Annotated in this window: 48 protein-coding genes and 3 tRNA genes (1 of these 51 running past the window's edge); 13 read left to right on the top strand and 38 right to left on the bottom strand. The window is 33.6% G+C overall.

Going from position 1 to position 57,671, the window contains the following annotated elements; all coding sequences use genetic code 11:
- The 6 genes from thiC to metK all read right to left on the bottom strand — a co-directional run.
- Positions 1 to 449: the 5' end (the start) of a phosphomethylpyrimidine synthase ThiC gene (thiC, locus tag OM075_RS03590; RefSeq protein ID WP_301189101.1), read on the bottom strand. It extends 1,333 nt beyond the left edge of the window; 449 of the gene's 1,782 nt are visible here — the first part of the coding sequence; its start codon is at positions 447 to 449; the stop codon falls past the left edge of the window.
- 297 nt (positions 450 to 746) lie between these two features.
- Positions 747 to 953, bottom strand: a complete 207-nt coding sequence (thiS, locus tag OM075_RS03585; protein WP_301189100.1) for a sulfur carrier protein ThiS — start codon at positions 951 to 953, stop codon at positions 747 to 749.
- 291 nt (positions 954 to 1,244) lie between these two features.
- Positions 1,245 to 4,343: a PAS domain-containing hybrid sensor histidine kinase/response regulator gene (locus OM075_RS03580; RefSeq protein ID WP_301189099.1), complete on the bottom strand. Its 3,099-nt coding sequence runs from the start codon at positions 4,341 to 4,343 to the stop codon at positions 1,245 to 1,247.
- A 31-nt stretch (positions 4,344 to 4,374) separates the two neighbouring features.
- The gene (modA, locus tag OM075_RS03575) at positions 4,375 to 5,184 is read right to left on the bottom strand and encodes a molybdate ABC transporter substrate-binding protein (protein ID WP_301189098.1); all 810 of its coding nucleotides are present in this window, start codon (positions 5,182 to 5,184) and stop codon (positions 4,375 to 4,377) included.
- 172 nt (positions 5,185 to 5,356) lie between these two features.
- Entirely contained in the window at positions 5,357 to 6,433 is a 1,077-nt protein-coding gene (locus tag OM075_RS03570) for a lysylphosphatidylglycerol synthase transmembrane domain-containing protein (protein ID WP_301189097.1), read from the bottom strand.
- Between the two features lie 332 nt (positions 6,434 to 6,765).
- Positions 6,766 to 8,016 carry a methionine adenosyltransferase gene (metK, locus tag OM075_RS03565; RefSeq protein WP_301189096.1) on the bottom strand — a complete coding sequence of 417 codons (1,251 nt, stop codon included), beginning with the start codon at positions 8,014 to 8,016 and terminating at the stop codon, positions 6,766 to 6,768.
- 356 nt (positions 8,017 to 8,372) lie between these two features.
- Between metK and OM075_RS03560 the strand changes: the two genes are divergently transcribed.
- The 4 genes from OM075_RS03560 (at position 8,373) to radC (ending at position 9,634) form a co-directional block, all read left to right on the top strand.
- Positions 8,373 to 8,444 (top strand) — tRNA-Glu (locus tag OM075_RS03560).
- 35 nt (positions 8,445 to 8,479) lie between these two features.
- Positions 8,480 to 8,731 carry a 30S ribosomal protein S20 gene (gene rpsT, locus OM075_RS03555; protein WP_301189095.1) on the top strand — a complete coding sequence of 84 codons (252 nt, stop codon included), beginning with the start codon at positions 8,480 to 8,482 and terminating at the stop codon, positions 8,729 to 8,731.
- Positions 8,732 to 8,744: 13 nt separating this feature from the next.
- Positions 8,745 to 8,816, top strand: a tRNA-Glu gene (locus OM075_RS03550).
- A gap of 116 nt (positions 8,817 to 8,932) precedes the next feature.
- Positions 8,933 to 9,634, top strand: a complete 702-nt coding sequence (gene radC, locus OM075_RS03545; protein WP_301189094.1) for a RadC family protein — start codon at positions 8,933 to 8,935, stop codon at positions 9,632 to 9,634.
- Here the strand turns inward: radC and OM075_RS03540 are convergent.
- The 7 genes from OM075_RS03540 to OM075_RS03510 all read right to left on the bottom strand — a co-directional run bounded on the left by OM075_RS03540 (position 9,627) and on the right by OM075_RS03510 (position 16,794).
- Positions 9,627 to 10,703 (bottom strand): glycosyltransferase, encoded by a 1,077-nt coding sequence (locus OM075_RS03540; protein WP_301189093.1) that lies wholly within the window; start codon positions 10,701 to 10,703, stop codon positions 9,627 to 9,629. The genes radC and OM075_RS03540 overlap by 8 nt on opposite strands.
- Positions 10,700 to 11,998, bottom strand: a complete 1,299-nt coding sequence (locus OM075_RS03535) for an oligosaccharide flippase family protein (RefSeq protein WP_301189092.1) — start codon at positions 11,996 to 11,998, stop codon at positions 10,700 to 10,702. The genes OM075_RS03540 and OM075_RS03535 overlap by 4 nt, the downstream gene beginning before the upstream one ends.
- Before the next feature lie 13 nt (positions 11,999 to 12,011).
- The gene (locus tag OM075_RS03530; protein ID WP_301189091.1) at positions 12,012 to 13,106 is read right to left on the bottom strand and encodes a glycosyltransferase; all 1,095 of its coding nucleotides are present in this window, start codon (positions 13,104 to 13,106) and stop codon (positions 12,012 to 12,014) included.
- Between the two features lie 300 nt (positions 13,107 to 13,406).
- Positions 13,407 to 14,927, bottom strand: a complete 1,521-nt coding sequence (locus OM075_RS03525) for a hypothetical protein (protein WP_301189090.1) — start codon at positions 14,925 to 14,927, stop codon at positions 13,407 to 13,409.
- A gap of 90 nt (positions 14,928 to 15,017) precedes the next feature.
- Positions 15,018 to 15,944 (bottom strand): hypothetical protein, encoded by a 927-nt coding sequence (locus tag OM075_RS03520; RefSeq protein ID WP_301189089.1) that lies wholly within the window; start codon positions 15,942 to 15,944, stop codon positions 15,018 to 15,020.
- Positions 15,937 to 16,344 (bottom strand): sugar 3,4-ketoisomerase, encoded by a 408-nt coding sequence (locus tag OM075_RS03515; protein ID WP_301189088.1) that lies wholly within the window; start codon positions 16,342 to 16,344, stop codon positions 15,937 to 15,939. Before OM075_RS03515 ends, OM075_RS03520 begins: the two co-directional genes overlap by 8 nt.
- 33 nt (positions 16,345 to 16,377) lie before the next feature.
- Positions 16,378 to 16,794: a sugar 3,4-ketoisomerase gene (locus OM075_RS03510; RefSeq protein ID WP_301189087.1), complete on the bottom strand. Its 417-nt coding sequence runs from the start codon at positions 16,792 to 16,794 to the stop codon at positions 16,378 to 16,380.
- Positions 16,795 to 16,871: 77 nt separating this feature from the next.
- Here OM075_RS03510 and OM075_RS03505 point away from each other — a divergent pair, with 77 nt between their 5' ends.
- Positions 16,872 to 17,972, top strand: a complete 1,101-nt coding sequence (locus OM075_RS03505; protein WP_301189086.1) for a DegT/DnrJ/EryC1/StrS family aminotransferase — start codon at positions 16,872 to 16,874, stop codon at positions 17,970 to 17,972.
- 16 nt (positions 17,973 to 17,988) lie between these two features.
- Positions 17,989 to 18,642: a uracil phosphoribosyltransferase gene (upp, locus tag OM075_RS03500; RefSeq protein WP_301189085.1), complete on the top strand. Its 654-nt coding sequence runs from the start codon at positions 17,989 to 17,991 to the stop codon at positions 18,640 to 18,642.
- Between the two features lies 1 nt (position 18,643).
- Here upp and folK read toward each other — a convergent pair whose 3' ends face one another.
- Complete coding sequence (gene folK, locus OM075_RS03495; protein ID WP_301189084.1) at positions 18,644 to 19,132, bottom strand: 2-amino-4-hydroxy-6-hydroxymethyldihydropteridine diphosphokinase; 489 nt, start codon at positions 19,130 to 19,132, stop codon at positions 18,644 to 18,646.
- A 123-nt stretch (positions 19,133 to 19,255) separates the two neighbouring features.
- On the opposite strand from folK, the gene sppA reads away from it, so the two are divergent.
- The 4 genes from sppA to OM075_RS03475 all read left to right on the top strand — a co-directional run bounded on the left by sppA (position 19,256) and on the right by OM075_RS03475 (position 25,349).
- A complete protein-coding gene (gene sppA, locus OM075_RS03490) occupies positions 19,256 to 21,025 on the top strand; it encodes a signal peptide peptidase SppA (protein WP_301189083.1) in 1,770 nt (589 codons plus the stop codon).
- A 59-nt stretch (positions 21,026 to 21,084) separates the two neighbouring features.
- Positions 21,085 to 22,155, top strand: coding sequence for a tetraacyldisaccharide 4'-kinase (gene lpxK / locus OM075_RS03485; RefSeq protein WP_301189082.1), 1,071 nt, complete (start codon positions 21,085 to 21,087; stop codon positions 22,153 to 22,155).
- A complete protein-coding gene (locus tag OM075_RS03480) occupies positions 22,136 to 22,948 on the top strand; it encodes a purine-nucleoside phosphorylase (protein WP_301189081.1) in 813 nt (270 codons plus the stop codon). The genes lpxK and OM075_RS03480 overlap by 20 nt, the downstream gene beginning before the upstream one ends.
- Before the next feature lie 268 nt (positions 22,949 to 23,216).
- On the top strand, positions 23,217 to 25,349 hold the full coding sequence (locus OM075_RS03475) for a M3 family metallopeptidase (protein WP_301189080.1): 2,133 nt from the start codon (positions 23,217 to 23,219) through the stop codon (positions 25,347 to 25,349).
- 64 nt (positions 25,350 to 25,413) lie between these two features.
- On the opposite strand, the gene OM075_RS03470 is transcribed toward OM075_RS03475, so the two are convergent.
- Positions 25,414 to 27,990: an Ig-like domain-containing protein gene (locus OM075_RS03470; protein ID WP_301189079.1), complete on the bottom strand. Its 2,577-nt coding sequence runs from the start codon at positions 27,988 to 27,990 to the stop codon at positions 25,414 to 25,416.
- Positions 27,991 to 28,198: 208 nt separating this feature from the next.
- On the opposite strand from OM075_RS03470, the gene OM075_RS03465 reads away from it, so the two are divergent.
- Positions 28,199 to 29,206, top strand: a complete 1,008-nt coding sequence (locus OM075_RS03465) for an aspartate-semialdehyde dehydrogenase (RefSeq protein ID WP_301189078.1) — start codon at positions 28,199 to 28,201, stop codon at positions 29,204 to 29,206.
- A gap of 64 nt (positions 29,207 to 29,270) precedes the next feature.
- Here OM075_RS03465 and hflX read toward each other — a convergent pair whose 3' ends face one another.
- Together hflX and OM075_RS03455 are read right to left on the bottom strand one after the other, a co-directional pair.
- The gene (hflX, locus tag OM075_RS03460; RefSeq protein ID WP_301189077.1) at positions 29,271 to 30,497 is read right to left on the bottom strand and encodes a GTPase HflX; all 1,227 of its coding nucleotides are present in this window, start codon (positions 30,495 to 30,497) and stop codon (positions 29,271 to 29,273) included.
- 78 nt (positions 30,498 to 30,575) lie between these two features.
- On the bottom strand, positions 30,576 to 31,256 hold the full coding sequence (locus OM075_RS03455; RefSeq protein WP_301189076.1) for an energy transducer TonB: 681 nt from the start codon (positions 31,254 to 31,256) through the stop codon (positions 30,576 to 30,578).
- Positions 31,257 to 31,539: 283 nt separating this feature from the next.
- On the opposite strand from OM075_RS03455, the gene OM075_RS03450 reads away from it, so the two are divergent.
- Positions 31,540 to 31,613 (top strand) — tRNA-Ala (locus OM075_RS03450).
- Between the two features lie 156 nt (positions 31,614 to 31,769).
- Here OM075_RS03450 and OM075_RS03445 read toward each other — a convergent pair.
- The 21 genes from OM075_RS03445 to OM075_RS03345 all read right to left on the bottom strand — a co-directional run bounded on the left by OM075_RS03445 (position 31,770) and on the right by OM075_RS03345 (position 56,670).
- The gene (locus OM075_RS03445; RefSeq protein ID WP_301189075.1) at positions 31,770 to 32,411 is read right to left on the bottom strand and encodes a DUF6266 family protein; all 642 of its coding nucleotides are present in this window, start codon (positions 32,409 to 32,411) and stop codon (positions 31,770 to 31,772) included.
- A 1,203-nt stretch (positions 32,412 to 33,614) separates the two neighbouring features.
- Positions 33,615 to 34,076 carry a hypothetical protein gene (locus OM075_RS03440; RefSeq protein WP_301189074.1) on the bottom strand — a complete coding sequence of 154 codons (462 nt, stop codon included), beginning with the start codon at positions 34,074 to 34,076 and terminating at the stop codon, positions 33,615 to 33,617.
- Positions 34,076 to 34,639, bottom strand: coding sequence for a Panacea domain-containing protein (locus OM075_RS03435; RefSeq protein ID WP_301189073.1), 564 nt, complete (start codon positions 34,637 to 34,639; stop codon positions 34,076 to 34,078). The genes OM075_RS03440 and OM075_RS03435 overlap by 1 nt, the downstream gene beginning before the upstream one ends.
- A gap of 140 nt (positions 34,640 to 34,779) precedes the next feature.
- On the bottom strand, positions 34,780 to 36,807 hold the full coding sequence (locus tag OM075_RS03430) for an RNA-directed DNA polymerase (protein WP_301189072.1): 2,028 nt from the start codon (positions 36,805 to 36,807) through the stop codon (positions 34,780 to 34,782).
- 69 nt (positions 36,808 to 36,876) lie between these two features.
- Positions 36,877 to 38,961 carry a Piwi domain-containing protein gene (locus OM075_RS03425; RefSeq protein WP_301189071.1) on the bottom strand — a complete coding sequence of 695 codons (2,085 nt, stop codon included), beginning with the start codon at positions 38,959 to 38,961 and terminating at the stop codon, positions 36,877 to 36,879.
- 23 nt (positions 38,962 to 38,984) lie between these two features.
- On the bottom strand, positions 38,985 to 40,031 hold the full coding sequence (locus OM075_RS03420) for a PD-(D/E)XK nuclease family protein (protein ID WP_301189070.1): 1,047 nt from the start codon (positions 40,029 to 40,031) through the stop codon (positions 38,985 to 38,987).
- A 90-nt stretch (positions 40,032 to 40,121) separates the two neighbouring features.
- Positions 40,122 to 40,829 carry a M48 family metallopeptidase gene (locus OM075_RS03415; RefSeq protein WP_301189069.1) on the bottom strand — a complete coding sequence of 236 codons (708 nt, stop codon included), beginning with the start codon at positions 40,827 to 40,829 and terminating at the stop codon, positions 40,122 to 40,124.
- 1 nt (position 40,830) lies between these two features.
- Positions 40,831 to 44,082: a type I restriction endonuclease subunit R gene (locus tag OM075_RS03410; RefSeq protein ID WP_301189068.1), complete on the bottom strand. Its 3,252-nt coding sequence runs from the start codon at positions 44,080 to 44,082 to the stop codon at positions 40,831 to 40,833.
- A 4-nt stretch (positions 44,083 to 44,086) separates the two neighbouring features.
- The gene (locus OM075_RS03405; RefSeq protein WP_301189067.1) at positions 44,087 to 45,313 is read right to left on the bottom strand and encodes a restriction endonuclease subunit S; all 1,227 of its coding nucleotides are present in this window, start codon (positions 45,311 to 45,313) and stop codon (positions 44,087 to 44,089) included.
- Between the two features lie 3 nt (positions 45,314 to 45,316).
- Positions 45,317 to 46,081: a hypothetical protein gene (locus OM075_RS03400; RefSeq protein ID WP_301189066.1), complete on the bottom strand. Its 765-nt coding sequence runs from the start codon at positions 46,079 to 46,081 to the stop codon at positions 45,317 to 45,319.
- Positions 46,066 to 47,082 carry a hypothetical protein gene (locus OM075_RS03395; RefSeq protein WP_301189065.1) on the bottom strand — a complete coding sequence of 339 codons (1,017 nt, stop codon included), beginning with the start codon at positions 47,080 to 47,082 and terminating at the stop codon, positions 46,066 to 46,068. The genes OM075_RS03400 and OM075_RS03395 overlap by 16 nt, the downstream gene beginning before the upstream one ends.
- An 83-nt stretch (positions 47,083 to 47,165) precedes the next feature.
- Entirely contained in the window at positions 47,166 to 47,933 is a 768-nt protein-coding gene (locus tag OM075_RS03390) for a metallophosphoesterase (protein WP_301189064.1), read from the bottom strand.
- Positions 47,934 to 49,421, bottom strand: a complete 1,488-nt coding sequence (locus tag OM075_RS03385; protein ID WP_301189063.1) for a type I restriction-modification system subunit M — start codon at positions 49,419 to 49,421, stop codon at positions 47,934 to 47,936.
- A gap of 69 nt (positions 49,422 to 49,490) precedes the next feature.
- The gene (locus tag OM075_RS03380) at positions 49,491 to 49,796 is read right to left on the bottom strand and encodes an HNH endonuclease (RefSeq protein WP_301189062.1); all 306 of its coding nucleotides are present in this window, start codon (positions 49,794 to 49,796) and stop codon (positions 49,491 to 49,493) included.
- A 215-nt stretch (positions 49,797 to 50,011) separates the two neighbouring features.
- A complete protein-coding gene (locus OM075_RS03375) occupies positions 50,012 to 50,590 on the bottom strand; it encodes a restriction endonuclease subunit S (RefSeq protein WP_301189061.1) in 579 nt (192 codons plus the stop codon).
- Positions 50,591 to 50,896: 306 nt separating this feature from the next.
- Complete coding sequence (locus OM075_RS03370) at positions 50,897 to 52,687, bottom strand: DUF3987 domain-containing protein (protein ID WP_301189060.1); 1,791 nt, start codon at positions 52,685 to 52,687, stop codon at positions 50,897 to 50,899.
- A 2-nt stretch (positions 52,688 to 52,689) separates the two neighbouring features.
- Positions 52,690 to 53,613, bottom strand: coding sequence for a BT4734/BF3469 family protein (locus tag OM075_RS03365; RefSeq protein WP_301189059.1), 924 nt, complete (start codon positions 53,611 to 53,613; stop codon positions 52,690 to 52,692).
- Positions 53,600 to 53,896, bottom strand: a complete 297-nt coding sequence (locus OM075_RS03360; RefSeq protein WP_301189058.1) for a helix-turn-helix domain-containing protein — start codon at positions 53,894 to 53,896, stop codon at positions 53,600 to 53,602. Before OM075_RS03360 ends, OM075_RS03365 begins: the two co-directional genes overlap by 14 nt.
- The gene (locus OM075_RS03355) at positions 53,893 to 54,195 is read right to left on the bottom strand and encodes a helix-turn-helix domain-containing protein (RefSeq protein ID WP_301189057.1); all 303 of its coding nucleotides are present in this window, start codon (positions 54,193 to 54,195) and stop codon (positions 53,893 to 53,895) included. The genes OM075_RS03360 and OM075_RS03355 overlap by 4 nt, the downstream gene beginning before the upstream one ends.
- A 204-nt stretch (positions 54,196 to 54,399) precedes the next feature.
- Positions 54,400 to 55,416 (bottom strand): hypothetical protein, encoded by a 1,017-nt coding sequence (locus OM075_RS03350; protein ID WP_301189056.1) that lies wholly within the window; start codon positions 55,414 to 55,416, stop codon positions 54,400 to 54,402.
- Between the two features lie 21 nt (positions 55,417 to 55,437).
- A complete protein-coding gene (locus OM075_RS03345) occupies positions 55,438 to 56,670 on the bottom strand; it encodes a site-specific integrase (protein ID WP_301189055.1) in 1,233 nt (410 codons plus the stop codon).
- Between the two features lie 341 nt (positions 56,671 to 57,011).
- On the opposite strand from OM075_RS03345, the gene OM075_RS03340 reads away from it, so the two are divergent.
- Complete coding sequence (locus OM075_RS03340) at positions 57,012 to 57,590, top strand: hypothetical protein (protein ID WP_301189054.1); 579 nt, start codon at positions 57,012 to 57,014, stop codon at positions 57,588 to 57,590.
- Positions 57,591 to 57,671: the final 81 nt, after the last annotated feature.

The raw sequence follows: 57,671 nt of genomic DNA, 5'->3' as shown, positions 1-57,671 counted from the left end.
ACATACTCCATTTCAGGAGTTATAATTCCTTGTTTGGCATAATAGTATTGCGTAACTACTTTTCCTTGCCTGGCTTTAAAAGGTTGAAGTCGTTGATGCTGATGTCTGATATTATCTAAAGATTTATCCTCCAATCTTTTTTTTCCATATTCTGAACTTTTTTCAGGAAGTTCTTCAACATCGTTTCTTTCAACAACCCAGGATTCTTTGATTTTAGGAAGTCCTTTTGTCAGGTCAACTTTATAATCCGGATCAGTATAGGGACCTGAAGTATCATAAACTGTTATGGGCTCATTCTTTTCAATTGTTCCTTTCGACTGATTTAACGTATCCGATAACCTGATTTGTCGCATTGGAACTCTAATATCAAAAAGTTTTCCTCTGACATATATTTTTCTTGATTTAGGAAAAGAGCCCGTTGTTATTTGCGGAGTTTTCTTTTGGTTCATATAAATTTAGTATTGGATTTTTAACTAGAGAATACACTGAAACAATAACGTCCTGCATTTATATGGATCCAGCAAAATGGATCTTAAAAATACCTTTCGATAAAACTTCTTGTTGTAATTAGAATAAAAAACTACTCAAATTGAATACATGTCACTACAGGATGGGATACAACATTCCTATCTTTAAACTGAAAGTTATAAGCAGTTACTTGCCAATCATGCCGATTCAATATGATCAGCATGATTGATTCCTATCTAATATTGAAAATGATCAATTTAATATAGTAGAAGACTAACTCAACCACCTTTTGTTGCAGAAATGATTAGTATTTTATCATTCTCTGAAAGAATAGTAGATTTCCATTTCTTTTGCATTACTATTCGCTCATTAATTGCAACAGCAACACCTTTAATTGTTGAATTAATTCCTATTTCAGGAAAGAGATTAGAAAGAAGGAGATTTTCCTCAACCGTTCTTTTTTCATCATTTACATAAATAACCATACAATTTAATTTTACTCTAACGAGATATAATTTAAAAAATATGGTGCCGATAAACATCGTGTAGAAATCACAAAATCCCTTTACAGCATTATCTGTACAGGTTCAATGGGTATGATCTCAGCCTGAATTTTTAGGCACCCCTTTATAAAAGTTGAATACGAAGATATAAAATATTTCTAAAGTAGTATTAAAAATACTTATTTAATCAGTTTACAATTTGATTTTAATACCTCCCAAAAGTATAAGATAAACAGCATGATCAATTTTTCATGGTGGATTAATTTTCATAGATTAAAGCCATTTATCCATTAATTGAGCCAGGTCATCTAACTTTACCGGCTTTCCGATATAATCATTCATTCCTGCTTCAATACAAACTTCCCTATCTCCTTTCATAGCATTTGCAGTCATTGCCACAATTGGAATATCAATATGATTTGATCTCAACTCCTGAGTGGCATCCAATCCATTCATGATAGGCATTTGTACATCCATCAGTATTAAATTAAAGGTAACATCACCGCTCAATACCATATCAACAGCTTCTTTACCATTATTAGCAATAGCAATCTTCAGCCCAATTTTATCGAGCATCTTTTCTGCTATTTTTTGATTAATAATATTATCCTCTACCAATAAAATAATTTTATTCTTAATCTTTTCTTCAAATGGGATCTTCTCCTTTCCACTACCACTTGATCCAATGTGTGAATCGAGAAACATCTCTTTTATGGTTTCAAATAGCTGATTATGTTTTATCGGTTTATATAATACATTATCAATTGATTTAAATCCATATTTTTGATTCCATTGAAGATCTGAAGTAAACAACACCACCCTTAGTTTCTCATTGACTTCCTTTAGCTTTGATACAAAATCATCATCAATCCTGCTAAAAACATGAGCATCAATAATGACTAACTCTAAATCTGATTTTTCCTTAACAATTTCCATTGCCGACTTTTCATCAGCACAACTTTGTGAGACAATACCCCAATTATTAAGCGTTTTCTTAAGTAATAAAAGGTTTGTTTTATGATTATCGATTACTAGTGTCTTAATTCCCTTAAACCTTCCTTCCTGAAGTTCATTTGATTCCTGGTTCTTATCAATATCAAATGGCAGTATGAAATGAAATATTGAACCTGGATTTTCAGTGCTCCAAACAAAATTAGGATTTGGACTTTCTACCCAAATCTTACCTCCCATAAGTTCAATAAGCATTTTTGAAATGCTTGTTCCTAAACCTGTTCCTCCAAATTTACGAGTAGTTGATCCATCAGCCTGAGTAAATGATTCAAATATCTTTTCAAGTTTATCTTTCGGAATTCCTATTCCTGAATCCTCTACTGCAAAATGCAATGTAATTTGCGATCCGATTTGTTTGCTAACCTCCACCTTCAATACAACTTCGCCTTCTGAAGTAAACTTTACACTATTTCCTAATAAATTAATTAATACCTGTATAAGTCGACTTTCATCACCAATTAAAATATTAGGTATTGTTTGCTCTACACTACTAATAAGCTCAATTCCTTTTTCATTGGTTTTAAACGACATCTGGTCCATCAAATAATCTATAGTTGACCTAAAATTAAATGGATATGGCTCAATCTTCATCTTACCAGCCTCAATTTTAGAGAAATCGAGGATATCATTGATAATATTTAATAGATTTTCGCAAGAACGACCAATTATAGAAACTACATTGCTTTGCTCCTTTGATAATTTAGTATTTCCAAGTAGCTCGGTAGCACCAATAATACCATTCATTGGCGTACGAATTTCATGGCTCATATTGGCAAGAAATTCAGACTTGGCTTTATTTGAATCGGCCTCTCTCTTCTGTATTTCTTTTTGAGCACTAATATCCATGAAAGCTTCCAGGTAAACATCTTCATTATTTAACCTAATAGGAATGATGTTTTTAAGTATTGATCTTGAGATATTATTTTGCTTTACAATCAGCTGTTCTTCCAAAACCGAGATTACAATTCTTGTGGAAGGATCAGAAACATGCTCTTCTTTCTGAGTGATAAAAACCTCTCCATACTCTTGCTTTTTACTTGCTGCAATAACTTCCTTAGTATTTTTGTACCCCATTATTGTAGCCGCAGTATCATTAGCCTGGATAATTTCTTTGCTATTATTTACAATTAATATACCTACAGGAAGATTCTCTATAATCGTTTTCATTGATTCTATTGATTCTTCCAGAGATAATGTAAGATTCCGTTTTTCTGTAATATCTTCTTTTATTGCAATAAATGATGATATAGTTTTAGATTTACTTAGAACCGGAGATATCAAAACTTTTTCCCAATACAATTCTCCGTTCTTATTTTTATTATTGATTTCGCCTGTCCAGATTTTACCTGCCTGAATCGTATTCCAAAAGGCGGGGGAATTATTATTGTTTGTTACATGAAACGCATCAATATTCCTACTCAAAACTTCTTCTTTACTAAATCCAGATATTTCCTCAAAACCTTTATTTACATATTCAATATTCCCTTTAGTATCTGTAATCATAATAGAAATCGGACTTTGCTCAACTGCCTGTAATAACTTTTCATTACTTTCTTCGGCCTTCTTTCTGTTAAGAATTACTTTTTTAATCTGAACGATAATATAGTAAGTAACAATAATTGCTAACAAGTTAAATATAAACAATATGGCATATTTAATATTATTGTATTTATTAATAATATTAATACTCGCATTGTTTAACGACACTACATTTTTATTGATGTCGTAAGAAATTTTGTTTTCAATTTCATTAACTCTTGAAAACAAAGACTCCGATTGCTTGATATAAAAATTAATGGTTTGCAGATAATTTTCTCTATCTAATACCGGATTTTCAAGGTTTGAAGAAATAACAGCCACTATTTTACCCGACAACAATTCCAAATCTCCAATTTTAGGAGCCAGCTCTCTTATCTCCGGTATACTACCTGTAAATTCATCTATTTCATGTACAATAATTTCCGTAATCTGTTCCTTATCCTGTAGGTTTACAGGTTTCACTTCATTCAGAGTTCCGCCTTTATCTAAAATCTCAACTATATCTAAACATTCTGAAATTAAAGACTCAATGTCATTTTGCGTATTTTTAAGCTGCTGCGGATGTTCAATTCCTGTAAAACCTTTAAAAAGCAGATTCAGTTTCAGAATATTTTTTTGAAGAACTTTATCAATTTTTTGTTTTTGCTCCTGATTATGAATGATTTTCTGATATCGTAGTATATAAGCCTGATCAAAATAATTTTCAATAACCATTATTGCTGTTATTGTAAGCAAGAATATTGCTAACAACAAATACAGTTTTACAACAATAGATTCATCGAAAACTTTTACAGACCTATTTCTATTCTTTAATTTCACCACTAGTCGCCAATTTTATAAATTGAGTATAAATTTAAAAAATTAATGACTTCCTCCTATTAATTCCGTACTTTCTAAATACAGAAATTCCATTTTCTCCTGTGGCATAATTAAGAAAATCTCTTGCAAGATCAGCATTATTACTTGTGGAAAGAATTCCGGCGTAGATTTCTGAAGGTAAATCTTTACCCTCAGGTATAGGAAAAATATCAACTTCATTGGCATTTCCATTATGATAAAGATCACTCTGCCAATTAATTATCAACTGAGCCTCGTTGTTTTCCAAACTTTTCACCAACCCTCTTGAATCCGTTGTTAAAGCAACTACATTCATCAAAAGTTCCTCATAGATCTTTTCCCTATTCAAAAGCTTTCTGGTTTCGGCACCTAAAGAAGAGGTTTCAGGGTTAGCAATAATTAATGCATATTTTCGCTCAGTAAGTGATTTTATATTACCGGAATATTGTGATGGATTTCCTTTAAGTGACATAACCACTAAAGGATTGAAGCCTATAAATGCAGAATCTACAATAAATGATTTGGACGAACCTTGTAACTTTTTAAATCCTTCTTTTGAGGCAGGAAGGTAAATATCTCCCTTTAACGAATATTGTATCAGACTTGCCAGATTTTGAGAACAATCATTATGTAATTTAATTACACATTCTTCTTTTAATTCAAATTCTTCCTTCAGTTCCATGAGAGCCGGTACCATAACATTCTCACAGTATATTAAAATTTCCTTTTTATTATTTTGATCTTTAGCTAAGACATTATTGTTTTTATTGCGCTCAGTACAAGAACCTACAATTACAACTAAAACAAGTAATAGTAAATATTTCACGATATAAATTTATAGTATAACACACTGCTTTACCAATAGCAACAAAACCAGCTAAATATAATTATGAAAACTTAGTTTTGTAACATAAAACTATTTGATAAGCAAGTTAAGGATAAACACGCAATCGCAAATATAAGTTAGTCACATAAATCACAAGATTAATCAAATATAACTAACGCTTTATAAAGTGTTTACGTATCCAGCGCGGCACAATTAAAATTCCAATGAACAAATAAGGATAATAACTCAGTAGACGCCATATAAAAGCTAAAGTTACTCCGGTTCCAGCAGGAACCACTCCATTTAAAAACTCTTTGAATACATATTCAGCAAATCCACTTCCTCCCGGAGTAGGACTAACCAGCATCATAATCCACATTACCAGCTGTTTTCCAAATACAAGCAAATTGTCATCATAACTTAGAAATTGAAACCCAAAAAATGAAATAATAATTGTGTTTACAACCCAATATCTGCTAGTCCAACTTAATGCCGTAGCAAAAAAAGCTTGTACCCAATTAACAAATGACCAGTCTCTAAACTCTCTTGATGCAGTAATCAGGTCCGTTCCTGATTCATTAGCTTCCGGACGCCATTTTCTAATTATTGGCAATTTAAAAATCCATAAAAGAAGAAATTTTAATCCTCTGGGATTTATAAACAATCCATAAGTTAGTATGAGTGTATATAAAAATTTTAACCCATAACCTGCCAGAGCAAAAACTAAAAACTGGTTTTTATACCAGGGAATCTTATCCAGCCCCTCTACACCAAACCCAAAAATATCACTTCTGCCAATGATCAGCAAAACAATAGGAAACGCTATAATAAAGTATAATTCGTCCAAAAAGGAAGTCACCATAACAATAGCAGTACTCCGACCAATTTTTATTCCTTCCTTGTTTAAAAAGAAAATAGCAACACTCGTTCCTCCAATTGCTGATGGTGTAATTGCAGAGGTAAATTCCCACAACATTACAATTGAGAATGCTTTACGTAAAGTCAACTGATTGTGAGACAACAAGCGAATTCTGATAATATATCCAAAATCACGAATTGCCATTAACAGAAGAGATACAGCCAACCAAATAAATGTAGAATAAGTTAACTTAACAGCATCAAAACTACCAGGAGTATATTCATTATAAAGCATATACCCTGAAATACCTATCCCTATTAATATGGGAAATATGATTCTGGACGGCCTTATACTTTTTACTATTTTTCCCGAGTTATCAGATGATGTCATACACCGTTTGTTTTGTATAGAAACAATAAAGTTAATGATACCATATGCAATAGAAAATGATATAAAGAAAAATTTGGAAAGAATTTGAGATTTGTGATAAGAAAGTGCCGGAAACGAAAAAAGGATAGATGGAACATCTATCCTTTACCCTTAAAATCAGCTTTGTTAACCAAATCTAAATCTATGAAAAAAAATCTACAGTACAAATGTATGGGTTTCTTTAGTGAACACGTATAAAAAAAAGTTAAAGCGTGTTAATCTTGCCATTTTATTATAAAAAACAAAAGCTATTTCAGTTGAGAAATAGCTTTTGTGATAAGTATTTATTTAAATTATAAACCAAAGGCAGTTTTAATCTGATCAATAAAATCTAATTTTTCCCAGGTAAAGAATTCAACTTCTTTTTCAACATCCACACCATTTTCTTTTACAATTACTTTATCTGTATAAGGTGCACGTCCAACATGTCCATATGCCGCCGTTGGTTCAAAAATTGGATTCTTTAATCCAAATCGTTTAACAATTGCAGCAGGACGCATATCAAAAATAGTATTGATTTTAGCTGCTATTTCACCATCTGTTAAATCTACTTTAGATGTACCATAAGTATTAACAAATAATCCTACAGGCTCAGCAACACCAATTGCATAGGCTACTTGTACTAAAACTTCTTCTGCTACACCTGCAGCAACCATATTTTTAGCAATATGTCTCGATGCGTAAGCTGCAGATCTATCTACCTTAGAACTATCCTTACCTGAAAAAGCACCTCCACCATGAGCACCTTTACCTCCGTAAGTATCAACAATAATCTTTCTTCCGGTTAATCCAGTATCTCCATGAGGTCCTCCAATTACAAATTTTCCTGTTGGATTAACATGTAAAATATATTCTTCATCAATTAACGAAGCTTCCTCTGCGCTTAATTTAGCTTTTACTCTTGGTATTAGAATATTTTTTACATCAGCCTTAATTTGATCCAACATTGTTTTTTCTTCATCAAACTCATCATGTTGAGTAGAAATAACTATTGTATGAACTCTTACTGGCTTATTATCATCCCCATATTCCAATGTAACCTGTGATTTTGAATCAGGACGCAAATAAGTCATTTCTTTTTGCTCCCTTCTAATCGCAGCTAACTCAACTAATAATAAATGTGATAAATGTAAAGGGAAAGGCATATATTCAACTGTTTCGGTACATGCGTAACCAAACATCATTCCCTGGTCTCCAGCTCCCTGACTGTCCTCATCTTCTCTCTCCACACCTCTGTTGATATCTTCACTCTGTTCATGTATAGCAGAAATAACACCACAAGAACCTGAGTCAAACATATACTCTGACTTGGTATAACCTATTCTATCAATTACTCTACGAGCAATATTTTGTACCGGAACATAACCATTTGTCTTTACTTCTCCACTTAATACTACCAATCCAGTAGTAACTAAAGTTTCAGCAGCAACCTTTGATTCTTTATCCTGACGAAGAAATTCATCTAATAAAGCATCTGAAATTTGGTCAGCAACTTTATCTGGGTGACCTTCTGATACGGATTCTGATGTAAATAAATATCCCATTACTATTTAAATATATTATATGAATAAAATAATACGGATAGTTAAACAGGAAAGAAATATGCATTTTAGCACTTTTTTTGAGTGGTTGCAATCAGTCAAATCCATCCACTATCCTTTTAAGATTTCGGTTACAAAATTATAAAAAGAAAAATATTTATATCATCTCCTTTGATTTTTTTTCACTTAATTAATGTAGGATATCAATGACATCAAAAAAAATATAAATTTTATTTGTCTGATTATCTGCACTTAGTGTTTTTTTTGAATATTTTTTTTCAAAAAAATTTGGAGTCTATGTAATTTGCTATATCTTTGCATCCGCATTTGAAACGGTAACGACGTTATCAAAACAAAATGCTCCGTTCGTCTAGGGGTTAGGACGCCAGGTTTTCATCCTGGTAACAGGGGTTCGATTCCCCTACGGAGTACTAAGTAAAAAGGTTGATATAATAACGATAGTAAGATGGCAAATCATAAATCGGCGTTAAAAAGAATTCGTCAAGCAGAAAAAAGAAGAGTACACAATAAGTATTACGCAAAAACAACTCGTAATGCAGTAAAAAAATTACGTGGTACTAGCGAAAAAGAAGCTGCTGCAGAAATGTTTCCAAAAGTTGCTGCTATGCTTGATAAATTAGCTAAAAGAAACGTTATTCATAAAAATAAAGCTTCTAACTTAAAATCAAAGTTAGCTAAGCATATTAACAAGCTTTAAAGCTTTACAAGTTGCTCCGTTCGTCTAGGGGTTAGGACGCCAGGTTTTCATCCTGGTAACAGGGGTTCGATTCCCCTACGGAGTACAATAGAAAGCCTTCATGGAAAACATGAAGGCTTTTTTATTTGCATAATATTTGGCAAAGTTAAACAAGATAGTTAATTTAGAAATGAATTAATTATCAAACTTTAACCATTTGCTATGTCCTACCAAAAATTAAGCATTAAAAACTGGGCTGTTGAAGATCGACCCAGAGAAAAATTACTCTCCAAAGGCATTACCAGTTTATCCAATGCAGAATTAATTGCCATACTAATTGGATCAGGCAATAGAGATGAATCAGCTGTTGATTTATCGAAAAGGATTCTACATGATGCCAATAATAACCTTAATGAATTAGGAAAATATTCTATTGAAAACCTACAGAAAAACTACCGGGGCATTGGCGAAGCTAAAGCTATTTCAATTGTAGCTGCACTTGAACTGGGTAAAAGAAGAAAGCTTAGTGAAATTCAGGAAAAAACCCAGATAAGAAGTAGTCATGATGTTTTTGAACTTATGCATCCAGTATTATCCGATCTACCTCATGAAGAATTTTGGATTATATTTTTAAACCGGGCTAATAAGGTAATTTCCAGTCGTAAAATAAGTCAAGGAGGATTGTCAGGTACGGTCATCGACACTCGCATCATCATGAAATCTGCTCTGGAACAATTAGCCTCTTCAATAATTCTTTGTCACAATCACCCTTCTGGGAATAAACTGCCCAGTCAGCAAGATAAATCAATTACTTCCAAGCTTAAAGAGGCTGGCAAAATTATGGACATCCCTGTTTTGGATCATATCATAGTTACTGATGGAGGGTATTATAGTTTTGCTGATGAAGGAGAGATATCTATATAAATAGTTCCTCATATTTGCTAATTGTAGTCTGACATTCAAAGTCTAAGGCTCTTTTATCAATGAGTTTTTTACTTATTGGTTCAGTAATTGCCTTTGCCATCAATGACGCAAATTCTTTTGGATCATCATAACTTTTAGAGATAAAACCGTATTTACCATTTTCTAAAATCTCAACAGAACCCATATTTGGTGTTGAAACTACATTTTTTCCAAGTACCAAGGCCTCTATAACAATTCCTGGCAATGCTTCTGAAAATGAAGTAACTGCAATTAAACTTGCATTTTTAATCAGATAATAACAATTGGGTAAATTTCCAGTAAAAATTACTTTCGATGAAAGTCCGTAGTCCTTTGCTAAAACTTTTAGCATTTGTTTCTGATCCCCATCTCCGGAAATAACCAATTTGTATTCAGGATATTTTTTTTCAAAAACAAAAAATGAATCAATTAATAACCTAAGATTTTTAATTTCTACTAATCTAACCCCAACAAAAATATACTTTTCAGGAATCAACTCCTGATTATAGGTTGATATGAAAGACTTACTCTCGATATCTTCCTTATCAAACGAATTATATATTCGTAATATATTCTTTTTAGGTAAAAACTCTTCCAATAACGATTTTATTCCTTCAGAAACGGCAATAACCTTATATGCTTTTGGATATAACAATTTCATAAACCATTTATAATATCTTCCGTAAATAAATTTACTCTTTAATTCTATATCAAAATAGTTTCCTTGGGTGGCTATCACTCTAGCTACACCTCCTGAAATCATATTTGCCAAAATTGTATACTCGTTGTATACATTTGAACCTGTTATAATATAATTGGGCTTATTCTTCTTTATATATTTAATTAAATAGAAAAATGACTGTGTAATCCTTCGATTTCCAAAATGAATTAAATTTATTCCCCTATTAAGTTCATTCAAAAGTTCTCCTGTATTATTACATATAACAAAATCTACATCATACCCCTTATTATGTAATTCATTCGCCTGATTAACAAATACCCTTGTAACTCCTCCGATGTTTAACGAATGTGTAAAAAAAGTAATTTTCATAATGTGCTTACATTCTCTAAATACATTAAACGCCTATAAACAAGATTTAATGCTATGAAATAAATTAAAGTATTTAAAAAGTATATAAAAGTACTCCCCTTTATTCCAAGTATTGGAATAAAAATAACGGCATTAATAACAGAAACAACACCAATAAACAACTCTAGAAATATATACGTTTTAATTTTCTCCTTAAACATAATGGTAATTGCAAAAAACCAATTAAGTACACGTATAACATCACCGATACACTGAAAGGAGAACAAATCTTTCATACCTTCAAATTCATGTGTAAATAAAATTTCTATTATAATTTCTTTAAAAAGAAATATCATTACACTACCTATAACCAGAATTGGAAAAATAATCTTTATGGATTTAAAAATTTCAGTTTTTAAACTTCTAAAATTATGGAGTGATGAAATACGAGGTAGAAAATATAAGCTTAAAGTAGTGATGATTATATTTACATAAGTATCTGATATTCTTTTTATACCGTCCCACCAACCTGCCTCTATCAAAGAACAATTATCTATAATAATATTTCTTATAATAATTTTTAAGATAGGCGTAATACTTGATGCTACCAAAAGAGTTAATCCAAACCCTAATAACCTTAGGATAATTTTTCTGGATAGACTAATCTTATGATTTGTAAAAAACCACCTGACCGACAATATAACTCCATAACACAAGCATAAAAAACTACTTATATATAAAGCCCATACGGCACCCTTAAGTTGGTATAAATAGGTAAGAATAATTAATACAAGAAAACTTACTATACTGATAAACAGATTATAGTTAATGAATTTTTTATAATTCTCTATACCTTGAATAAAGGCCAATAACACATTAGTAAAAGAATAGCAAAAAATAAAAAAACCGGAAGATCTTATTATAGTTATAAAGGATTCATCAATAAGAAGTATATTACATATTCTTGATGCCGATAAAAATATTATTACAGAAACTATCAGGCTAAAAAATATCGTTATAAACAAGGCATTGGATAAAACTAATCTTTGTCGAAGAATGGAAAATTTATATTGAGAGGATAACTTTGTAACTCCATGATTAATTCCACCGCTAGCGATATTTGTTCCAATTTGAATAAAGTTTGATACCTGTGTAAATATAGCCATACCAGAAGCTCCAAGCCATAAAGAAATGATTTTAATATTAACTATGCCTATGATAAACCTAACCAATACCTGCTTCGAGTTACTCCACGATATTTTTACAAGATCACTTGATAAAAAAAGATTTATATATTTAGTAATAAACGATCTCAAACCTATAATTTAGTTAGATAAATTTCTTCCAATATTCAATATATTGTTTAGCGACTTTAACACAATCAAAATGTTTTACAACAAACTCTCTACTTTTTATTGCTCGATCATACAACGACCTTCTATTTGTAATTATCTTTTCCAACGTAAAATATATCATTTCATCAGAAGTGTTAAAATCTATTATTGGTTTATTATCATATTCACCTAATGTTGCATAAAAACGTTCTCCTCCACAACTACCAATAATTAAACCTTTTGCCATTGCAATAATGGCATTCATTCCTAATCCATTTGCATAAATTTGATCGCATAAGATATGTGAGCTATTCAGCAGTTTTGTATATTCTTTCAGAGGGACAGAATTAACAACTTCTATCTCGACTTCATTAGGATAGTTTATTTCTAACTTTCTTAAAACCTTTAAAATTCTATCTAATCCTTTGATAACAATCCTATCATTCATTAGACCAACAAAGAATTTAATTTTCTCTGTTTCTGGTTTTAGTGTGTTTACAAAAGAATACTCGGAGGTATCTATAGGTAGAGGAATGTACGTAGTTTTATTCGGATACGAATTCTTATATGCGTCATAATATCCATTTGAAGTGGCAATTATTCCATTACAATATGTGGATATTTTTTTTTCCAATTTAGCAAGCGGTTTATTACTTGCTAAAAGCTTCATTCGATTAATATAGGGATCATCCTTAATATATGTATTATAAAACACAGAATAATCTAACTGTCCTGATAAGGCATATTTTACATAAGTATAATCCATGCCTGTTGCACAGGTAAAAAATACACCATTTTTTCTCTTTAAGAAATCAAAATATGCACTTGACAAATAAGGAGAAGACATTAAAAAATTTGGAGAAATCAATTGTACAATATCAAAGCCTATCAATTTATGATAATTTTGATATAGCTTATAAAGAAATGTAATTCGATTTTGATTATCAGGGCGCTTAATATCAATATCTCTAGTGATGTTTTTCCAACCATCACCTTCTGAGGCTACAGTTACATTCACTCCTAATTTCTTTAATCCTTTTGCTAAATTATAATGGAACCCACTATAATCACCCAATAAAAGTACTTTCATATTAAAGTAATAAAAACATATAATATTAACATACTAATTCTATAATTATTATGTTACCATCCTTAAAAGTCTATATTAGTATGAATTTTTTTTTCTTATTACCTATCAAAAAAAACTAATTACAAAAGACAAAAATTAAAGGTAATTAGAATATATAAAAATCAATATTTAATAACTTTATCCGTTTACTCTATTGTTACCCCATAAAAACAGTATATCGTTTCAATAACCTGATATATAAAAATTAATAAATTCAACCAATATGAAGGCAAACATAAAAAAGTTCTTATTTAAAAAGAACTAGTTAATCATCCCTTTATGTTTCCAGATAGTAACTTTGCCATTTGAATTGACAAAGTCTACGGACGATAAAAATTCAGGATGAAATTTTAATAGTTTCTCATTAAATGTTGCATTATAAGTAACTATTGCATCATACTTCTTATCCATAATCTTATTATAATATTCAAATGTATTACCTCCTATACGGTAAACATCACGTGGCCAACCCACCTGAGGTATGTTCCTACCTGATTCACAAATAATCAAGACCTTTTGGTCTTCTGATAACATATTATCTAAATAAGACTTACTATCCTTAAAGGTCTGAATAATTTTATCCTCTCCCCCATTTAATACATTTGAAAACACTGAATCATACCGCTTATACTGACTTCGAGAAGCTATAAATAAACCAGCCAAAAATGTAACTGAGATAAAAAGAACAACCTTACTCTTTTTAAGAGTAGTCAAATCAATGGTAAATAATAAATATATAAGTAACAATGTAATTACAGGAAGCCAGACATCTATGGAATAATATTCATGTACAGAAACATTTTCTAACATTAGAATAGTGAATAATAGTGCCCCAATTGCATTTAACATCATCCATAAAAAAAGTGGTTTCATTAACTTATCCATTGTAGTTTGTTTGAAAAACAAAACTATTAAAGCTATAATTACAATAAAATGAGCAGGAGGAAGCACCAATCTTGGATAAACCAGGAGAATTTGCTTCATATAAAAATAAACTTCATGGAGGTTTTTAACAAAATCCGGAGCATTCATAAATACTGAACCATACTTTCTTGCAAGAAATTGATTGTATATAAAATAGCTTACCACACAGAACAGAGATATTAAACATGTCAAAATTTTTATTTCAAATTTTCTGTTTCTAATACTCTGAACTATAAAGGTGCAAAGTATTGCAATAATAGGAATTATCTGAATAAAACGCATTAATGCAGCAAGGGTTAGGAAGATTATTCCTAGATAAAACTTTTTTTTATAACTGTTATTATTGAAATAATGCAAAAGATATGATAACCCTAAAACAAAAGTATTGTAGGCAGTAGCACAAACATGAAAATTATCTTGATAAAAACTATAGCAGGGCTGTAAAAAAACAAATGAACATATAAGAAAGGCATATATCTTTCCTTTAAAATAAAGTATTGATTTAAATAACATAAAAAAGCATACAAGACTCCATAATAATACAATAATTCTATACACAATGGGTGAAACTTGTCCTGTAAGTTTAAAAGCAATTGCAACAACATAATGTAGTAATGGAAAGTCACTTGCCGTGATTCCCTGAGGATTTGCTAACTCTTTTTCAGGAGGCAATCCCGGATTAAGTGAAAATGTTTTAGGGTGAAAGAAGTCAAATCCATTATCCAAAAAACCTTGCGCTAAAGCATAATGATCAGCATGAGCCCATGCAAAAGCACTCATTGGCATTTTATCAATACTCATGCTATGTAAAAAGATTGATATAACAATTAAAAATCCAAAAGGAATATAATTTTTCACTATAACGTCTGTTTATTTAGTAAATATATAAGAGACATACTATATAATTGGGTCAATCCCATATTGAGATAACATCTAAATGAGAATTACTTACCTGTTTGTGTATTTATTAGCAACATAAATACTAGCACCAAATCTTTGTTTTAAATAGAGCAGACTTAAATTTACATCATCATTAATCATACAGGTTCCCAAATCAATAAACTCCTTACTTTTTTTAAATTTATCTATAATTAAATAGTACAATGCATGTATGGCTCTATTGCTCCTACCTTCAGAAGAAGTTGCTATATATTGCATTTTCAATACTTCACCATTATCGAATAACACTGATCCTGCATCTATTTTATTTGTAGTATTATTTCGAACAGCATTTACGTATATACGAGAAGAGAACTTCTCTTGCAGAGATTTAATTTCGTCAATAGTATGAATTGGTGTTGTTTGATGTTGCTCTTTCAAATTACTTTCTAAAACGGGCCAAAATTCTTCTATAGAAACCTGATCTTCAAACGCAAACAAATCTAAACGAAGTTTTCTACGCTCAATTGATGATTTGGGAAATTCATGATTCCTACAATAAATAAAAGCTCCCAAATCTTGATTTTTATTATAAGATCCTTTCATATCAAAATAAAAATCCTGAGATTGACAAAGTGATGAATGATAAAAATATGGGATAGTTTTGAAAGTATATACCTGATAACCGATCATTTTGATAAAATGAATTAATTCATCGTAATACATCACTACATTTTCGAAACTAATATTTGATTTACAAATCATCCCTCCATAAGTAAGTCCTTGATGACTGTAAAAATGATTAGCGTTGACATTGGCTGGCAATAAGGCCTTTAACTTATTCTTTTCATAAAGCATTAATGAACAATCATTAAACCTTGAATGATGGTATTCTACATAATCTCTAAAAAATAGAAATGAATAATTATCGGCTCTTTCTACAAAATCATCCCATTCTTGCTTTTTATCAGGAGTATATCTTACAATTTCAATCATTTTCTACTTTGAACTCGTTATAATTTCTAATATAATCTTGCTCTTCATATAACCCCGAATTCATAACCAACACAACACTTCCTGTGCTAAAATCATTTAACTCTCTCCAAATGCCAGAGACAATATGTAAGGCTTTGTGAGGAGTATTTAGAAAGATCTTCTTTTTTTCGTTTCCATCATCAATAATAATATTAAAACTACCACTTGCCGCAATTACAATTTCATGCTGTTCTTTATGGGCATGGCCTCCTCTCTCCGCTCCTGATGGAATATCATATGTAAAGTAAACCCTCTTAATGTCAAATGGAATTATACTATTAGATTCCAGGAACGAAAGAGATCCTTTATCTGAAGATATCTTGGGTATATCTATTATTTTACAATGGTGTATAGTACTCATAAAATCCTTTATAGAAGAATTATTCAACTCATTTTACAATGAAAATATTTTCTTAAAATCAGAAGAATACTCGTTGAAATCTCTTAAATACTCACTCTCCTCAAATTTTGTATCTGCAACAACTAAACATATACTGTTTGATAAAAAACCACCTATTTTACGCCATGTATAAGGTGGAATAAGAATACCCTTATGGGTTGTGTCAAGCTTAAAGGTATGTTTTGCTTCTCCCCTAATCGTTTCAACTGTAATTCCGCCCGACAAAGGTAATATAAACTCAGTCGTATTTTTAAAAGCATGACCTCCCCTTTCTTCCCCTCCCGGTACATCGTAAATCCAGTAAACACGCTCAATTTTAAAGGGAATTTGATGGTTATCTTCCAAAAAACTTAAATTACCTCGTAAATCTTTTATTTTAGGAAGTTCTATAAACCTTACCTCATTATCCATAACAGATTTCTTATCTTTGATTCAAATATAAATATTATAACGTAACACCTATTTTTTTAGTATAAGTAAAAGTCATCATGCAAATACCTTTTCTAAATCTTAAACGTCAAAATATTCAATATAAAGATGAAATGATGTCAGCATTTGAATCTGTTATAGACTCCGGATGGTATATTCTTGGTGAACAAGTGGAAAAATTTGAAAAATCACTTTCTGAATATATTGGAACTCAATATGTGATTGGAGTAGGAAATGGATTAGATGCATTGACATTAATTTTAAGAGGCTACAAAGAATTAGGTGTACTAAAAGAAGGTGATGAAGTGATCGTTCCGGCGAATACTTATATTGCAACCATAATAGCTATTATCGAAAATCAGTTAGTTCCTGTTCTGATTGAACCTGATCCAAATACCTATAATATAGATCCTACAAAAGTTGAAGAAGCCATCAGCGCCAAAACAAAAGCCATTTTAACAGTACATTTATATGGTCAGGTTACTGCAATAAGTGAACTTTTAAAAATCACTAGAGCCCACAACCTGCTTTTATTAGAAGATAATGCTCAAGCCATTGGTGCGAAATATAACGGAATTAAAACCGGTGCATTGGGTGATGCTGCAGCTTTTAGCTTTTACCCAGGCAAAAACTTAGGAGCTCTGGGCGATGCAGGTGCAATTACAACAAATGACTTGAAACTTGCCGAGGTCGTTAAGTCCATTAGAAATTACGGTTCTTCAGAAAAATATAAAAATAAATATATTGGGGTTAATTCCCGACTTGACGAAGCACAGGCTGCCATTCTAAATGTAAAACTTGCTCATCTTGAAAAAGAAACTGAAGAAAGAAGACAAATTTCTGACATTTATCTTTCTAGAATTAAAAATGATAACATAGTTTTGCCAAAAATTACAGATAGTAAATCCCATGTATGGCATTTGTTTGTAATTAGAACCGGTTTTCAGAAAAAGTTTATGGATTATATGTCATCTTTAGGAATAGGAACAATGTGTCATTACCCGATTCCTCCTCATAAACAAGAGGCGCTTAAAGATTTTTCGTCTTTATCGTTACCTATTACTGAAGCCATACACAATGAAGTGGTAAGTATTCCTCTTTATTCAACATTAAATAATGATGAAATAGAATATATCATAGAAGCTATAAATAAGTTTTAATTATAATTTTATTAAAATGGATATCCATATTTTCAACAAGAAAAATTCACTTTTCAATCAGTTTATTGCAGAGATCAGGGATAAAGAAATTCAGCAAGATCCTTTACGTTTTAGAAGAAACATTGAACGCATGGGCGAAATTTTAGCCTATGAGATCAGTAAAGAATTAAGTTATACAAGCATCGATGTAACTACTCCTCTTGGTACTTCTCACGAATTTGTATACGAGGAGAATGTTGTTATTGCAACAATTTTAAGAGCCGGTCTTCCTTTGCACCAAGGGGTATTAAACTATTTCGATAGCGCTGAGAACTGCTTTGTATCTGCCTACAGAAAATATAATGAAAAAGGTGAATTTGATATTCATATTGAATACATTTCATCTCCATCACTTGAAGGAAAAACGGTTATTCTTACTGACCCAATGTTAGCAAGTGGTGCCTCTATGGAATTGGCCTACAAAGCCATTTTAACCAAAGGAAAACCAAAGCACATTCATATTGCTTCAATAATTGGAAGTGAAGAAGGTTTGGAATACATTAAAGAAAATATGGCTGCTGAAAATATTACACTTTGGATTGGAGCTGTGGATAAAACACTTAATGATAAAAAATACATTGTTCCAGGACTAGGTGATGCTGGTGATTTGGCCTTTGGAACAAAATTATAATTTACTTAAACTTCTTGACCCATCCTTCATCTTCGCACTCAATCAATAATTCTTTCATGGTTTTATGGAGTGTTGGATGAAGGAGATTTTCCCATTTCTCAACAAGTGGCAGTAAAGTAAATTTTCTTTTATGTAATTGTGGGTGCGGAATAGTTAAACGGGCAGATTTTTTTACTAAATCTTCATAAAACAGGATATCAATATCCATGGTTCTTCCTTCATAACCCTTAGTAGTTTTTGCTTTACGACCTAATTCTTTTTCAATAGATTGAGAGATTTCTAATATATCCATCGCATCCATAGTGCATTTAACTTCCAACACCTGGTTCAAAAAGTTCTGAGCATGCTCAAATCCCCAGGGTTCACTTTCGTAAATACCGGATTCATTTGTTATCCTACCAATTCTTTCTTCAATTAAATCCTTTGACATTTTAATATTATCCATCCTGTCACCTTCATTCCCTCCTATTAACAACAACACTTTGCTCATATAACTACATCATATCTTAGTAATACCTATCCAAAACTCCTTTTTTATAAAAAGTTGGCTGCCAATTTAAAACTTTTAATACATTTGTTAGTAATTCGAACTCATATTTTAACCTTACATTTTATGGCAAAATTTTTCAGATCGTTACTATTTACAGTATTAGGTTCTATTTTTACTGCTCTTTTTATCATTCTGATTTTCTTCATGGTAATTGCAGGAATCACTTCAAGTAGTGAAAAGCAAGTGAAAATAAAACATAACACACTACTTACAATCAATTTAAACAAAGTAATTAAGGATCGCACTGTTTTTAATCCATTAACAGAACTAGTTGGTGACTCTCCTTTTAAAAATTCTGCCTTAGGTTTAAATCAGATTTTAAAAAACATTGAAAAAGCATCACAAGATGAAAATATCAATGGAATATTTTTAGAATGCGGAACTCCGGCAACAGGCTATGCTACACTAAGTGAAATCAGAAATGCACTAATTAAATTTAAAGAATCAGGAAAGTTTATCACAGCCTTTTCTCCAGACTATTCTCAAAAAGGGTATTATCTGGCTTCTGTAGCTAATAACATATACCTGCCACCACAAGGAATGCTTGAACTAAAAGGATTAAGTTCACAACGTACTTTTTATAAGGGAGCTCTTGAAAAATTAGGTGTTGAAGTTCAAATTTTTAAACACGGTAAATTTAAGTCTGCAGTTGAACCTTATATTTTAGATAAAATGAGTGAACCTGCTAAAGAGCAAACCATAGCATACACGTCTTCTATTTGGAACAATGTAGTTAATGATATTGCTGAAACGAGAAACATTAGTTCTGATAAAATAAATGAGATTGCTGATAATGGAACAATGTTTCTGAACAACCAATTATTTGTTGATGCTGGTCTTTTAAACGGCTTAATGTACAAGGATGAAGTAATTTCAGAACTAAAAGAAATAACGAATACAAAAGAATCTGATGACATTGAACAAGTTAGTTTATCTGATTACGATTATGTGTATCTTCCTAAAGAGACTAAGGGATTAATTAAAAATAAGATTGCAGTTATTTATGCTGAAGGAGAAATTGATGGAACCAGTGATGAAGGTATTAAGTCTGATGAGTTGAGCAAAACTATTCGTAAAGCCAGAAAAGATAGCTCTATTAAAGCTGTTGTATTGCGAATCAATTCACCTGGAGGTTCTGGTAGTGGATCGGATATTATTTGGCGCGAAGTAAAACTTTGTCAGGAAACAAAACCTGTTATTGTTTCAATGGGAGATGTCGCTGCATCTGGTGGATACTATATTGCATGTGCTGCGGATACAATTGTAGCTACTCCTACAACTATTACTGGTTCAATTGGTGTTTTTGGTATGATTCCTAACACACAAAAATTAATGAACAAGACATTAGGAATTACTTTTGATGGTGTAAAAACCAACAAATTCTCTGATGTACCAAGTATTACACGTCCATTTACATCGGATGAAAAAGATATTTTTCAGAACTATGTAAATAAATTTTATGAAGTATTTATTGGCAGATGTGCTGATGGTAGAAATACAACTACTGATAAAATTGATGAGATTGGTCAAGGACGAGTGTGGAGTGGCGAAAATGCAACGAACATTAACTTAGTCGATGTGATGGGAGGTTTAAATACTGCTATTGAAATTGCCAAAGAAAAAGCTGGTCTTGATACATACCGAATAAAAGAAATGCCAGAAATTGAACTTTCTCCATTAGAACAAGTTCTTAAAGACATGTCTACTGAAGCTAAAGCATATGCTGCAAAAGTATTTTTAGGTATTAACCTAAAAGAAGTTGAGTTCCTGAATAAAATTAAGGAAATAGAACCTATACAGGCACGTATGCCTTACAATATTGAAATAAACTAAGTTTTATTACTTTTGTATACCAAAGGCTACTCAAAAAAGAGTAGCCTTTTTTTCCGTTTATGAAAATACTGAAATACATACGACTTACTCTTTTCCCAATATCTGTTTTATACGGTATCATCATCCGTATTCGAAATTTTCTTTTTGATATAGGTAAACTCCCTTCAAAAAAATACCCACTTCCCTTAATCTCTGTAGGGAATATCACTGTTGGCGGAACAGGAAAAACACCATTAACCGAATTCCTGATTAAATCTCTAATTGAAAACTACAAACTGGCTTTATTAAGTCGAGGTTATAAGCGAAAAACAACCGGTGTAATTATTTCTGATGATAAAAGTACAGCTTTGGATATTGGAGATGAACCATTTCAGATCAAATCAAAATTCCCACAATTATTAGTTACTGTGGCCGAAAAAAGAGTTGAAGGAATAGATGCAATGTTGGAGCTCAATAATAAACCAGAAGTTATTATTTTGGATGATGCATACCAACACAGATATGTAAAACCAGGACTAAGTATACTTGTTACTGATTACAACAGACCACTATGGAAAGACCTGATGCTACCTGCAGGAGAATTACGAGAACCCATATCAGGCAAAAAAAGAGCCAATATTATTTTAGTAAATAAATGTCCCGAAAAGCTTAGTATAGCCGAACAATGCAATATTATTAAAAGGTTAAATATTGACACCGACCAGTCGGTTTATTTCTCAACTATTGGATATCAGAATTGTATTTCGTTATTTTGCAAAAACAAAGTGCTCACTGATTTAGATTTGAAAGAACAAAACATACTATTAGTAACAGGTATTGCAAACCCAAAACCGCTACTCCAATATGTAAACGCTTTTTCAAATAATGTTGATTTAATTCAGTTTGCCGACCATTATCAATTTAAAGAAGTTGATTTACAAAAAATTGAAAAGCGATTTAATAACCTAAATGGGAAACAAAAAATCATTTTAACAACAGAAAAAGATGCTGTTAGACTTAGAGAAATTTTAAAGGTCACAGATTCAATTTCTGAATTTATATGGTATATCCCCATTGAAATTAAATTACTAAACAATCAACAAGAAGAGTTTTTAGACAAAATTGTTAAATATGTTAAGCAAAATAAATGAAACCGCTGATTTCATTGTTAAGAAATCAAATACAAAAGCCAAAATTGGTATTATTCTGGGAACTGGATTAGGCGGTTTGGTAGAGGAGATTGATATAAAATTCACTTTAGACTATAATGTGATTCCTAACTTTCCTGTTTCTACAGTTGAGGGTCATCACGGAAGATTGATATTCGGTATTCTTGGTGGAAAAGAAGTTGTGGCTATGCAGGGGCGTTTCCACTATTATGAAGGATACAATATGCAGGAAGTTACATTTCCTGTAAGAGTGATGAAAATGATGGGAATAGAAACGCTGCTTGTGAGCAATGCCAGTGGTGGTTTAAATCCTGATTTTGCTGTTGGAGATGTCATGATTATTGATGACCATATCAATATGTTTGGCACCAACCCATTAATGGGTAAAAACTTTAATGAATTAGGGCCTCGCTTTCCGGATATGAGTGAACCTTATTCAAAAGAGTTAGTAAAAAAGGCATTTGAAATTGCCAATAAAAACAACATTACTCTAAAAAGAGGAATATATGTTGGTACATCCGGTCCTACGTTTGAAACTCCGGCTGAATATAAGATGTTTCGCATATTAGGAGCCGATGTAGTTGGAATGTCTACAGTACCAGAAGTAATCGTAGCGCGACATATGGGCATGACTTGCTTTGGTGTTTCTATTGTTACTGACTCGGGAGTTCCTGGTGAGATTGTAGAAATATCACACGAAGAAGTTCAGGAAATTGCAGCAAAAGCTGAACCTACAATGACTTTCGTTATTAAGGAGTTGGTAGCTTCTTTATAATATCATATTTAAAAGGGATTCCTTTTATAGGAATCCTTTACATTTAACTCTACCCTACTTCCTAAATAAAACCACATCCCCTTATACCCCTTAAATTTTCGCAAAACACACTTGTAAACTGTGCCAATTGCATTTTAGCCCCATCATTTTATTATAGTCTAATATGTTTTTTCACATTTTTTAAAGAGCTTATATTTAAGGAATTTATAACTTGCAGCTTCCCTCAATAAGATAAGAATTCATTACTCAATAACATATCAATACAAAAATGAAACGATTAAAATTAACCCATCTTTACTTGTTTTTGCTGGTCGTGGCATTTACAAGTTGTCAATCATCAAATCAAAAAGACAGCGAATTGGAAAACAATTATCTTCTAAAGGAAAGCAACCTTCCTTATGGTGTACCAGACTTTTCAAAAATCAACAGCAGTGATTTTCTTCCGGCAATGGAATATGGAATCAATGAGAAACTTGCTGAACTAAAAGATGTAGCCGAAAATCCTTCTGCCCCAACATTCGATAATGTATTTATACCTATTGAAAAATCGGGAAGAACATTGGCTCGTGTAAGTGGTGTTTTTGGCATGTTAAGTGGAGCTTATACAAATGACACCATTCAACAGGCTGAAGAAGAATTAGCTCCAAAATTATCAGGTTTAGCAGATGCGTTATTTTTAAATGATACTTTATTTAAAAAAGTTGAAACGATCTATAATCAATTAGAGCAGTTAGATTTAGATGCTGAATCAAAAAAACTTGTTGAAGAATATTATCAACGCTTTATTTTATCTGGTGCAAATTTATCTCAAGAGGATAAAGAGCAACTAAAAGCCATAAATGGTGAAATTGCTCAGCTATCTACAAAATTTGCAAACCAATTAATTAGTGCAGCAAAAAATGCAGCTCTTGTTGTTGACAGCGCCGAGGAACTTGACGGATTATCTGAAGGTGAAATCAAAGCAGCACAAAACAATGCTACAAAAAATAATCTTGAAGGAAAATATCAACTTCCTCTTCAAAATACAACTCAGCAACCTTATCTTACTTATCTTAAAAACAGAGATACGAGAGAAAAATTATTCAAACTTTCTTGGTATAGAGCTGAAAAAGGTGATGAAAATGATACCCGTTCAATCATTGTAAAAATTGCTCAACTAAGAGCTAAAAAAGCAAATATTTTAGGTTGTGATAATTATGCTGAATGGACTTTAAAAGATCAAATGGCTAAAACGCCTAAAGCTGCATTGGATTTCTTAGACCAATTAGTTGATGCATCAATTAAAAATGGGAAAACTGAAGCTAAGGAATTACAAAAATTAATTGATCGTGAAAAAGGTGGTTTTAAATTAGCACCCTGGGACTGGAACTATTACGCTGAAAAACTACGTAAAGAAAAATACGATTTAAATGAAGATGAAATTAAACCCTATTTTGAACTATTTACAGTTGTAGAAAAAGGTGTTTTTTATGCTGCTGAAAAATTATATGGTATTTCTTTTAAACCTCGTACAGACGTTCCTGTTTACAGCGATGATGTTAAAGTATATGAGTTATTTAATCAGGATGGATCAACAATAGGTTTGTTCTACTGCGATTATTTTAAACGCGACAATAAATCAGGTGGTGCCTGGATGAGCAACCTTGTTGAACAATCTACTCTTTTAGGTACTAAGCCTGTTATTTATAATGTATGTAATTATACAAAGCCGGCAGCAGGTGAACCTGCATTAATCAGCTATGATGATGTTACAACATTATTCCACGAATTTGGACATGCATTACATGGATTTTTTGCAAACCAAAAGTATGTAACACTTTCTGGAACTAATGTTTCAAGAGACTTTGTTGAATTACCATCGCAGTTTAATGAGCACTGGGCACTATATCCTGAAGTGTTTAAAAATTATGCAATTCACTATAAAACAGGTGAACCAATGCCTGAAAGCCTGATTACAAAGATTAAAAATGCTTCAACTTTCAATCAGGGGTATATGTTGACTGAATTACTAGCTGCTGCAGAACTGGATTTACAATGGCACACCATTTCGGCAGATACTAAAATTGAAGATGCTCCTCAGTTTGAAACTCAGGCTTTAAATAATACGAATTTAAATATTGCAGAAATACCTCCTCGCTATCGCTCACCTTATTTTCTTCATATTTGGGGTAATGGTTATGCAGCTGGATATTATGCTTATTTATGGGCTGAGATGCTGGACAACGATGCTTTTGAATGGTTTAACGAAAATGGCGGATTAACACGAGCAAATGGTGATCGTTTTAGAGAAATGATTTTATCCAGAGGTAACACTGAAGACTTTGATCAAATGTATCAAAATTTCACAGGTCGTAAACCCAATATTGCTCCAATGCTAAAACATAGAGGCATTTTAAAATAAATACCCAAAAAAATCAGATACAAAGCTGTGCAACAAATGCACAGCTTTTTTTTATTCTGATAAATTACTTTTTTGACGTGCCAGTAACAACACAAACCAACTTCTCTTGCAAAACATCCCCTTTGGGAGAAAATATTTCTGCAAAAATGATATAGATTCCCATTGGTGCTTTTATATGATTTGAAAGAACTCCATCCCATTGAATAAATCCCTCGCTACTCAACAATTCATTATTAACCAAAGTTTTTACCGGAATACCATTTTTATTATAAACCTTAACGGTACCTGAATAACCAACATCCGGAGTTTTATAATCAATTCTAAGATAATCTTTATATCCATCAGAATCCGGACTAAAAGACTCTTCTTCTACCCAAATCCAATTTGATTTTTCGGACACCTCAGAACTTGAGTACTGAGAATTAGTTTGTGTGGGTGTGGCATAAAAAGCGGTAGTAGATGCGGAATGCCAGTTATTACTATTATTTGTTGGCGCATCAAAATTCAATCGTTCCAAAGAAACACCTTCCTGATTGCTTAATAATTCATAGTGCATATCTTCCGAATACTCAAAGTAATCAATCAAGCTTCCATTTTTATTTACAATAGCAATATTCCCTTTATCATCACTCAAACCGGGTATATCACACTCAATAATCAGTTCTTTTATAGCATTATTATAATAGCTTATAATCTTAGACTTATCCTTACAAACAACCCAAAAATCACCCGGGAAGATTAACTGATTATTGGAACTTAAAGCATATAACTTTTCTGGCCGGCCATCCTCAATACTCGACAAGTAGATATCATCCAAATTGATAATTTTATCCGAACGGTTATAAATCTCCACAAAATCTACTCCTTCACTATAAGGATTAAACAACACTTCATTAATACACAAATTAAAAGAATCAATTTGTTCTGGCACTCCAACCCTCCAATCATAAAAATTACTGATGGCATTACCAGCATAATCTTTAATTTCATCTGATACTTCCAAACTATATTCTTTTTGTATGTTGAGTGCTTTATCCAGAGTTACATTAACTTCATGTTGAAATGTGGTATCTATAGTCACGTTTTCAAAAGCATATGATGCTATAGTAAAAGATGAACTTTTTATTGTTTGTACATCCAATGCCTCATTAAAATGTAACTTAAAATTTTGATCATCTATAAAGGATAGATATTGTATTTCAGGTTGACTAACATCAATATTAATTGTATGGTTTGAATTCTCAGCTCCGGGCGTTCCTCCTTTTAAGTTTAGAGAATAATCCCAGTTATACGAGCTTAAATCCTGATTATCCACATCAATTTTCTCTAAAGACCAGCCACCATCCATTTTAAAATTCTGAGCGATATTTTTAAAAGGATACTGAATTGCATCAGATACAACATTCTCTTCATTCACCAATACAATTTCACCTTCCTGATTTGTTAAAGTGCCCATATCCGGAACAAAAACATTATTAACACCATCATAAATTCCTTGGTAGGTTGAAGACATAAGAACTGCAAATTGTCCGGATTCCAATTGATGCTGAGGTATAATACTTTCTTTACCATTAATTAGTACCCGGTATTGATTCAAATTGATAATATGTTTCGTATTATTATATACCTCTATATATTCACATTCTGGTAATTCTACCGCCGGACTTGGATCAACCATTATTTCAGTAATGATCACATCATATCTTTCGGGTTTAAAGTAAGTGTAGTAAATTGTTGTATCGCGGATTACATTTCCATATAAATCTGTAAATCCAGATAAATAAATTGCACCATTGGCTTTATTTGGAACTTTACCATTAAAGTCTATCTCAATATTACTCTGGCTCGTCCTTATTTCTGAGATATCAACATTTTCATCCTCAAACTTTATATTCTCAGCTATTACTGTTTCATTGAGTATTGGTTCACTAAAAGTCAGAACCAGCTCCTCACCATTAATGAGCTGATGTTGTAATATCTTTGGAGGTTCATAATCCGTATATTCTTCACCGGAAACTTCAATATATCCAAAGTGGAATTTATCAACTCGTGTTTTGGTATAATGACAGTACAATCCAAAATAATTACTTTGTTTTATTCCATCATCAAACACTTCTCCTTCCAAAACATATTCATTATCATCAAGTTTAGAGTACAGCTCCCAATTCCCCGCTTTATCCCGTTTTACTTTTACAGCAACATTACATGCTGAAAGATCTAATACACTATCTCTACCATCAATAATTTTCGTATAGCTTCCTCCACTACTTTTCCACAAGGAAACGTCATCAGAAGTATCTCCAATTTTAACATAATAGCCCTCCAATTCATCACTCCATTCATCACAATTACCTACTAAATAAACAATACAATAATTAGAAGAGGAAGGATTAAAGTCCATTTTAACTGAAAAGGTCCACTCGGCATTATTAATGGCTCCTGAAGGTGTAAACAAATAAGCAAAGGAACTTTCTTCTTGAGCATTTAAATCCAGACTTCCAGCACCCTGATTAATCAAAAACTGTTCAGTATTTCCTGTCCACTCGGGAGATGAAGAAAACGAACTCCGATTCCAGTTTTCAGAAATTTGAGCACATAAAGAGATCGGAAATAATAAAATGAAGAAAAAATATCGGATCATTGCGTTTGGTTAATTGTAAAAACTATATTTTTGTATGATAATTATCATCATCACCAACTTAAGACGGTTTAAAACATTGTCTTATTACACATTAAATTTATAATAATATTTTAATTTTTATTGTTTAATTAGCTATTAATATCATAAAATACAGACAATTAGATTGAAGTAGCTGGTAAAAAACAACACAAAAAGAAAACAAAAACGTATGAAAGTAGCAATTGTTGGTGCTAGTGGCGCTGTAGGACAAGAGTTTTTAAAAGTTCTGGAAGAGCGTAATTTTCCGTTGGATGAATTGGTTTTATTTGGTTCAGCCAGAAGTGCTGGTAATAAATACACCTTCAAGGGAAAAGAGTTAGTAGTTAAAGAACTTTGCCACAATGATGATTTCAAAGATATTGATATCGCTTTAACTTCTGCAGGAGGAGGAACATCAAAAGATTTTGCTGAAACGATCACTAAACATGGTGCCATTATGATCGACAATTCAAGTGCTTTCAGAATGGATGATGATGTGCCTTTAGTTGTACCTGAAGTTAATGCTGAAGATTGTAAAAATATACCACGAAATATTATTGCCAATCCAAATTGTACAACAATTCAAATGGTTGTGGCACTAAAAGCATTAGAAAATATTTCTCATATTAAAAGAGTTCATGTTTCTACTTATCAATCGGCTAGTGGTGCCGGAGCAATGGGTATGGCAGAATTAGAGCAGCAAGTAAAAGAGTTTGCAGCTAACAAAGATTTAACTGTTGAGAAATTTGCGCATCAATTACTTTTCAATGTTATTCCTCATATTGATGTGTTTACCGACAATGGTTACACCAAAGAGGAAATGAAAATGTATAATGAAACTAAAAAAATTATGCATTCCGATATTGAAGTAAGTGCAACAACTGTTAGAGTTCCTGTTATGAGAGCTCACTCAGAATCTGTATGGGCAGAAACTGAAAGACCAGTATCTCCGGAGGAATACAGGGCAGAGTGTGAAAAAACAAAAGGCATTACAGTAATTGATACTCCTACCGAGAAACAATACCCAATGCCATTTAATCTTGCTGGTGAAGATGATGTTTTCGTTGGTAGAATTCGTAAAGACTTATCAAATCCTAACGGAATTACCTTTTGGTGTGTTAGTGATCAAATTAAAAAAGGTGCTGCATTAAATGCTGTTCAAATTGCAGAATACATGATTGAACAAAAGCTTGTTTAATAAACAGGAATTATTAGTTAAAAGTCATATTACAAAAAAAGGCTACCAATGGTAGCCTTTTTTTTTATTCAATATCATCATTATCCTCAAAAGAAATATTTGGGTACAGAAAATCATTATATGGAAAACGTGCCGTATGTATCTTTCTGACTTCATTATATATCAACTCCTTAAAATCGTTCAGATTATCTTTATTTTTAGCTGATATAAATACAGTATCTAAGTCTTTGGCCATCCAGGTTTTCTTCAGGTCTTCCAGCGAATAGTTTTCTTGCAGAATTGGAGTAAGATCATCGGCATCTTTAGGTATATAATGAAAAGCATCAATCTTATTAAATACCATTACCATCTTTTTCTCCGTATTGTCAATCTCTTGTAAAGTTTGATTCACAATTTCTATTTGTTGTTCAAAGCCTGAATGTGAAATATCTACAACATGAACTAAGATATCTGCTTCACGAACCTCATCTAATGTTGACTTAAAAGAATCTACAAGATGGTGAGGTAATTTCCTTATAAATCCCACTGTATCAGCAACTAAAAATGGAAGATTACTAATGACAACCTTACGAACTGTTGTATCCAGAGTTGCAAACAACTTATTTTCCGCTAACACACTGGATTTACTCAAAGTATTCATCAAAGTAGATTTACCCACGTTGGTATAACCGACAAGTGCCACGCGCACCATCTTCCCTCGATTCTTTCTTTGAGTTGTTTTTTGTTTATCAATCTTTTCGAGATCTTGCTTTAACTTGGTTATTTTATCTCTGATGATCCTTCTGTCTGTTTCAATTTCTTTCTCCCCGGGACCACGCATACCAATTCCTCCTCGCTGACGTTCAAGGTGTGTCCACATCCTTGTCAACCTTGGTAATAAATACTGATATTGAGCTAACTCTACCTGCGTTTTTGCAGCTGCTGTTTTTGCATTTTTAGCAAAAATATCTAATATTAAATTAGTTCTGTCGAGTATGCGCACTTTCAATACGCGCTCGAGGTTTCTTAATTGGGAAGGACTTAGTTCATCATCAAATATCACAGAATGAACCTCATGAACCTTAACCCCTTCTAAAACTTCATCTAATTTTCCACTACCTACATAATACTTATTATCTGGCATTGGTAAATTTTGAGTATACCTTGCCACTGGAATAGCCCCGGCTGTTTCAGCTAAAAAGGCTAACTCATCTAAATATTCATTTAGTAATGGCTCTGTAATACCTGGCGTTTTAATTCCGACCAATATTACCTTCTCTAGTTCTTTCTTTGTTGATATTTGTTCTATCATTTATAATAATTAAGCGCACAAAGATACAAAAAAAGGGGCACCTAAAAAGATGCCCCTTAATATGATAACATAAATTTGTTACTGCAATACAAAGTTGATAGGTACAGTATATGATACCTTTACAGCTTTACCACGTTGTTTACCTGGTTTCCATTTAGGCATTGATTGTACCACTCGGATAGCCTCTTTGTCTAAGTTAGGATCCACACCACGTGCAACTTTTACTTGCTCAACAGCACCAGTTGTACTTACAACAAACTGAACGTAAACACGTCCTTGAATACCATTTTCCTGTGCAATTACAGGATATTTTACAGACTGAGCAATAAATTTTCTCAATTCTGTATCCCCACCTGGGAATTGTGGCATTTCTTCTACGATAAAAAATACAGGAGCATCATCAGTCTCTTCTTCTTCCAAAGCTACTTCAAACTCAACCTCAGTATCTTCATCAATCTCAGTATCTTCAATATCAAGCTCTTCTTCAAGCTCAACATCATCATCCACAATGTTCAACACATCTGTAACTTGTGGTGGTGGCGGTGGTGGTGGCGGTTTCACTTCTTCCTGTCTGGTGATAGGAACAATTTCCTCCTCAGCCTCTACGTCTTCAACCATTTGAAACTGATCACTGCTAACATCTGTAGTTGACCATTCAAAAGCAGCAAAAACAAGAGCCAAAACCACTACTAAACCGATCTGCATGAAAACCCTTTTCTTGTTTTCCAGATCTGCCTTTGGCGACTTTTTTACTTCCATAATAAAATTAATTTTGATGCCTAAAGTTAGCCATTAAAAAATGACTTATCAATTTATTTACTTGTAATAATGCTTAAATAAAATTTGAGTGCATAAAAATAGAACTTTATTATAAAAAACGAATGTATTTGAACTTTTTTTTCAATTTTAACGTTCATTTAGATTGATTTTATGAAAGGAAAATAATGCTATATGTTATGGAACAGAAATTAAATAATTATTATCTGAATAAAATCTTCGATATATTAAAAAATAATTTAAATTTGCATCGCAAAAAATAATTGGGGGATTAGCTCAGTTGGCTAGAGCGTTTGACTGGCAGTCAAAAGGTCAGCGGTTCGATTCCGCTATTCTCCACATTGAAAATAAAGGCGTTCGGAGGCTTCCACTCTGGGCGCTTTTTTGTTGATACATACCAGATACATACAAAATCATATATAATAGGAAGAGAAAGGCATAAAAAAACCACCTCGTAAGAAGTGGTTTTTAAAAGAAATCCGAAATTGATTTTGTTTAAGCAACAGTAACTGAACCAACATAAGCACTGTTTGAAACCTCTTTCCCGTCTTCTGAGATAAAACCAATAAAAACCTCAACTGTATCACCTGAAAAATCTGCAGGGACAGTGATACTGTCGGAAGTATTGCTTCTTCCTGCTCCAGCTGTTTCATAGGCCGCTACTCCTTTAGATGCATTGTGTACAACCAACAGTGCTTTATCGGTTGCGAGTGCATTGCCATTCCCGGTGTTATTGTCCCAAGTAAAACTCACTTCGCCTGGACTAGATGAAGTTGCTGCTGGATTTAATACTCCGGTTAAATTACCTCTACTTACCAATGCATTAGCATAGTCAATAGTGTAATCTGGATATGTTCCCGTTATTGCATTTTTAAGGTTGTAAGACATGGCACTATTAAACTGTGTCATCTTTGTAGCGTATAACTTATACCCTACTCTTACAAAATCGGTCATTGGTTGTAAAAACTTTAAGACAGTTGAGAACTTTGTTCGTTGGTCAACCTGACCCTCAGTTTGTGGATTGGCTACACTTGCAGGTTTTACTCTCATGTAATCAATTCCTTTCCAGTTTCCACCGATAACGTTTCCTACCTTACCGCTGAAACCTCCTAAGATACCCTGATTAATCTTTCCCATTATTAAAATATTTAAATGAAACAATCTTTCTTTTGCTTGGACTTGACACGGACTTGGTACGGTATTATCCTAGCTTTTCAGGGAATGTATATCAATAACTGTACAGTCGTATGGTTTCAGATTCTTATGCGTTTCAATGCATCGAAATACTTTGTCACAAATTCAATCTGACAGTCGAAGTGTAGGGGTGGCTTATTTGAATGCGTAAACAACTAATAAAACGGAAGGGATGAAACACACAAAAGGAAACGGAATAAATAGCGCAGCGGTTTATGCCGTAGTCTTTTGGGAGTGGAATTCCTGACTTTAAATTTGTTTTAGCAATCAATTAAGACTTGGGTAATCATAATTCAATAGCTTAATAATAGATGTCAGAATAAAATTTGTCGATTATTGTGTTAGAAATGGCGTGTGTTAAGGTAAAACAGCCTTGAGCTAGCGTCGGGAAAAGCGAAAAAACGAAATGGAGGAACGGAATGAAGTTTTGTAGCTGTGCGCGCGAGCCGACTGCGAGTGGAGCAAGGGTGGTGGATGCAAAAGCCCGAAGAATGAGGGTTGCAGACAGCTACCGTTTACGGCAGGGCTGGCGTGATTTTTTGCTGTTGCGAGGGAAAAGACAAGGGTAGCGATTGAAAGAAACGGAATGGGTGTGATGAAAAATGGAATGAAATAATTTTGGCATCAATGTGCGGTAGCTAGTTTTGAGGGTAGCTTGTTGCCAAATTGTGGAATGGAATTGCGCGAAGATTAATGGAGTGGAGAGAATGAGTTACTCTTGTGCGGGGTGCTGAAAGTGGCTGAATTGAAAGATTGAGGAACGAGAGAAAGAAATGAAGCGACTGCAGGCACAGGCCAACCTGCAAAAAGCATGACAGCCCGGTCAGCCCGAAGCGACCCGCAGGCGAGCCTAACATTATGCAGCGATAGCCCCCAATAAAAAAACGTGAGGAACGAACACCTTATTGGGTTTGGGGGATAGAGTAGCTGCTAGTGAGGAGGAAGAGAGTGTGTGTGTAGCAAAACAAGTGAACGGCATTTTGTGAGCACCTACCGGAGCGCAAGCAAAATGGTAAGTGAGCGTTACAGGCAAGGGCAGCAATAACAATTAAAAATCAAACAAATAATTGCTGCTTGTTTACCCTTGCCGGTATGTTTTGCGGAACAAAACGGAACGACTGACGAACACCGCTTTACCTGTTTATATCAGGGGGTAGTTGTTACTTCATCAGATGGATGAGACAATAAATATTCAGGTAAATCATTAGTATGACTATCAATAATACCTGTTTTTATCTGTGTATAATGGTCTAAAGAAACTTCTCCAGTGTAACTTAAAGTTGATGTTGAACATTTATTAATTAAATCAGATTTTGAAATGGTGTAATAATCATGGCAGTTAACATATGTATCATCGCTTAGACCATTTTGTTCATCTGGTTTAATGTAGACTAAACCTGAAAAATCTAGGCTATAGTTTTCAAAATGCTTTATCTTTTTCTCAAGCTGAGTTGTGCACAAAGCTAGGTAGTTATCTTCATCCTCAATGCCAACTATTATAAAATAATGAGGAATGTCGGTAGATATTAATTCAGGAGCTTCAAACTTATATATGGTACCTACTTGTAAGGTAGAATTTATAACATATTCAGGAGGGACAACAACCATTATTCAGATAAATAATTTTGAAGAGAATTATGCTCCCGATAAACACTTTTAGAAATTTCACTGCGGCTATCATCGTGAGAATAGCTTTTCTCACCAGATGGAGAATTAAAGAAATCTTCTATAACAATACCATAACTATTTGGAGTATTATGGTCTTCTAAGTCATCCTTATACCTTAGCCATTCAGGAAACTTATGAGACAAATCACGCAAACTAAATTGGTCTAATTCACCAAAGCTTGACCAAACCTCTTCAAATATTTCGATATCAGAACTAGAGAAGTAACGAGCATCAAACTCTCCTTCTGCAGTAATTTCATAACCTGCTACCCGAAAAATATCCGGAAGAGAAAACTTGGTAAAGTCCATTGTTAATGACGGAACAGGGCCGTGAGGCAATGCATTATAAGCATCTTTCAATACAAGACGCCCATACTTATTTAAGTGCATACGGTCAGCTAACCATAACAACTTCATCAATTTTAAACGATTAATCGTATTATCAGAAGACTTTAAAGCAAAAAATAATATTGCGTTTATAATTTTCTTCTCACGTATGCTCATACATTATCAACTTGAATAATTAAGATATGACAAAGGTAGTAAAAATAAAAATACGAATATCATTACATCTGAATGTCAATAAGTAAACTGTAAGTTTATAAAAAAACAGACAGTAATTGATTGATAAATTAAAGTGAAATTTACTTAAAAGTGTAATCCAAAATTTCCTTCATAGCAAGAGTAAATTTAGATTCGAAGATTAACTTTTGAAGCTCGATAAATTTAATCTTAATCCGGATATTTCCTTCTTTATCCTTATAGTGAGCATCTGTACGTTGATTACGAGCATCATTTACTTTTGTGAAATAAAATGATGCATAAGGGAAAACACTTTGGATAGAAGATATATTGCCCCCGTAGTTATCGCTCAGGGTAATAGTAGAAGTACCCTGATGATTTAATAGGTTGACAATTTGATTAAAGACTATCTCATTAAAAATATTTAATGCCATTAAAGATTTGGAAGGGTCAAATTCCATGGACTTATGAAATACACTAAAGTTATATCTCATTTCCTTATATTCAGAAATAACTTGCCAATTTGATTTATTAAAAAAGTCATTTTCATCAATGATAGCATACTTAGTTTTCAAAGTGGTTTTGACATAACTTGATTTTGTGTTCTTTATTATATCATTAACAAAATTATTAGTGTCAGGAGCTATAGATGGATAGCTAAACGTAGTCATAAAATAATGATATGCTGCCTGAAGGGCAATCATATTATCCCTATTTTTTAAGGCATTTTTTAGAACTCGTTGCTTAGCTGATTTTGACGATGTATACCTTGATTGAAGGTTTAGCAACTTTCGGTTAACAAAATGAAATTTGCTTGCTTCAATGCTTTTTATGAGTTCTATCTCGTTGTTGGCCTCTAGCCAATCCAATAAAAAATACTGAATTAACCAAAATGAATTATTTTGTTCAAAGTGCTTATCAAATAGAGACTCATCAAATGGGATATGGTTAAAATCTCTATATATGACAGCAATAATATGTTGAAATAAAAGACTATCACTATTAATTAGCTCTGTCATTTTAGCTTTTACATGTTCATCATTTTTGAAAAATTTTGACAAATAAAAGAGAACTGCATCAATGTGGGGATACAAGTGTTCTATTTGATTTAATAAAGCAGTTTTAATTTCTTCATCTTTATTCAGCTTATAAAGAGAGAAACGGATAATGGTCTTATTTAAGAACTCCTCATTGTCAGGATTACTAAAGCAACGAAGAAATTGTTTCTTCTGTTGATTATGGGTTGAAGACTTCAGTTTTTTTCCTTCCTTTTGATACTCATTAGCAATGTTTGAAAATTTTACATGCTGTACACTAAGCTCCTTTTTTATGTTTTCAACTTTTCGGGTACCAATTTTACTAGACTGAGGGATTAAACCATAATCTCGTGTAAGTAAATCCAGATATGCAATTGCTTTCTTACCTTCTATTTCATTTTTTGTTAGAATTCTTATATCATCAACATATCTCAGATACTTAACATCTAACCTCTTCGTTATAGTAATCTTTTTATCAACAGGAGTAAGATAAATGTCTGCTAATATTGATGAGGCCAATGGACCTTGAGGAATGCCGTGTCCTGTAAAGATATTATTGCGATGCTTGTCAATTGACCAACTAGCAAGGCACCTCCGTAGTAATTCGCAAATTTCATCTTCTACTTCAGATTCTTTTAGAAGTGTTATTAAAACCTCGTGACTTATTGTATCAAAAAAAGAAGCGATGTCAAAGTCAGTAAAATAGACATATCCTTCATTGAAGTATGATTCAGTAACTTTGTTATAATGCTTCCATTGGTCTTTCCATTTAGCCATAAAAAAGATACTGCCATCTTCGTCAGACTTACGATAAGCATTACCGAATAATGTATTTTTAGCCCGAAGCAGGTACAATTCATCATACACAACATCTGCTATTACATTAACTAAGGCTTGATAAACAAGCAAATCAAAAAATTCTAATAAGGTAAGAGGTCTTACTAGATTATTCTTTTTAGGAACATGAATTTTAGTACCATTGGAAGGCTCATATATTCCTTCCTTAATATTGTGAATTAATAAATTAATACTTTCTTCTAGAAAGAACCCAAAATATTCTATATCTGGCCTATAAAGGTTTTTATAGAGAGTAAAACCATCAACTGTTTGCAATCGTTTATAAGCTAGATAAAAGTTGTCGTATGTTAAGAATTTAGCGTATTGAATTCCCATAATATTACTTTACAAAAACCACATGTTTGTTTTACCGAATTCGGGGATGTCTTCACTTTCGAAATAGGGATACATCTTGGCAACCATTTCGGGGTATTTGACAGTGACTGGGAGGTTTTGTTGTTTGACTGATTTCCAGTACATACGGCTGAATTGATAGATTTGGTCTATCATATCTTTAATGGCAAGCTTATCATTTAGCAATTCTGACTTTGTACACTGAAAGCCTAACTTAATTGGGAAATGGTAGCTTTCTATATCATCGGCACCTGCATTGCGATACCTTGTGTTGTTGAATAGTAAATATTGGTTTCTGCCAATATCCAGTATTGTTCCGCTATACGGTATTAGTCCATCAAAACTGGTATCAAACGCGATGTAATCTTTTGAAGTGGTTTTATTTATATTAATAATGTAGATTGGAATATCCTTGTAGCCTAAATTAAAGAGGGCGTCTTTAATCGGCTTTATTTCTTCTTTGCTCATGGCCTTATAGAAGTGTATAACCAGGCGTTCAATATTGGTATTCTTCTTAAGGTATTCCTGTATGTAAATCTTAATTTTAGCACCCAAAAGAAATGAATCACTTTTTGAGGTGCAGCTAAATTCCTGAAACTCTCCGTTGTTTGAAAAGCTAAAAGCACTACCTATGTATTGGATGCCAAACTCCTGAGATTTAAATGCACCTACTCCAACTACTAATTCGTTTTTAACCGGGCTATCTAAACGCCAAGGAATACCGCCCACTTTAGCTAGAATTGCAGCTGCTATATTAGCGTAGTAATATGATTTGAATTTTTTCTCAAAAATGCGTTCGCGATAAATTGCTTGCGAAGTAATGTGGTGTTTAAGTAGGGTTTCTTTAACCTTGTAGTAAATCTTTTTCTTTTCGGTATCTTCCTCATCTTTATTGTACGGACTAATATAAATAGCAACGTATTGATGCTTTTCAATATCAATATCCGTGTTGTCGATGAAGTTATGTACAGCTTCGTATGGGTTTGACTTATCTTCAAAGGCAATGGAGTGTTCTTTATCCAAATCAAAACCTATTCTGATATAATCATACAAAGAAGTGCCATATAGGTCTGTCATCATTTGGCCATTGGGCTTTTTGTACAGCTTTTTCATATACATGAATAGCTGGTTGGCATGGTCTTTATCGTCTTTGTGATAAATAACAATGAATTTTACATTGGTATTTTCTGGTAGTTTATATGGTCCATGCTCCTTTAGGTTTTCTTTTGGCGTAAATACCTGCACTTTGTTTTCTAAACCTAGTTGGATAAAATTACTCTCTAAACGAGTGGAGTGAATACACCTATTAGGAACATCAATTAAGTCGGTAGATTTTAGATTTATGAGCTGCTTGAACTCATCATTATCAAAGTATTTTAAGATGAAATTATTAAGTCGAGGTAGTAGGTCTTTATAGCGATTGGCAAAGGGATTAGTAGAGTTTGAAATTTTGTAATGAGTCTCCAAGTCTTTATTTACAATGGGATAAACTTCTTGATGATTGTACTCGGCTTCTTCCGGTAAATCATCCATGTGATATAGTTCACCTTTATACAGTACCCTTGAAAAAGTCTCCTTACTGAATTCCCAAAGGTCATTTATACTATTATTTAATATTCGACTGATGCCATTGTGATAAATAACCAACTCCGGTTTATTTGTAATGTTTGCCATCTGAACACGAATACCAAATACCCGATATGCTTTGTAAAGCTCGGTTGATTTATCTACTTCATGAATCCAGACTTGGATATCATTGATAAAATTAGGGTTGACTATATCTACCTTATCCTTGAAGTATTGACGTATTAAGTGAGAATAATAATGCTTGGCAAATCTTACACTACGCGTTAAATCTATTTCGGCATGAAAATCGGCATTGTCAGAAATGGTAAAATTGGTGTATAAATGGTTTAGCTCTGAATTATTTTGCGTTTGTTCCTTTAGTTCAATAGGTGCTTCATGCAATGACAAGCAACTAAAGCCTGATTGTTGCTCTTTAAAAAATGAGCATGAAATAGGCTTTTGTGCGTGATTGAAATTGAGAATATTTAGGATTAGAGCTTGTTCTTGCATAGATAATAAATGAAATTACTAAACTATAAACTTACCTTATTTTTTGATACAAAAAGCTTTAATGCTTTTTGTATATTATCCAAAAACATAATCAAATCGTTATGATACTTTACGCTTGAAGAATGTTTCACTTCCAATAAACGAATGGTTTCTTTACCTTTCTTAAATCTAGGCTTAGTATAGTCGATATTATAAGAATTTAACGTTGGAGCAAAAAGGTCAATAATATAATCCCTAATGGTCTTGTCTTCGTCCGGGTGATTTTTCACTCCTAACCGATAACTAATTTTATAATTACCATTAGAAAACAAAATATCAATGTAAGGCTCAAATTTATACTTGTTGCTATTATAAATAACTTCTAGGTTCTCTCCTCCAAAATAAAATGCAAGTAGGTTTTCCCTTGGATTTGGAACAACCCCAGTTCCAGCTGAGAAACGTTCTTTGTTATCATTGAAAAAACCAACCCATGACCACCAACCCCATTTTGAGATTAGAGTATCTTTATAGTCCTCATATTCCGCTTTATCCTTTTGGTATTGGACATGTAAATTATTCAGATAAAGGTAATAGTCAATAAAGATGTTGTTCGTGATGGATGACCTTTCATTACAGTCCAAAACCTTTAATAAATCAAGTAAAGTAAATGGGTGATAACCATTTTCAATTTCGTGGGTAAAATCAGATTGAAATCCAGTTTTTAAGTAAATTGGCACAATTGTATCATAATTGAGTTTCTTAATCCGATTTAAGTATACTTCTAATTGATTAGAATGACTTGAAGTTGCGACCTTATCCTCTATGATTATGCCAATTTTCTTTCCCTTTAAGTGGAGCTCAATAAAAATATCAATCTTATAAAATTGCTGTTTTATTACCATGCTATCTATAGTTGATAGCTTTATTTTTTTGGTATTTAATAATGCTTGCAACAGAGATTGTCCAATTTGATGCAAGGCATTATCTGTTTCTTTATACGTCGACTCTGCCCATATTAGTAGCCATACTAAAATAGCATCTTGACTAAGTTCACTAGTGGCGAAATTAAATATGTTAGGTTTAGATATCATCTATTTATTTTATTTAGGATGTAGGATTTGTAGGATTCAGAGGAAAGGTTTCCGCTATTTCCTACATTTCCTCGTTACTCTATTTTTATTTTATACCATTAATTTCTCCAACTCATCTTTCGTCTTCCTCCAACCTGGAGAAAGTTTATCTAATAACTCATAAAATGCAGTGCTGTGATTAAGGTGTACCATGTGGCACAACTCGTGTATTATCACATATTCAATGCATTTTTTAGGTGCTTTTATTAATTCAATATTTAATAGGATTTCTCCTTTTTGACTGCAGCTTCCCCAACGTTTATCCATCCACCTGTATTTTAGTGTTGGTGTAATATCCGAAAGTTCTTTTGCAATAGGCGAAAGCTCTTGAAACAGGTTATTAAAATGAAGGTCTGCTTTTGATTTAAACCATGCTTTTAATAGTTTCTCAATTCGCTGCTTATCCTCTTTGTCTTTACAGTAAACTGAAATATTACCACCATGCAGTTTTACTGAATCTTTTTCAGCTTCAGCTAACTTTAGTCGATATTGCTTACCTAAATACAAATGAGTTTCGCCACTAATAAATTTGCGAGGTGGAGTAATTGGATGAAAAGACAAAAAGAAATCCTGTTGACGCAATACCCATGCAGCTTTGCTATGTACCTTTTCCGTAACCTTATCCATGCTCGTGCCTGTTGGGGCAATTACATGAACCGATTTATCGGGATATACTTTAATGCCTAAGGTTTTACGCTCAGCAAAAGCTAAAGAATATTCAATGGTCGAATTGCCGTATTTGATTTGTTCTTTTAGCATCTTACTTGTATTTGTGTATCGCAATTTTTAAGCATTCTTCAATTAAATGGTCGATGTCATCCCAATTTGTATCAATATCAAACTTTTGTAACAGGTCGTAAATGGCATCACTTAACTCAATGTTTATTTTTCCTGTGATATCAACATTCTTATGGAAGTCAACAATCTTTTTATCATTAAGGTAGATATGGTCTTTTACTGTCTTATCTATTACAAGCCCCATTTCAATATGAAACTTAGTTTTTAACAGCTCCACATCTTTGTAAACCGATTTACTATAATTGTAAAACGCTAAAGCTACTTCGTTATCTGCTAGTTCTTCCGGTGCATCATCTCGGTTGCCTTCGAAGAAATCTTTATCAAACTGCTTTGCTCGCTTTAAATATTCTGCTTCATCAATGCGTTTTTGGTGGTAATCTTCGATGGTTTGACGAATTAAGTCGGCAAACTTGGTATAGAAGATTGGGTCGTCCTGCATTTTTACATTAATAGCCTTTATGGTTCGGCTGGCAATGTGGTCGGCTTGTGCTGCCTTTCCTACAATCTTTTCAACTTCGGCTTCCCGTTCTTCTTTATTGAAGATGTCTACCAAATCGGTAATTTTTAGAATCTCTCCATCGGTTGAAAGATGCTTATTGATAAGCTTCTGAACTTGTGGTTCATATTCTTTATAGGAAATGTCATCGTTATAACGACGTTTTACATCCACACGAAGTTTTAAGAAAAACTTAGCATCATCCTTATAGGTGTTGATTTTATCTTCTTCGGTATTGTTGACAAAATCGACCGATGATAAAGCCAGTTTAAGCATTCGGGCAAAGACTGATAATTTTTCGTAGAACTTATTTCTAAGGTCTTCGGCTGAAAGCAACTCTTCGTATGCTGTTGGTTCCAGGTTCTTGCCTTGTAAACTTTTAAAAATATCCCAAAGCTCAGCATGTGCCTGAGGTAGCTTCTTTATTTCTTCGTTAATATTGGTTAGCGTACCTTCTAAATCTTCCTTGTCGAACCCTTCTAAACCGGAATAGGTATCTAAAGCATTGTCTAAGTTTTCGAGGTTGCCGTAATAGTCAACAATGTAGCCGTAATCTTTACCGGGGTATACTCGGTTTACTCTTGCTACTGCTTGCAGTAGTGTATGTTCTTTTAGACTACGGCACAGATATAATACGGTATTGTTTGGTGCATCAAAACCCGTAAGGAGTTTTGCAACCACAATTAGTATTTCAGGTACATCACGATTTTTAAACTGGTTGATGATGCTTTTCTCAAAGGTTTTCAGGTCGCCATATTTGTCTTCCATGGCGCTGAAATAGGCATCTTCCCGTTGTTTTTCTTCATTTTCGTTATAAAAAGAATCTTCAATACCCTCTCTTTGGTCGGTTCGTGTTACTACAACCGCTGAAGAAACTTTTCCAATGGTTTTAAGATATTCATGATATAATAAAGCTGTTTTTATTGTGGGAGCTACCAATTGAGCTTTTGGTTTATAGTACTCGCTATTGGACTGAAAGAAGTCGGTATAGTGCTTGCTAATATCCCAAGCACGAGCATATACTATCTGGTCTGCTTTGTTAAGTTCATTGACTGTATTAAACTTTCTTTTTAGAGCTGCCTTACCATAATCAGGAAGTGGCTCCGAAATCATATCAAAGAAGTTATTAAGCGGTTTTTCGTTCAACTCCATTATGTTGTGTCGCCCTTCGTATAACAAAGGAACAACTGCTCCATCTTCAACGGCATCGGTTACAGTATATGCCTTGCCAATGTAGCCGCCAAACTTTTGAGCCGTGCTCTTTTCCTTTTTCATTAAAGGCGTACCTGTAAAGGCCAAGAAACAAGCATTGGGGAATACTCTTTGCATGCTCACACTAAAACTACCGTATTGAGTGCGGTGGCCTTCATCAATAAGAATAAAAATATCCGGTGAAGTAAAAGGCTCTTTACATTGCTTAACTGCTGCCTCAAATTTGTTTATAATGGTTGTGATAATGGCATCGTCATTATCATTAATCAGCTCTGCTAAGTGTGTTCCTGTTTTGGCTTGACGTACTTCTTTCTGACATTTTTTGAAGGTGTCAGAGATTTGGTCGTCCAAATCGATACGGTCGGTAACCAATAGGATTTTAGGATTTCGGATATTCTTATCTGATGCTAAAAGCTGTGCCAGCATCACCATTGTTAATGACTTACCACTACCTTGTGTATGCCAAATAACACCACCTTTTCGCTTTCCTGTATTGTCGAAGCGAGAAACCCTTTTAATGGTTTCGTTTACTGCAAAGTACTGCTGATAACGCGCTACTTTTTTTATGCCATCATCGTACAAGGTAAAGTTGCGAATAAGGTCGAGCATGCGAAGCGGTGCACATAAGCTAAAGAGCAACTCATCTTGCTTGGTCAATGGTCGGTTTTCTTGTTCTAAGCTATCGAAGTAGTTTCGTACATATTTAAACCTATCGGAAAATAGCTTGTCTTTATCTGCTTTGCTTAATGGCTTATTCTTTAATTCGGTTAAAGAACTCCAATAGGTTTTTTCTGCTGCTTTGCTTGGGAATTGTTCTTTCCATTTAGCCCAAAATTCTTTAGGTGTGCCAGTAGTGGCGTAACTGCCTTCGTTGGTGGCTGTGCTTAATAATAGGCTGGAATACACATAAAGTGAACGAATACCATCGGCAGAAAAATTGCGTGCGTGTTGCTCAATAGCCAATTCAACAGGCTTTTTAGTTCCACTTAATGCAGGGCTTTTGCACTCTACAATACAAGTGGGAATACCATTTACAAACAACACTAAATCGGGGCGGTAGGTGTCTGCTCTGCCATCACGTACTACACTGTATTCTTCGGTAACATGGAATACATTGTTTTCTGGATTTTGCCAATCGATGTATTGTAGTGAGTGGCTTTTTTTATCACCATCGATACTTTGCTCAAATGCTTTACCTAAGGTAATTAAATAGTAAAAGGCTGCATTGGCATTCATTACCCCTTCGTGAATAGGCAGTTCCTTAAGTGCCAAAACAGCGGAGCTGATATTGGCATCGGAAAACTCGTACTTTTTACCTTTGCGAGTAAAACTATTTATCTTTTGAAGCTGACTAAACAATACATCCTCAAATAACACTACAGAGTTTTTACCCTTACGCCACTCCATGGCCTGAGCAGGGGTAACGTAGTGGTAGCCCATATTAATGAGCAACTGTAGTGCAGGTATTTGCGATATATGGTCTTCTAAAAATGATGGTGCAGGCATAGGCTTAATTATTTACTTTTACACGTTTTTGACCCGTTAACAACTGTTGCATTAATCCCTTTTTCTGGTCTTGCAATTGTTGCAGGTAAGTTTCCTGTGTTTTTATTTCATTATCTGCTGTGGTTAGTACTTTGGCTATGGCTTGTTGTTCCTCTATTGTTGGAGGACAAAGCACCTTAACTTTTTTGAAATCATTGAATCGACATTGCCAAGTGTCACTTACTAATCCCTGAGAATACCTATAAAAGCGATGCACTACATAATCCAACTTGAAAAGATAACTAAAGAATAATGAGTCAGCATTTTTATTTGGAGTTACAATTGTATATGCAGGACTTACGATACCTTCTAATTTTGATAATGCACTTCTTCCTTGCCACATACGCATTGTATTATAGCCAATATCTCCAACGCAGATTCTTTTGTATTTGGATTTATCCGAATTTGAGGTGTCTTTTTTCACGGAATCATCTTGCGGATAAACACCATTAATACCAACCGATAGCAATGGTAATTCAATATGATTCGTTTCATTTCGTTGTTTAAAATATTCGCCTAACTTCACTTCCTTCCACTCACCACTAAACCCCTTTAACCTTGTTTTACCTGTAAGTAATTGTTGCATTAAACCTTTTTTACGGCTGTTAAGTTGCTCAATAAGTTTTTGGCTTTGCTCAATGGCTTTATCCCATGTAGATAGGATTTTGGCTATTTTTTGTTGTTCGGGGAGTGGGGGTACGACAATTTTTAATGGTTTTAAGAATTCTACATTTATATTCTTTTGAGCACCAGCGGGAGCTAAATAATCAATCCTTCGTTGCTGGGTATGCATATAATAATTAAGAAATTCATTATGGATTTTGCTACCACATTCAATCCCAATTAAACTATCTGGGCAAGCCATGTCGAATTCTAGTATAGAACAATGCCCAATGTTTGCTGCGATTGTAATAAGAATAGTTCCTTTTTTAAAAAGTACGCTTACTTTAAGTCCTTCTTCATTTAATGTTTGTGTATAGGTATTTACTCTGCCTTTTGAATTTGTAACATCACCAGTTTGTACAAATGGAATTTGACCATTATAGTATTTAGGGTCATTACGTGGCCTTGGACTAAATCGCCCTCTTTTTAAAGTCGTAACTTCACCAAGAAGTCCCACATTCCAATCCTCAGGAATCCAACCAATTTTAGTCTTTTTATAACCTTCTTTTATTTCAGTAACTGCTTCCATGGGTTAGTCTAATTTGAAGATTTGTTTAAACTGCTTAAAAACTTCTTGAGGTGGTATCTGTACACCCATGTTTCTAAGGATAGCTTTATCCGGCAATTGTCCTGCTATCATATTGGCTGCAGCTTGTAAGTCTGCTTTTACATTGTCGGGTGTGTCCACTGTTTCATCCGGAGATAATAACATGGTCAACCGAAAAATGTCTGCTTTGTGCTTTTTAATGTGTTTGTCGCATTCGGCATGGCCTGCAGCTTTGCGCTCGCTCCAATCTAAAAAAGCTTTTGCTTTAAGGGCAATTAAGGCTTTGGGATTGGCCAGATGTACATCGTTTTGCAGCTCGCTTTGCTCAATGGTTAAAGAATAATAATCTTCGTCCATTAATATGGCAGAAAGACTGGATAAGTCAGCTTCAGTGGGTATGGGTGTTAAATGTGTACCCTCATCTAAGTCCAGAATATCAGGATTTTTAGAAAACAGCTCAATCTGATATGGAAAATTATCTTTTTCGGGTTTTATAAAACGGTAGTATTGTCGTTTATCACCGCCTTTTTCTTTCTGTTCGTAGTTGCCCTCCTTAATAAATTCCCAGAAAGCTGTGACAAACTCTTTATCTAAAGCCTCTACAATAAGGATAATATCAATATCCTTTGTTGCTCTAGGTGTGAACCCAGCATCTTCCATTTGTATATCCAAGGCCGTTCCGCCGATAATGATGTACTTATCAGCGTGGTCTTTAAAATATTCTTTAAATGTATCTATTCCTCTAACCATATAAATTTCTTTTCTATTTGTTCCAAGGCCTCTTCAATACGTTCATCTTCATCGTTTGCAAAGCAGAGATATAATGATATGGGGTCTGTGTTATTTCCCAGCCACCTGAATTTACCATTTAGCAAAGCTGGGTCGTATTTCCATATTTCAGTAGCAAATTCTCCTTCACTTCTGTTTTCCTGTGGCCATTGGTTTGTTTTTTTGTAAGCCTGATAAGTTGCTTTATCAAGTGCCAAAAAATGTTGGAATCCCGGGTTAATATCTGTAAAAGCTGTTAATGCATTTGTGTTTGTATTTATCCACTTGTCATGCGGAGGCCTTTCATCAGTAAACACAGTTTTTAATACCGGATGAATACCCAGATGACGTTCTTTAATACTGTTCCAGGTGTCTTGTTTGCTTTGATTAAAAGTCAAGCTTTTGGGCCTTCCTGTATGAATTGTGCAAATATTCAGGTTCGCCAGATTGTCTGCAGCACGTGTTATGGCCATTGCATTTGTCTCAAAGAGATTAGCAATTTCATTAAACGGAACCTCTTCAATTTGCTTATCTTCATTATTACTCAACAGCCAGTAAACGGTAAGCAATTGAGCCATTGGTGTAAAACAGCTATCCTCATTTGTTTTAACCTGTTTTACTTCGGTGAACGCCATCATAAGCTCTGGAATAAACAATTGTTTGAACGGAACAATAAAATTTATTCGTTGCTGCACCAATCTTTTGCGTTTAAATGCTTCTATGTATTCGAACACAAGAATAACCGGCAGATTAATAATTTCCCGAATACTCTCCATGTGTTTGTGCATTTGTCCAATGGTCGGTTGGTCTTCCTGATATTTCAAGCGAGCCAATACAACTTCAGCACCCATCAACCACGCTGTATTCAACTGATAGTTTGCAGTTAAGTATAACGGCAGTTTTTTTTCTAAATGAGTTTTGTGCTCATCTATGTGAAATTCAAGACCTATTTCCTGCTCGATATATTCGTTTAGTTCGTTCATAATAACATCTTGTATGAATACTAACAAAGCTTGTGTTATAATGCAAATATAATGTTATTTTACTCTTATTTAATTCAAACAGCCTATAAAATAACAGTAGCAGCTAAGCTAAAAAGTTCATGTTCCTTGTTTCTAACATATCCCAATTGGTTTGTTAGCATTTGAGTTTTTCCGATTAAAAAAGCATTACAATTCCAATGATGATGACCAAAAATCCAAGCTTCAGGCTGATGTTCTTCAATCAAAGAAAATAGCTCTGTTGCAAAAGCATCATTCAGGATATCGCCTTTGTACATATCCGGATAATTCAAGAAGGTAGGTACATGATGGCTACAAACAATCGTTTTGTAAGCTTTTGAATCTTTCAATGCTCCAATTAAAAACTCCAGGCTTTCGTTGTGTAAGCTGTTAAAACTTTCAGCCGTAAAAGCATATTCGCCATTCTTAATCAGGTGAAAATCATTTAACCGCCGTTCAATTATCCATTGGTTTTCTGTTTTTATCTGCGACCATAGCGTTGAAAATATCAATCGAATATCATTAATACTTACTGTGCAATTATTAACAAGACTAATATTTGGCCTGATTTTTATATTCAGAGAACCATGATAATTGCTTAAGTTTTCATGATAATACTCATGATTACCCGGTACCCAATACACTTGTTCAAAATCATTAGCAATTTTATCCCAAAACCAATTAAACTTATCCAGCAATCTGAGTGGCAAAATATCACCTGCCAACAATAAAACATTGGCCTTTGGCACTATGAAATTATCCTTTAAAAACTGTTCATTTTCCGGAAATTCCAGATGCAGGTCAGAGCAATATTGTATACTTATGTTACCCATTTAGTATCCTAACTCTTTTAAGTATGCAGCCATTTCCTTTTCAACAGCAGTCATTTCTGTTTTTATGGTTGCAATTTCCTGTTGTGTGGCTACAATATCGATAGGCTCTTCTTCCTCAAAAGTATCTACATAACGTGGTATGTTTAGGTTGTAGTCATTTTCTGCAATTTCCTCTTTGGTGGCTATGTAAGAATACTTTTCTATGGTTTCCCAATTGTGGTAAGTGTTATAAATTTTCTCAATATCCTCCGGGCGCAAGTAGTTCTGATTTTTACCGTTTTCAAACTCTTTGCTGGCATCAATGAATAGTATATCTGTATTTTCCCCTTTATTTTTATCAAAAATTAAAATACAAGCAGGAATACCCGTTCCAAAGAATAGGTTAGCAGGTAAACCAATAACTGCTTTTAGTTTGTTTTCTTCTATTAACGCTTTGCGAATAGTACCTTCGGAACTACCACGGAATAATACACCATGTGGCAATACTACACCTGCACGTCCATGTTCGTTTAAGGATTCTACCATGTGGGATATAAAAGCGTAATCGCCTTTGCTCTTTGGCGGCACACCACGCCAAAAACGTCCGTACTGGTCGCTTGATGCATTGTCGGCACCCCATTTATCTAATGAGAAAGGTGGATTAGCAACAACAATGTCAAACTTTTTTAAATGGTCGTTTTCTTTGTGTAATGGGTTATTTAAGGTGTCGCCCCATTCAATAGTAGCATTATCGCGCCCATGTAGAAACATATTCATACGAGCAAGTGCCCAGGTACTTCCGTTTACTTCCTGTCCACTTAACGAAAAGTTGGTACTACCAACTTCTTTTGCGGCTTTTAATAGCAATGAGCCAGAGCCACAAGTGGGGTCGTAGATGCGGTCTTCTTCTTTGGGTTCAACCAATTTAGCTAATAAGGTTGATACTCCTGCAGGGGTGTAGAATTCACCTGCTTTTTTACCGGCATCGGAAGCAAAGTTTGCAATCAGGTATTCGTAAGAATCACCAATAATATCGTTATCGTCCAAATTTGAAGGGCGTAGGTCTAATGCCGCAAAGTCATTTAGTAAGTCTTTTAACCTGCGGTTTCGGTCTTTTGTTTGACCTAAGTGAGCCTCTGAGTTAAAATCAATATTACGGAACACTTTATCAAGCTTTGCTCTGTTTTCTTCCTCAATATTCTCTAAGGCAACATTAATCAACTCACCTAAATTATCTGCATTGCGTTGCTCGTATAAGAAATCAAAAGAGCTTTCCTCAGGCATTTTAAAACGCTCGTGTTTTAGAGCTCGTTCAATACGAACAGAATCACCTTTGTATTTTTCTTTGTACTCTTCCTTTTTCTCTTTGTGTACATCGGAGATGAACTTTACAAAGAGCATCGTTAAGATGTAATCTTTATAACCTGCCGGGTCAAGTGTTCCTCTAAAGGTATCGCACGCTTTCCAAACAGTAGTATTAATTGTTGATTGAGATAATTTATTGCTCATATTGTTAGTCTTTTATTTTTCATATATAGAAAAAGAGAAGCGGCGAACCGCTCTCTTTTAATTTCCAGTTTATGCAGCTTTAATCTTACATGACCAGTTTGGGAAATTATCGCCTTTATGTCGATTGTTCTCCCATTGTAAAGGTTGTAAGTTGCTTAATTGGTCTGAACCTCCTTTTGCTTTTGGTTTGATATGGTCAATTTCCCAACCGTTTTGAGAGTTAGTGTTACCATATTGCACCTTTTTAATCCATGCACCGCATGAATCTTTTCGCGTTACATTCGGGTCGTAACCTGGAACAACTGTACCTTTTCTCCATACTGCGTCAATATCTGATTGACTAAAACTTTCGTTTAAAACATTTCTATTAATCATGTTAAAATCCTATTTATTTTTATGCTCCTGATATTTTAAAGGATTAAGGAGCTTTAGCCTGGTCAAGTACTTTTCTTTTTGAAAAGTCGTGATTTTGGCGTATTTTTGTTTTTGCGAAACGGTGTGTTGAATCAGTCGGGTGATAAGCCCCTGAGACTACAATACGCCAAAAGAAGTCTTAATAAGTGACCACTTTATTAAGGCTTTTTTGTTTATCAGCCATCTGTTTTATTGTCATTAATAATCATATTTAGTAAGCCTGTTTTCAAGGCTTTTTTCTTTTCTAATAGTTGTGTTGCCAGTTCTACATCCTTATCAAGTAGCTTAGACATATCAATAATTTGTCTCTGCTTTTCGATGGGTGGTATATATATACTCAGCTGCCCCAATTCTTTTTTCTGAATTGAGGGAATAGATGTACCACCGCTTAATGACTTTAGTTTGTGATTGACTTTTTGAGAGTTTAATACATTGGCTAAATACTCACCAATCAGTTTACTCGAATCATTAATCTTGATAATATAAAAAAGGGAAGATGGTATTACTTGGCCATATTCCTCTTTATATGCCCATGCAAATATCCGTTGCCCTTTACCAGTTACTATAATATCATTGGGGCGTAAGATGTATTTTTCAGCATCTTTTATGGCGTCAATGTATGATTCTTTAAACAACGAAGGCTCAAAGAACTCATCAAAATGACTGGAAACCAAGTATTTTATCATACCTTTAGTTTCAGCCTTTTCGTAGGGGCCATAATAAATTTGCGCTATGTCGTTTAATCTATACTTCATGTATTTATTTTCGTACATCGTTTCTAATTCGATGCAAAGATTGAAATAAAAACAATGAAAAACAAATAAAAACAATTAGTACAGCGTTTCTAATTTGTATTTTTGTTGCTATTTACAACAAATAGTTCCCCTAATACATCTTTATTTATTTGAATATGTGCGAGTTGTGTGTTTTCATGGAACATATAAAATTTATTTTCAAAAATTTCATCTCATAGTCATTTTATTTTTATAGGTATTCGATGGAACTCGCTTTTCGGCAATTCTGTCTTAATGAGATATTTGATTAGCTCGTTTCAACTTTTTTTAAGATTCTGGTTTTTGATATGAATTATGTGAGTGATTCAGTAATTTATTCTCCTTAAACTGCCCAATATACTTTTCGGCTGTCTTGTCTTTGATGTCAAGTTCTTTTGCTACAGCTAAATAGCCTTGGCGGTTGAAAGCATTGGGTAGAGCATTATAAAACTTTAGTTTCACACCCTTCAAATCATTATTTGGCAGATTCTGAAAAACAGCGATAGCATGTTTTTCTAATGTGAAAGCTATTTGAATGGCTGTTTTAAAATCTGTTTCGTTACATATTAAAGGATTGGAATAGTCACCATCTTCCAGTATTCGCAAGGTGCGAAGCACCATAGCAATACGAAAGGTGATTAAGCCCAAACGCCTGCTGTTGGCATTAAAATCATTCCCTAATAACATGCGGTTACGTTTATACAAAATATTAAACTGCTCAGTAAATACTTCTCCTTGCTCAGCAGTAAAGCAAAACTGTATTGGCTTTGGTTGGTCGATTAGTATTTGGTGCAAGTCGTAAATTTGGCTTCCTTTCTCTTCAAAGAACTCGGTGTAATTTACCCTTTGATGGGAAACAAAGGGGTTCTTAAAGTCGCTATAATCTTCAAAAGCATAGTAAAGAAATCGGCTAAATAAGCCGTTTTCAACGTCCGGCATCATATTGTGTACTTGTTTTGGCGTACCTGAAAGTGCAATTGCCAAATGTGGGTCTTCAACTTCAATATGTTCATTGTCCTTTCGCCTGAACATGTTTGTGCTTTCGTGATGAAATGCTTTGCGAAGCACATCGCTAAAGTTTCCCCAATCTTGTTTTAAGGTTCCTGCAAGTGTATCTGCTTCCGTTTCGAAAATAATTCCTTTAAAATCATTATCGGATAAAGCCTGAATAAATGCACTTGAACTGCTATTGGCAGGAATGTAGAACATTTTACGCTTTGGCTCCTTGGGTTTCTCAGTTCCCTGACGTTGGTTTTTATTCAGATTGTTATAGTTCTCTAACTCGTATTCGTATTCCTCTTTAGCTCTGTTAGATTGTTCTACCACAGATTTATGAATTTTCATACCAAAGTATTTTGCCCACTTTAGTTTTCCTTTTCCCGAACCTGCAGGAGCGGTAATAAAAGAATATAGGTGCGCCGATACAGGCTCGTCGAAATAAATGCCTTCAATATTGGGTAGACATCCACTTATCACAGATAGAATACCGATTAACAGCACATCTTTCTCTATAGCATCTTTAAACATGTCTGTACTTTCTTTCAATATTTCGGGCAGTTGTCTATATACCTCACTCGGTATTTGTGGCGTATTAAAAGTTACTTCATTGGCTTCTTCTGTGTACTCGCTTTTGATATTAGAGTTAGGTTTGTTTGGTTTATCTATTGTATTACGTGGTGGTATGGTAACTAAACTGATTCCGGCTTGCTGTGCAAGATGGAAAAAGGTTTTTATAGTTACGCCGTGCCCTGTTGCTTTTAAGCACTTATCGAACTGCTTATCACAAACGGCATAGGAATATTCAGAATAAAAACGACTAACGCTATGAAAGTAACTTCGCCCAGACTCTCCAAATTCCTCAGCTAGCGCAAAGCCAATATCACGCCAGTCTGAATAGTTGGCGGTAATATCGGTATGAGTCTCTTCTAATCGTTTAATAATTATTTCAACATCATTAAGCGCAGGGGCTTCCGTATAGCTTTTAATACTTGTATTGGCTATTTTATTTTGTTGTGGTTCTTTGGTTGGCTTATCTTTATTCAACCAGTAATCTATATCGAATTTCTTTTTAACGGTCATCACTATAAGTATTTCGGATTAATAAAAACCTCAGGGTCTGAGGGGAGAAAACAGGCGCGAGAAACATCTTTACCCGATTTATCAACTTTCAGTTGGTACACTTCTTTAATGTAGTTGGCAATAGCGTTAAAAAAGTTTTGGTGTGTTGATTCGGTTATGTCAATGGGTATAATCCATTTTAAGCCATCGCCAGATGGGGAAACAAAAAGCAATTCCGTTTCAAAATATTCATCATTCAGTAATTGATTTTTCAATTGCTGAAGGTTTTCGATGTAGTCAAAATCAATGGTCAGTAATCCTGAGTGATTTTGTAGTGCTTTATCGTTTCGCTTTGTAAATACACCTGAGAAAGTAACGTAATCAAATTTTGAAGCTTTGAATTTACGGGCTTCATCTTTTGCCTGTATCGTTCTTAACTGTTCTGTTTTGGAGGTGTTTTTCGTTGATTTAATCAACTCGTACACTTCAACCAAACTTACCGTACTCTTTGGGTAGATATTGCTTACAGGCGAATTGAAATAGCTAAACTTAGGAATGTGAATCGCAGGTTTGTTTTCCTCTTCTTCTGGTAACTCTGGTAGATTTTTATTACCATAGAAATCCCATTGCTCTCCAATGCGCAAGTGCATTTCCTCATTCAACTTTTCCAGCAGCTCATTTCCTGTTAACTTGTAATGCAGTGCAGCAAATTCGAAAGGATTGCCTTTGAAATCATCTTTCTCTAAATCGCTATACAAAAACACCCAATCCACATTAATGAGTTTTAGTGTAAGCTTATTCTTATTAAAAGGATTCTTTGCTGGGCTACATTGTTTGCCTGAAAGTCGAAGGACAACTTCATTAGGATAATATACTCGCAGAATATGCGAGTATATATTTAATCCATAATTTGTTTTATCTAATATGGCTTGCTCATCTAACTCCATCACTAGGCTTTTTTAAGGGTGAGTAATTGGATTCAAGCATATTTTCGATATCCGAAAGCTTGTAATAAAACTTACCGTTGATACGACTGCATGGAAGTGAGCCATTATCCCTCAATGTTTGCAGAGTTCTTTTGCTTATATGCAGAACTTGCATTACATCCTGGCCATCAATCCATGCCTCAGAGAATTTCTCTAAACGTGTTTTGTAAAATTGCTGCAGGTATATTTTGATTTCCTTTAGTTCTCCAGATAGTTTCAGGAGTGCTTGCATTACTTCCATCATAGCTGATTCCTCCCTTGTTTAAGTTGAAAATCAGTAATTGCCTGGTCTATTTCTTCCTTGGAATCGGTGCGGTTGCGGAGCAACCAACTATCCAACTCAAGGCGTTTGAAATAAACTTTCTTCCCATTCGGCTTGTAATGCGGAATTGAACCTGCAGCCGTTAGTTTATAGAGGTGTGAATGCGACAACTCTAAATAGATAGCAGCTTCATTAAAACTTATTACTTCCTTTTTGAGCGTATTCTGCTCGGTAAGCATCTTTTCGATGCTCTCTAACTTTTTTAAAATTACTGAGTCCATAATATCAGTTATTAAAATTGATATAGGACTTCACCGGTGAAGACATCATTGATTATCAATGACAAGTGCAAGGTAGAGGGATTGAAAAGGTAGTATGGTATTGACACAGTAATACCAATAAAACCATCTATCAGATAGCTAATTATGATTTTTGGTGGTATTATCTAAAGAAGAAAAATGGTATAATCGGCACTTAATACCATATTATGAAATACGCCTTATTTTATCTAGCCAGGGGAGTTTAATTTTAGCTTGTTCAATTTGTTCGTCTGTTATTCTCCTGAATTGCTGCGAGGTATCTACAGAATATCTTTCATCGAGATATTTTCTAATGTCTGTATCTTTTAGTTTTTGATGCGAACCAATGATGTTTCTTCGGAAATAATTATTCTCAATAAGTACTTTAAAAGTTGCTGCCAGTAAAGTGTGATTTGATTGTTTTTTACTTTTTTTGAAGAAGTAGTCTATGCCAATTATATCGTATTCATAAAGTTGCGCTTCAACTTCCCCAAATAGCTGTTGATTATAAATTATGGAATAATCTGCTTTTGAATTATGAATATGTTGAATATCCTCATAGATTGGCTTGAATGAGCTTTTTTCTTTCTTCGTGTTGGTTACAATTGGCATCTCAATTTTTTCAGACTCTTTTATTAAAAGTTGGTTTGGTTTAGGCTCCTTAAAAAATTGCAGATGAATATCCTCTTCAGATAGTTTGTCAGTTATCAAATAAGACTCAAAGGCTTCTTGGATGTCTAAATAGAGTTGTATTAATTGAAACTTTAGATATTGGTAGACATATGTTTCCTGACTTAAAGTGATGTCTTTTAGTTTATGGTTCTGCTTGGGGTCTATATGAGAAATTGAATAGTTCAAACGCTCTATCTCCGAAGCGACCTCAGTAAATTTATCTGAGAGAATATCGTTAAGAGTTGATTTTACCCAAAGTTGTTTTACATCGTTATCACTCGAATCGTTGATTAAACTGCATATTTGATTATAGTAGCGTATGGCTTCATTTTTAATCAATGCCCGATAGTATTTCGCCATATCGGTATGAGGAGGAAAGAAATCAACTTCATAGCAAGGCTGGAATTGATAGGCTTCTGCCTTTATTTCCTTGAGAAGTTCTTTATATTTTATCTGTGGTACATTTCTATTTCTTAGTGGACGTAGCTTAAGAAAAAGTATGCTGTGGTATAAATCCAGCTTGTTGTTCATAGTGAGAAGGATGTAATTATATTAAAAATCTAATAGTTTACGTTGGTAGCTTTCTTTGGTATCATCCTCAAAGCTATCCAAATAACTTTCGGTTGTTCTAAGATTGTTGTGCCCAAGGCTTTCACTAATAAATTCAATTGGTGCTCCTGAACGTTTTAATACTGTAGCGAAAGAATGTCGTGCAGTATAAGTCGTAAGCGATAACTCAAAGTTTAATTCCTTTCCAATTCGCTTTGTGTATTTATTGATGGTTTTTACTGCTTGTTTTATTTTCTCGTACTCTTCTTCAGGTGTATCATCTACAGATAGAATTGGAAAAACGTAATTATTTGGAACTGCATGTTTATTGCCCCATTTTTCTATGATGGCATTAATTTCAGGTATGCGAATGGCCGTAATGCTCTTTTGATTGGCTTTAGTTGAGCGTTCCGTTTTTGACCTGACAAAAGAGATGCGCTTGGAATCCATGTTCTTGAACTTCAACCTTACGATATCTTTCATGTTTACACCATTGCACAAATAACTAAATAACCACATATCTTTTGCTCTTTGTTCAGCTTCGGTCTTTGCAGGATACTCAATGAACTGCTTGATGTTTTCTATGGTTAATGCCTTTTTGACATTGCGTGCTGATGGAATTTGGTATTTATTTTTAGAGAATGGATAGTTTTCCCTTGGAAGGTTTCCTTCTTCTATGGCCTGATTAACCATGGTACGAAGATTGCGCAAGAACATACCTGTTGTAGTAATGGATTTTCCCTTGCTTGTCATCCAGTCTTCAAATGATTGCAACCACTCTGGTGTAATGTCAGTAAAGGATAACTTCTTTCGTTTAATCGAAGTCAAATAATCCTCGATTGATTTTATGGTATATTGAAAAGTTATAGCTGTACTTATGCGGTCTTTGTCGGTCAGTTCTTTATGCCGCTCACTTAGTGCATCTAATACAGATGTTTTACTTTGGGGTTTATCATTAAACTGATTCATGAATTCAGCGAATGAGAAGCTCTCCATATTATCAATAATCTTAATGGCTTTGTTTTCAATTCCAGAAAGATGTGTTTCAAGGTCCTTTAAAGTTTTATTTCGGTGCTTTCCCTCTTTCATCGTTTTCCAGTCGTCTTTAGTCAGAAACTTTCCAACAGGGAAATACTTTTGCTCACGGTTGTACGTCACTCGCAACTTAATGGCATATGTGCCATCTTTCTTTTTTATTCTCGTATCGTGTACGATTGCAGTTGTAGCACCTATCATGTGGATATACTTTAAGTTCACGACTTGTATGTATATTGATTTTAATACATACGAGATACATACAAATATACGATATAATAGGAATAAAAAAGATGAAAAGAGAAATTAAAACAATGTAATTAATTGATATATTACAATATAGGAAATAATGAGAAATGAAGAATTGTATAAAAACATGACTGGCAGTCAAAAGGTCATCGGTTCGATTCCGATATCTTCCACTTTGAAAATCAAGGCGTTCGGTGGCTTCCACATCGGGCGCTTTTTTTATGTAACATACATTGTAACATACTTTTTTTCAAGACCTATATTTCTTATTTTTGAAATTTACATCATTTAATATGGAACAAAAAGGAGAAGTATATTATATAGGATTGCTTAATAAGTTCAATCAGTCTACCAACTACAAAGACAAATTAGAGATTTTTGATAAGGAATTTGGGATTCTAAAAGCTAATTATGCAACTCCCCTTGTTACAAATACAGAGAACACCATTTTCATAAGTGATTTCGACATACTGCCCGAGGAAGATAATAAACTCCAACTAAAGTTTTTTAACGAACTTGTTTTTACTAAGATTGAAATCATTCTTGACAATAATAAGGCATGGGATACATGGGGTTACAATAGATTTAATGAATATGTAGCAAAGAAAATTGAAGACAATCAATTCTCTTTGTTTGATCTTGGTTTAATGACTAATTCTTTTAATAATAGGATTAAGAAAACTGGAGCAACAAAGATCTTATTTATTAAGAAAGAATTAAAAACAATTAAAGATTCAGTTGAAAGCTTTAAAACCCAAGATAATTTTAACCTTTCTGCATTATTTGAAGATCTTCAAAAAGGTAATTCAATAAATTTTTCTAGGTACAATTTTGGACTTGCATATGAACAGTTCATCGGTGGATATTCTTGATCATGTTGACCCCCTTTCCCGAAGCCGGTTCATGTGATGTTTTCCGCATGACATTCCGGCGGATGTTGACCCCTTTAAGTA

Origin of the sequence: Plebeiibacterium sediminum, from assembly GCF_026013605.1 — a bacterium.
Lineage (GTDB): Bacteria > Bacteroidota > Bacteroidia > Bacteroidales > Marinilabiliaceae > Saccharicrinis > Saccharicrinis sediminus.
This window is presented reverse-complemented; position numbering and strand designations above follow the sequence as displayed.

Excerpts from the sequence above, each read along its gene's own strand:
- OM075_RS03455 (WP_301189076.1), bottom strand. The coding sequence starts at position 31,256 with ATGGAAGTAAAAAAGTCGCCAAAGGCAGATCTGGAAAACAAGAAAAGG.
- OM075_RS03440 (WP_301189074.1), bottom strand. The coding sequence starts at position 34,076 with ATGGTTGTTGTCCCTCCTGAATATGTTATAAATTCTACCTTACAAGTA.
- OM075_RS03480 (WP_301189081.1), top strand. The coding sequence starts at position 22,136 with ATGTTAAGCAAAATAAATGAAACCGCTGATTTCATTGTTAAGAAATCA.
- OM075_RS03355 (WP_301189057.1), bottom strand. The coding sequence starts at position 54,195 with ATGGACTCAGTAATTTTAAAAAAGTTAGAGAGCATCGAAAAGATGCTT.
- OM075_RS03540 (WP_301189093.1), bottom strand. The coding sequence starts at position 10,703 with ATGAAAATTACTTTTTTTACACATTCGTTAAACATCGGAGGAGTTACA.
- OM075_RS03385 (WP_301189063.1), bottom strand. The coding sequence starts at position 49,421 with ATGAGCAATAAATTATCTCAATCAACAATTAATACTACTGTTTGGAAA.
- OM075_RS03420 (WP_301189070.1), bottom strand. The coding sequence starts at position 40,031 with ATGATATCTAAACCTAACATATTTAATTTCGCCACTAGTGAACTTAGT.
- metK (WP_301189096.1), bottom strand. The coding sequence starts at position 8,016 with ATGGGATATTTATTTACATCAGAATCCGTATCAGAAGGTCACCCAGAT.
- OM075_RS03520 (WP_301189089.1), bottom strand. The coding sequence starts at position 15,944 with ATGATTGAAATTGTAAGATATACTCCTGATAAAAAGCAAGAATGGGAT.
- OM075_RS03445 (WP_301189075.1), bottom strand. The coding sequence starts at position 32,411 with ATGGGAAAGATTAATCAGGGTATCTTAGGAGGTTTCAGCGGTAAGGTA.
- OM075_RS03345 (WP_301189055.1), bottom strand. The coding sequence starts at position 56,670 with ATGATAGGTGCTACAACTGCAATCGTACACGATACGAGAATAAAAAAG.
- OM075_RS03375 (WP_301189061.1), bottom strand. The coding sequence starts at position 50,590 with ATGAAGTATAGATTAAACGACATAGCGCAAATTTATTATGGCCCCTAC.
- lpxK (WP_301189082.1), top strand. The coding sequence starts at position 21,085 with ATGAAAATACTGAAATACATACGACTTACTCTTTTCCCAATATCTGTT.
- OM075_RS03395 (WP_301189065.1), bottom strand. The coding sequence starts at position 47,082 with ATGAACGAACTAAACGAATATATCGAGCAGGAAATAGGTCTTGAATTT.
- OM075_RS03530 (WP_301189091.1), bottom strand. The coding sequence starts at position 13,106 with ATGAAAGTACTTTTATTGGGTGATTATAGTGGGTTCCATTATAATTTA.
- OM075_RS03360 (WP_301189058.1), bottom strand. The coding sequence starts at position 53,896 with ATGATGGAAGTAATGCAAGCACTCCTGAAACTATCTGGAGAACTAAAG.
- OM075_RS03365 (WP_301189059.1), bottom strand. The coding sequence starts at position 53,613 with ATGGAGTTAGATGAGCAAGCCATATTAGATAAAACAAATTATGGATTA.
- OM075_RS03370 (WP_301189060.1), bottom strand. The coding sequence starts at position 52,687 with ATGACCGTTAAAAAGAAATTCGATATAGATTACTGGTTGAATAAAGAT.
- hflX (WP_301189077.1), bottom strand. The coding sequence starts at position 30,497 with ATGATAGAACAAATATCAACAAAGAAAGAACTAGAGAAGGTAATATTG.
- OM075_RS03390 (WP_301189064.1), bottom strand. The coding sequence starts at position 47,933 with ATGGGTAACATAAGTATACAATATTGCTCTGACCTGCATCTGGAATTT.
- OM075_RS03400 (WP_301189066.1), bottom strand. The coding sequence starts at position 46,081 with ATGGTTAGAGGAATAGATACATTTAAAGAATATTTTAAAGACCACGCT.
- OM075_RS03505 (WP_301189086.1), top strand. The coding sequence starts at position 16,872 with ATGCAAATACCTTTTCTAAATCTTAAACGTCAAAATATTCAATATAAA.
- folK (WP_301189084.1), bottom strand. The coding sequence starts at position 19,132 with ATGAGCAAAGTGTTGTTGTTAATAGGAGGGAATGAAGGTGACAGGATG.
- OM075_RS03570 (WP_301189097.1), bottom strand. The coding sequence starts at position 6,433 with ATGACATCATCTGATAACTCGGGAAAAATAGTAAAAAGTATAAGGCCG.
- sppA (WP_301189083.1), top strand. The coding sequence starts at position 19,256 with ATGGCAAAATTTTTCAGATCGTTACTATTTACAGTATTAGGTTCTATT.
- OM075_RS03350 (WP_301189056.1), bottom strand. The coding sequence starts at position 55,416 with ATGAACAACAAGCTGGATTTATACCACAGCATACTTTTTCTTAAGCTA.
- thiS (WP_301189100.1), bottom strand. The coding sequence starts at position 953 with ATGGTTATTTATGTAAATGATGAAAAAAGAACGGTTGAGGAAAATCTC.
- OM075_RS03410 (WP_301189068.1), bottom strand. The coding sequence starts at position 44,082 with ATGCCTGCACCATCATTTTTAGAAGACCATATATCGCAAATACCTGCA.
- OM075_RS03475 (WP_301189080.1), top strand. The coding sequence starts at position 23,217 with ATGAAACGATTAAAATTAACCCATCTTTACTTGTTTTTGCTGGTCGTG.
- OM075_RS03380 (WP_301189062.1), bottom strand. The coding sequence starts at position 49,796 with ATGATTAATAGAAATGTTTTAAACGAAAGTTTTAGTCAATCAGATATT.
- OM075_RS03340 (WP_301189054.1), top strand. The coding sequence starts at position 57,012 with ATGGAACAAAAAGGAGAAGTATATTATATAGGATTGCTTAATAAGTTC.
- OM075_RS03515 (WP_301189088.1), bottom strand. The coding sequence starts at position 16,344 with ATGAGTACTATACACCATTGTAAAATAATAGATATACCCAAGATATCT.
- OM075_RS03405 (WP_301189067.1), bottom strand. The coding sequence starts at position 45,313 with ATGGAAGCAGTTACTGAAATAAAAGAAGGTTATAAAAAGACTAAAATT.
- OM075_RS03465 (WP_301189078.1), top strand. The coding sequence starts at position 28,199 with ATGAAAGTAGCAATTGTTGGTGCTAGTGGCGCTGTAGGACAAGAGTTT.
- radC (WP_301189094.1), top strand. The coding sequence starts at position 8,933 with ATGTCCTACCAAAAATTAAGCATTAAAAACTGGGCTGTTGAAGATCGA.
- OM075_RS03425 (WP_301189071.1), bottom strand. The coding sequence starts at position 38,961 with ATGCAAGAACAAGCTCTAATCCTAAATATTCTCAATTTCAATCACGCA.
- OM075_RS03470 (WP_301189079.1), bottom strand. The coding sequence starts at position 27,990 with ATGATCCGATATTTTTTCTTCATTTTATTATTTCCGATCTCTTTATGT.
- upp (WP_301189085.1), top strand. The coding sequence starts at position 17,989 with ATGGATATCCATATTTTCAACAAGAAAAATTCACTTTTCAATCAGTTT.
- OM075_RS03510 (WP_301189087.1), bottom strand. The coding sequence starts at position 16,794 with ATGGATAATGAGGTAAGGTTTATAGAACTTCCTAAAATAAAAGATTTA.
- OM075_RS03435 (WP_301189073.1), bottom strand. The coding sequence starts at position 34,639 with ATGAGCATACGTGAGAAGAAAATTATAAACGCAATATTATTTTTTGCT.
- rpsT (WP_301189095.1), top strand. The coding sequence starts at position 8,480 with ATGGCAAATCATAAATCGGCGTTAAAAAGAATTCGTCAAGCAGAAAAA.
- OM075_RS03415 (WP_301189069.1), bottom strand. The coding sequence starts at position 40,829 with ATGCTAAAAGAACAAATCAAATACGGCAATTCGACCATTGAATATTCT.